Genomic DNA, 57,671 nt, shown 5'->3' on the forward strand with positions numbered 1-57,671 from the left:
CGTTTTGGAAGTAATCCGTGTATTTGTTTTTCTCTTTCAATTCCTTGGAGCTCCAAACATCCCAGCGAAGCGGGTCAAACCCAAGTACGCTCCAGAGCTTTTTGTTTCCTTCTTTAGAGCCCTTCGCAAAGGCTAAAAACTCTTTTGCTAACTCAACATGCTTGGCTTGCTTCGGCACAACGGTTGCCGTACCGCCCAAACCTGCCGAGCGGTCGCCTCCCTCTTTCCATGCCGGGAGCGGCCTGATGGCAATCTTCCCTTTCAGATCAGGCATATAATCGATAAATCTTCCCATATACCAAATCGGCATGAGGACTGAAGCAGCTCCTCCTTGGTTCATAAAGCCGTAGTATTCTTCACTGTGATGCCCGCCGCCCGGCGCAGGAATCATCGTTTTATCATTGATCATGTCTTTTAAATATTGAAGTGTTTTTACGTTGGTGTCATTATTGAGGATCAGCTTGCCGTTTTTATCAAAATAGCCTGAGTTTTGCTGTGAAATCATAGATAAGAACGTTCCGGAATCATTTGTTTCCACCGTTCCCATCGGCTTCCCGGTCACTTTGCGCACTTTCTGTCCGGCTTTATGGTAATCATCCCATGTTTTAATATCGTCAGGATTGACGCCGGCTTTCTTCATAACATCCATGTTATAAAACATGACTGTTGTTCCTACATGCGTATCGAGTCCGTAAAGCTTGCCGTTTTTGCTGTACAGGGTCAGCCGCGCCTCAACGAATTTATCGCGGTCCTTTTCAATCAGCGGAGTCAAGTCGGCAAGCGGTATGTCAGAGCCCTTCAAAAAGTTTGAAAAACGGGCCAATTCGACATCGGCAATATCAGGGACGCCTTCTCCTGCAATTAAGGAGATAGACAAGTTATCGTGCATTTGTCCATACGGATAAACGACCGTATTCAGCTTAATTTTGCGGTCAGGATATTTTTCATTCCATTCCTTCACCATTTCTACATAGAACTGCTCATGAAGTCCGTTAAATGTCCAAAAGGTCAGCTCGGTTTCACCCGACTTCCCGGATGATCTTTCTGCTGAACACCCAGCAATGACTAATGTCAGCAGCATCATGAGCACAAGAAAACAGACAGTCATTTTTTTCATCTGCGTTACCCCTTCCATTCGAGGTGCGGGCTATTCATATAGACCATGGTTGATCAGCGTTTTGTTTTCATTAATGATTCTTAATCCGGTGCAGCGGTCTCTTAAGGTGTGCGCGTGTCTGAAGGCATTCTTGACGGAATCCTGCCCGACACCGATTTCGTCAAAATACGCAGGGCCTCCGGCTGATCTCAGCCAATCAGCCAGCACTTCTCCTTCCGGGAGAGTTTGATAAGCCGATTGGATGGCTTGCCGCCGGCTCGGTGAAAATTCGTTGAGCCCGTCATCCTTAGCAAGCTTTCTGTATGTGTCAGTTAATAAAACAGCTGCACAGCCCACCTTTGCCCCATGAAGAATCTGTGGCCGTTTTTTCTCCATTAATTCCATCTCAATCCAATGTGAAATATGATGTTCTCCGCCTGATGCCGGGCGGGAATGATCTAATGCCAGCATGACAAGCCCCGATACGATTAAAGACTCCATCAAAACCTGTATGCCTGTTTCCGTTTTCATCGCAATGTCTTCTGTGTGTTCAATGCAGGCAGCAAGCGCCTCCTGAACAATCTTAGCTCCTGCTGGCGAATAAGGCTCGCCGGCAAGATGCCGGGATATTTCCCAATCTGCTAAAGACGTTATTTTACCGAGCATGTCACCAAACCCAGCCGCCACCATTGACTGGGGTGCCGCTTTTAATAGATCCAGATCAGCGAACAGTGCAGAAGGGGCCTTCGTTTGAATGGTTGTTTTCGTACCGTATAAAATAATCGGCGCCCCTGCTGATGTAAAACCGTCTACAGATGGAGCAGTCGGATAAGAAATAAACGGCAAATCTCTTTGAAACGCCGCAAAGCGGACGATATCATGAATCGTGCCCGAACCAACTGCGATCATGACATCCGTTGTTTGTTTCGTATGGATCAGCACATGAATGAGCGATCGTTCATCAGCTGTCACATCTCCGGCTTCATTTTCTGGAATGATCAGGCACTCGGCCTGAAATCCTTCTTGATTTAGCTGATTTTCCAGATCAATTCCTGCAATGCGGTGTGTATTCGCGTCGCAGACAAGGACAATATTTTTATTGTTTTTTCGTTTTACATAATTCAAAAGCGAATCAGCTGCTTGTTTACCGAGAACAATTTCTTCAACTTTTATAGGAAACGTCTTTTCTCCGGCGTGTTCAAAAGCACGCTGAACGTCAGCTGCGATACGATTCATATCAGAATCCCCTCCTCAGCCAATTTGGTTACATCCTTAATAGAATCCAGCACATAATCTGGTGTGTACAAACGCTGTTCGCCCTGTTTCGCAGAACCAGTAAGCACTAAGGCGCTTTTCATGCCATAAAGCTTCCCCATCGCAATGTCAGATTCAATGCTGTCTCCTATAATCATGCATTCATGTGCGGACAGCCCCATTGCTGTACAGGCAGCCTCCGCCATCAGCCATGACGGCTTACCGACAACAAGTTCAGTCTTCGCTTGTGCGGAAGCCTCTATCGCCCCAATCATTCCAGCCACATCAATGGCATTTCCGTCTTCGTTCGGAAAAGAGCGGTCTTTGTTTGTAGCAATAATACGAGCGCCGCCGGCAGCTGCTTGAAAGGCTTGATTTAAATCTTCGTACGTGACCGTTTCATGAAGGGAGATCACGAGCCAATCCGCTTCCTTCGGTTCGTTCGCGTGCTGCACACCGGCCAGCCTCAGCTCGTCAACCAAGCCTTGCTCCCCAAGCACCCATACCTTTGAAAAACGATAATGTTTTTTCAGAAAAGCCGCTGTCACGCTTGATGACAGAACAATGTCGTTTACGTCCGTTTCAATCCCCGCGCCAAGAAGTTTTTTTCTGCACATGGCACGGGAGATATTCCCCCGGTTGCTTAAAAAGACGATTTTCTTTCCCATTCTCCTAAGCGTTTTGATCGCTTCTCTTGCTCCTTCGATCAACTCATTTCCTCTGAATACAGTACCGTCCAAGTCAATCAGAATGCCGGCTGGTGACACAGGCGTATCATGACTGGCCATAATACGCATTTGCTCCGTGTTTTCGATAAAAATGCTTTTCATGCAGGACTGTATTGATTGGGGTTACATCCTTGTTCAGCATAATGGAGTGATAGGCCATTTCGGCAACCGTTTCTAATACAACTGCGTTATGAATGGCATTTAAGGCGTCAGTGCCCCAGCAGAACGGTCCGTGATTATTCACGAGCACACCCGGCACCTGTTCGTAGTTATGATGCTGAAAGGTTTCCGCTATGACTTTTCCTGTATTCAGTTCGTAGTCATGAATGATTTCTTCATCGTACATTTCTCGAGTACATGGAATCGCACTGTCAAAATAATCAGCATGGGTCGTGCCTAACGGAGGGATGTCTCTGCCCGATTGCGCCCAGCTTGTCGCCCATTGAGAATGGGTATGGACAATTCCCCCGATATTCGGAAAGGCTTTATATAAATAAACATGGGTAGGTGTATCTGAAGAAGGCTTAAGCGAGCCTTCGACGACCTCTCCATCAAGGTTCAAAACAACCAAGTCATCTGCTGTCAGGTCGCTGTATTCGACTCCGCTAGGTTTGATGACAATTCTTTCTTTTTCACGGTCAATACCGCTAACATTTCCCCACGTAAAGGTTACCAGCTGATGCTCTTGAAGCTTCAGGTTGGCAGTCAGCACTTCCTTTTTTAATGTTTCAAGCATGCTCCATCACCCTTTATCAATTCTTTTTGGCGGCAGATGAAAATTGAAGATTTTTGATCGTTTTCAGACGTTTCATGACATGGTTTTCTTTTCCGAAATAATGAACCAGCTCTTTATATTCAGCGTACAATTTTTCATAAACCGCGGCGTTTTCGGCATTTGGCGTATAAGTTATATCTTTCAGTTTTCCCATGTTCGCCGCTGCCTCTTTGATGTCATCGTAGCCGCCTTTTTCTTTGCCTGCTGCAAGCGCGCCGAAAATGGCAGATCCTAAGGCTGGGGCTTGCGGTGAACCAGAGATTTTAATGTCCATGTTTGTCACATCCGCATAAATCTGCATGACAAACGGGTTTTTCTCAGCTATTCCGCCGGCTGCGAACAGTTCCTCAATCGGAACACCGCTTTCTTTGAATGTTTCGATAATCATCCGGGTTCCGTAAGCTGTCGCCTCAACTAACGCTCTATAAATCTCTTCAGGCTTCGTCAGCAGTGTCATTCCAAGCAGCATCCCTGTTAAATCTGCATCAACAAGAGTTGAACGGTTTCCATTCCACCAATCTAAAGCAAGCAGGCCGCTTTCACCTGGCGCTTGATGGTTTGCTTTCTCACTCAGCAGCTCATGAACGCCAATGTTTTTTTCCTTTGCTTCCTCTTGATAAGCTGGCGGGACACATGTTTTCACAAACCAGTCAAAATGATCGCCGACACAGGACTGCCCGGCTTCATATCCCGCATAGCCCGGGAGAATTCCGTTGTCCACAACGCCGCACATACCTGGAACGATATGCACCTCTTCACCAAGAAGAACATGGCACGTTGAGGTTCCCATAATCATCAGCATTTTCCCTGGCTCTGTAATGCCGACCGCCGGTACGGAAACATGAGCGTCCACATTGGCAACCGCAACAGCCGTTCCCGGGAGAAGCCCTGTCAGCTTTGCCATTTTTTCAGTCAGACTGCCGGCTTTTTCTCCTACTGAATGAATAGAACCTGACAATTTGTCCTTTGTAATCGTTTTCATTGAAGGATTTAATTTCTCAAAGAAATCATCTGACGGATACCCCGCTTTTTCACTCCACATCGCTTTATACCCTGCGGTACAATTGCTTCGCTTGAGCGAGCCGCACAGCTGGTACACGATCCAGTCCGCAGCCTCGATGATCCGGTCAGCCGCTTCATAAATGTGAGGCGCTTCCTCGGCAATTTGCATGACCTTTGGAATCATCCATTCTGATGAAATTTTTCCTCCGTACCGCTGTAAAAAAGCCTCTCCTTCTTCTTCCGCGATTTGATTGAGCCGATCAGCATGTTTTTGGGCCGCATGATGCTTCCAGAGCTTCACATAGCTGTGCGGCTCCTCTTCATATTCAGGCAGCATGCATAACGGCTGCCCGCTGCTGTCAATAGGAAGGATCGTACATGCCGTGAAATCAATTCCAATCCCGATAATGTCTTTCCGTTCAACGCCCGTCTGTTCGAGTAAAGACGGAATGGTTGTTTCCAAGACTTCGAGGTAATCAGCAGGGTGCTGCAGCGCCCAGTCGCGCGGCAGCTTTTGACCCGTTTTTGGAAGGATGGTATCAATGACAGCATGCCTGTATTCTTTTACAGCAGCCGCAAGTTCCTCCCCTGTTTGGACATGAACGAGCACCGCTCTTCCTGATAAAGTTCCAAAATCAACCCCTATTGTGTAAGCCATGTGACATCCCCCTCTACTTTTGAAGCCGGTAAAGCGCCTCGTTCCATTTTAACTCGTGTTTCAGTTTATGAATTGTCGTATCACGGGAAATGAGAACACTTTCGATCCCCGCCATTTCCGCCCAATCAAGCATTTGCTCCGCTGTCAGTTCATAAGACAGGCAGGTATGGTGTGCACCGCCGGCTAAAATCCATGCCTCCGCTGCTGTTTTCAATGACGGCTCCGGCTTCCAGAGAACACGGGCAACCGGTAAATTCGGCATGTCTTTTTCAATTTCCTGGCCGTTGACTTCATTCAGCACAAGGCGGAAACGCCCGCCAATATCAACAATGCTAGCTTGAATGGCAGAACCGCTGATGCCGTTAAATACAAAACGCGCAGGGTCTTCTTTGCCGCCAATCGAAAGCGGATGAACCTCGATTTTCGGCTGATCCAAAGCGACAGTCGGACACACTTCAAGCATGTGAGAGCCCAGAATCATTTCATTTCCCGGTTCAAAATGGTACGTGTAATCTTCCATGAAGGAAGTTCTTTTTCCTTTAGCCATGATTTTCATCATCCGTACAAGGGCCGCTGTCTTCCAATCTCCTTCACCGGCAAACCCGTAGCCTTTCTCCATCAGGCGCTGAACGGCAAGTCCCGGCAGCTGTTTCATTCCGTGCAGCACTTCAAACGATGTCGTAAACGCTGTGTATCCGCCTTGCTCAAGAAAAGCGGTTAAGCCAAGTTCAATTTTCGCCTGTTCTTTAATGGACGCTACCTTTGCTTCGTCACGTTTTGTTTCCTCACTGATCACATATAGTCTGTCATACTCCGCATAAAGCGTGTCAACCTCGTCGTCCGTAATGCGATCCATCACTTCAACAAGATCCCCGATGCCATATCCGTCAACCTGCCAGCCAAATTGAATATGCGCTCCCACCTTGTCTCCGTCCGTTACCGCGACATGACGCATGTTATCTCCAAATCTGGCAACCTTAATATGTCTGCTTTCATTTAATGCAGCCGCCGTATCCATCCACTGGGACATTTCTTTTTTCACTTCTTCATCATCCCAATAGCCGGCAATGACTTTTCGGCTAAGCCCCATTCTCGAGTTGATGTAACCGTACTCTCGATCGCCATGCGCGGATTGGTTGCTGTTCATAAAATCCATGTCAATCGTACCCCACGGGATATCGCGATTATATTGGGTATGCAAATGCATAAGCGGTTTTTGATAAGAGGAAAGGCCTTCTATCCACATTTTTGCAGGGGAAAATGTGTGCATCCATGTAATGATGCCAGCGCATGTCTCACTGTACTCCGCTTCTCTTAACAGCTCTCTGATGGTTTCCGGTGAAGTGACGACGGGCTTATGAATGATTTTATATCTGGAAGAAACCCCGCTGAGCCCCTCACAAATGCTTTTAGCATGCTGATCTACCAGTTCCAGCGTCTCTTCCCCGTATAGGTGCTGGCTTCCTGTCACAAACCAGAATTCATAATCCTTTGTCTGAAGCATGTAAACTGCCCCTTTCTCATAAAATAAAACGCTTTCAATTATAAAAGATACGTACTAATGATAGATAATAAACCTATAAATAAATATTTGTACGAACAATTTCATTATAGTAATTGACTATTATACTGTCAATCTTTTCTTTTAAAAAAAGCCGGGCTCTCCCCCCGGCTTTTTGATTCAATAGGACGGCCAGCCCGAGCTCCAATTCAAATCATTGATAAGAAGCTTCGGAATGCCGTTGTTATTGGCATCATAGGCATGGCGAACAAGAATGTTTCCATTTACAATATCCTGGCCTCCAGGTCCTTTCCATTGGTCATTGCCCGAATCCAAAATGGTGCCTCCGCCTTCGAGCATGCTTTTTCCGCTTTTATCAAGATAAGGGCCTGTAATGTTTTTAGATCTTCCGTAAGCAATTTTGTACGTACTGTTCACTCCAGCACAGCATTTATCAAATGAAACCATTAAATAGTAGTAACCATTTTGATACGTAAGAGTAGGAGCTTCTAAGGCATCGCCATTATTCGGTCTGGCTGCAATCGAATAGAGCGAGCCAGTAGGCTTCATCGTATTCTTATCAAGCTTGGTCAGCTTAATGCCGGTCCAAAACGAGCCAAACGCGAGCCACGGGTTGCCATCCTTGTCGAATGTCAGCTCCGGATCAATGGCGTTATAATTATTTGAGCTTGTCGAACGAATCACCAAGCCCTCGTCCTTCCAGCTCCCCGAACTAATGCTTGTGGAAGATGCCAGGCCAATGGCAGATGTATTGCTTCCAAAAGTAGAAACAGAATAATACAGCCAGTACTTTCCGTTATAGTATTGGATGTCCGGCGCCCATTGGTTTGGCTCGTAATTCGGCACATAATTGGACCACCACGATAGCGGTGTGCTAAAAATCGATTTTTGTACGGTCCAATTTTTAGCGTCTGAAGACTTCAACACCCGCAGTCCCCGTTCTTCCGTAAGCCCTGTTCCGAGCGCATACCATGAGCTCCCCTCTTTAATCATAGTCGGATCATGAAGGAGCTCATTGGATGCACCCCAAAATGCTGCCTCTGCAGGAGCAGCGGAAGTAAATATCAAACCTGCAGCCAGAGCGGCACTCGAAAAGTGTAAGAAGCGTTTCCATGTTTTTTTCTTTTTCAATGTTGTTCAACCTCCTTTATATTAGAGAGCGCTTACAAATTAGATTGTTTACCCTCCCTTCCTGTCAAATCGAGCTGCGTCTCGTATATCGTCATGTTCAGGAAATTTTCGGTATCCTCTTTATTGTAGTCACTATGCTGTAATTTGTACAGACAAAAAAATAGAATCCGCCTCAATAGGCGGATTCTTCCGTATCTTTTTATCGGTACGTAATTTCGTCAACCGTTTTTCGGTCTAACTTCTTAATGACTTCTGTAATTAACTTTACCGCGTTTTCATAATCATCACGATGCAGCATGGCCGCGTGCGTATGAATGTAGCGGGTTGCAATAGTAATGGACAGCGCAGGAACGCCATTTGCCGTCAAATGGATGGCACCCGAATCAGTTCCGCCGCCGGCAATGGCATCAAATTGGTACGGAATGCCGGCTTCCTCCGCAGTGGCTACAACTGCATCGCGCAAACCTTTGTGAGAGACCATGGATGCATCGTAAACGATAATCTGCGGGCCTTTGCCCATTTTGCTCTGCGCTTCCTTCTCGGAAATGCCAGGCGTGTCTCCTGCTATCCCTACATCAACACCAAACGCAATATCAGGCTGAATGGTGTGTGCAGCCGTTTTCGCTCCCCTCAGGCCGACTTCCTCCTGCACGGTTCCGACGCCATACACTATATTTGGATGGTCTGTGTTTTGTAAGTTTCTTAACACATCAATTGCAATCGCACAGCCGATGCGGTTGTCCCAGGCCTTTGCGAGTAGGAATTTTTCATTGTTCATGACCGTAAATTCAAAATGCGGAACGATCATATCTCCCGGAAGTACACCCCACTCCAAGGCTTCTTCCCGGCTTGAAGCTCCGATATCAATAAACATGTCTTTTATTTCCACTGATTTTTTTCTTGCTTCAGGAGACAAAATATGAGGCGGCTTAGATCCGATAACCCCTGTGATTTCTCCTTTTTTTGTGACAATGGTGACGCGCTGGGCAAGCATAACCTGAGCCCACCAGCCGCCAACGGTTTGAAAACGGATAAAGCCTTTATCTGTGATTTGTGTCACCATAAAGCCGACTTCATCCAAATGTCCGGCGATCATAATTTTCGGGCCGTTTTCTGCACCAGTTTTTTTGGCAATTAAACTGCCCAGGCGATCTGTTGTCACCTCATCAGCAAATGGTTCTATGTATGATTTCATCACTTGCCTTACTTCTCTTTCATTGCCCGGTATGCCTTTTGCATCTGTTAAATCTTTCAGCATGGTCAATGTTTCATCTAATTTTGCCATGTTCCAAACCCTCCTTCATCAGTCCTGCATTCTTATTATACAAAACATGGCGCTAACCATACGACTATTTCACTTGAAAATCGGGTATATGTTTTTACAGCTTTCTTTTAGAAAAAGTGAAACCTTTTTCTATGCTTTTCGTATTACATCAGATCATCACAATAAGGGAGGTGCCTTCACACAATGTTTGTCATGGTTCTAAGGATTATTTTGCTTGCACTTTTTGCTTATTGTATTTATGCCGTGGTCAAATATGTCGCGAATCCTAAGAGAAGGCTTAAGCTGGCCCAATCAAAAGAACATTTTTATATTATTGATGAACAAAACAATACCCGGAAGAATTTTCAGCTGACGTATAAAGGCGTGCTTTTTGAGGGAGAAAAGCATATTCCTTCCAAGGATCATCCGCTGTTTATTCACACGATCTTTGTCTGGACAGAATCTCCTGAGAAGCTGAAACATTTCTCTGCAAAAGATTTTGAGAACATTGAAGAAAAAGTGCTGGAACGATATCCAAATTGTAAGATTGACTGGGACCAGCCCATTAAACTCGCAAAAAAAGCAGAAGAGCGTTAAACGCTTTTCTGCTTTTTATAAATCAAACGGGCTATAGTAAATAGCGATGAGAATCGCTTCAATTACCAGAAGAAGCGGTACTCCATACTTAAAAGAAGCGTGTTTCGTTTTATGTCTGAAGGTTTGCATGCCAAGCCAGACACCGAGCGCTCCAAACACGATGGCCATCAGCCACAGCCGGTCTTCAGAAATTCTCCACTTGTGCTGCTGCGCTTTGCGTTTGTCAATGCCCATCACCCAAAAACCGCACAGATTAATCAACACCAAATAAGCTGCAATAATCATGTTGCCTCATCCTTTATATAGAAAAAGCCGCTCTGCTGGAGAGCGGCTCTATATGATTACTTGTTTAATTGAGCTTTAGCAGCATCAGCAAGCTGATTGAATGCAGTAAGATCGTTTACAGCAAGATCAGCAAGCATTTTACGGTTTACTTCGATACCAGAAAGCTTAAGACCGTGCATTAAACGGCTGTAAGAAAGGCCGTTCATGCGAGCAGCTGCGTTGATACGAGTGATCCAAAGTTTACGGAAATCACGTTTTTTCTGACGACGGTCACGGAAAGCATAGTTTCCAGATTTCATGACCTGCTGGTTAGCTACTTTGTATAATGTATGTTTTGAACCGAAATAACCTTTTGCTAATTTAAGAACCTTTTTACGACGCTTACGTGTAACAGTTCCGCCTTTTACTCTTGGCATTGAATTTCCCTCCTAATTGTTCCTTATCCGATTACTTGATGTTAGCAAGCATTTGTTTGATACGTTTGAAGTCTCCTGCGCTTACAACAGCACTCTTGCGAAGCTTACGCTTTTGCTTTTGAGATTTGTTGGCGAATAAGTGACTTGTGTACGCGTGAGAACGTTTTAACTTCCCAGAACCTGTCTTTTTAAAACGTTTAGCAGATCCGCGGTGAGTTTTCATTTTTGGCATGGGATTTCCTCCTTATTGCTTTTCGTTTTTCGGTGCGAGCATTAAGAACATGCTGCGGCCGTCCATTTTTGGTTTTGTTTCGACTGTCGCAACCTCAGCACATGCTTCGGAGAAACGGTCTAATACACGCTGACCGATTTCTTTATGAGTGATTGCGCGTCCTTTAAAGCGGATAGAAGCTTTCACTTTATCGCCTTTTTCAAGGAATTTAATCGCATTGCGCAATTTCGTGTTAAAGTCATGCTCATCGATTGTCGGACTTAACCGAACTTCTTTTAAGTTAATGATTTTTTGATTCTTGCGTGCTTCTTTTTCCTTTTTCTGCTGCTCAAATCGGAACTTACCGTAGTCCATGATTCGGCAGACAGGCGGTTTTGCATTCGCTGCAACTAACACAAGGTCAAGATTTGCGCGGCCGGCGATTTCAAGTGCTTCCTGACGGGACTTGATTCCAAGCTGGTCGCCATTTTGTCCGATTAAACGGACCTCACGTGCACGGATACCCTCATTAACCAATTGATCTTTGCTAATAATGAGCCACCTCCATAGTTTCTTCGAATTGATTCACAACTCATTTTGAATGCATTTTGCAGGCAAACAAAAAGTGTGGGCATTATAAAACACCCACACTACGAACATCTGTATCAATAAAAATGTACGGTCAACCTGCCAACTACATGCATGTGTCAATCAGGTGAGAAGCGGGTGCTTCTGCTTGTGATTTATATTCAATTCAATAACTATTCTACACAATACCGGATCTTTAGTCAAGGACGACTTATCCGGAACAACTTTTACATTGTAACATGGGTTTTCTATGAGCGCAAGAGAGAAAAAGAAAATCTTTCATCCCCACCCAGAATGCAAAGAGCCAACAATTCCCCCCTTATTTCGCAATTTACAACAAAACCACCGACAGGAAGAAATGTAAAACAAAGTTAATCTCTGACCGATATAAGAAGCAGAAGGGAGCCTGACACATGAACAAACTGATACAGCTTGCTTTATTTTTCACATTGATATTAACCGGTTGCTCGAATAGCAGCACATCTTCCGAATCAAAAGTCGAAACTGTTAAGACAACTGCAGCATTTCCTCAAAAGGAGCTGGAGAAAGAGCTAAAAAAACTAAAACCCGTTTCATTAGACATGAAGTTCGAGAGTCCACTCGCTACTGAGTTAGGAAAACGGAAGGCAAAAGAAGAAGCTGAAAAGCAAAGACAAATCGCCGCCGAGAAAAAGCTTGAAAAAGAACGGGAGGCGAAACGAAAGAAACAGCAGGAGGAAAAAGCGGAGAGACAGCGATTAGCAGACCAGCAGGCGGCAGAGAATCAGCGATTAGCGGAAGCAAAAAGACAAGCTGAACTTGAAAGACAGCGGCAGGCAGCAATCAAAAAAGAGCAGAAAGCGAACGCTGAGAAAAAGCGGCAATCACAGGCACAACGGCAGCAGACCGAGGCACCCTCATCTAATAGTAAAAATCCACCATCTTCCTCGAGTCAGACAGATAAAACCATTCAACAGCCAGCTTCAGAGCTTCCTGATGACGATGGTTATGGTTATGAAGAACGAAAAAAGTGGCATGACGATCAAGTAGAATGGGGCATTAAACAAGGGTATATCGATCCCGAAGACGCACCATAAAATAAAAAAAGCCATGGCATTCAGCCTTGGCTTATCCTCCGATCAGCTGCACGAACACTGGGATGACCAGAACCGTTACCACTCCTACTACGACAACAGCAATGCTTGCCATAGCAGCTTCAACTTCTCCCATCTCAATCCCGACCGCTACACCAAGTGCATGTCCGGATGTTCCAAGAGCCAATCCTTTAGAAATCGGATTTTTCACTTTAAACACCTTCAAGAACAAAGCTCCGAGCGCATATACGATGACAGCGTTAAAGATGACCGCAAAGGCTGTGATGTCGCTGATGCCCCCGATGCCTTTTGATAAAGGAAGCGCAATTGCCGTTGTAGCCGCCTGCGGAAGCATGCTTTTCATTACGGCCGAATCGAGATGAATGCCTTTAGCGAGCAAATAAACAATCGTGACAGAGCAGATAGAGCCGGCAATAATGGAGGCCATGATTTGCCACCAGTATTTTTTAAGCTTATCTCTTTGTTTGTACAAAGGAATTGCAAATGCGATCGTTGCCGGTTCAAGGAAAAACTTAATGATCTCTCCCCCGTTATTATAATCCGCGTAGGAAAAACCGCCGATTTTTAAAAATGCGATCCCCAGCACCATGGCAACAAACAAAGGAGTGAAAAGGAAGAAGCCTTTCGTTTTCTTAAATAAAAAGGTGCCGATGCCGAATGCAGCAAGTGATACGACAATCCCAAAATAAGGACTCATTGTGCTTTCCATGTGAAGAACCTCCTGTTTCCCTTAATGGTGAACGAGTTCGTTATTGTTCTGCGGGCTTTGCACTGTTTTTGTTTTCATGTCCGCTGCGGTTTTGCGTTTTCCGCTCAGCGAAAGAATCAGCTGAGAAAACAATCCCGTAGCCCCCAGCAAAATAATCGTTGCGAGCAGAATGACAAGAACAATTTGCAGGCCGTATTGCTGCATCACACCAAGCGAATTCATAACAGATATACCTGACGGAACAAATAAAAATCCGATCAGAGAGGTTAAAGACGTTCCGAGCGTTTCCACTTGTTCCAGTTTAATGACTTTCAAACATAATAGGAGAAATAATAAGACCAACCCTACAACCGATGCCGGGATAGGTATTGGGACAATAGCGGCAATCATATTCGAAACCAGCATAATGACGGCAAAAATAAATGCTTGTGTTAAAAACCCGTACACTTTTTTAGCACTCATTTTCTTCACCTCTTTCTCTTTGGTACCCTCATTATAAATAAGAATTCCCTGTTATAAAGCGCTTACAAGATAACTTGCCGAATAGCGGGTCTGAGTTGCAGAATCAAATGGCTGAAATGCAAAAAGCCGCCCATCAAATATGGAGCAGCTTTTTCAATTCCTTCGCATATGTCCGGCTGACCGGTATTTTCGATCCGTCTTTCATGATCAGATTATACGTTGAATTAAACCATGGCTGAATTTCTTTAATATATTCGGTATTCACGACAAAGCTCCGATGGACGCGGATAAAATCAGAATCCGGCAGCTTTTTCTCAATCACAACGAGTGTATCGCTGACCGTATAAGAATGATCGAAGGTTTTTACATTGACATGACCATCTTCTGTTCCGGCATAGATAATGTCCTTCGTATCCACAATCACAATCGATTCCCCCACAGATAGCGCGAGCTTGTGCTGGCCAGCATGGCTGTTTTGCTCTGTTTCTACAATATCCCGATTGACTTTTTTATATTTTTTCAGCGTTTGCTGAATTCTTTCTTCATCGAAAGGCTTGGTTAAATAATCAAGAGCGTCCACCTCAAACGCTTTGAGCGCATACTGGTCATACGCTGTCGCAAACACAACAGCAGGAGGATGCTTCATTTTTTTCAATCGCTTTGCGATATCAAAACCGTTTTCTCCGGATAAATCAACATCTAAAAACAGCAAATCAGGTTTTTGATCCATCATTTGGTCAAAAGCGGATTCGATATTTTCCGCTTCATTGATTTCCATTTCCTCCTTGGTCCGCTTAAGCAAGTAAGCCAGTTCATCTCTTGCCAGCATCTCATCATCAACTATTAACACCCTGAGCATGTTCTTCTCCCTCTTTCATCTGTTGCATTGGCACTTGAAAGGAAACCTCTGTCCCTTTATGAACCTCACTGCTGATATGCAGTGCAGCCTGCTGTCCGAATAAACCGATCAGCCGCTGATTTAGGTTATAAAGCGCTGTACCGGTTCCCTCCTTAGACGGAAACGGTTTCTTTCCCAGTTCCGACAAGACGTCCGGCGGAATTCCGCGTCCGTTATCCGCCACCTTCATATAGACGGATGCATCATCAGATAAGACACAGACTGTAACCTTGCATATGTCTTGTTTTTTCGGAAACGCGTGCCGAAGCGCGTTCTCGACAAGCACCTGCAAAACAAACGGAGGGATATCAATTTGCTCCAGTCTGCTGTCGATATTAAGCTCAATTTTATATTTCCCGGGAAAACGCGCCTGTTCTAATGACAAATAGGCGTTAAGATGGTTCAGCTCCTTTGAGAGCGGAATCAGCAGCTGTCTCGCTCCTTGAAGGTTTGAACGAAAATAAACACTGAGCTGCAATAGGAGCTTACGGGTTTTTTCAACATCTGTACGGCATAGCGCAGAAATCGTGTTGATCGCATTAAATAAAAAATGCGGATTCACCTGTGCTTGAAGCGCTTTAATTTCAGCATCCTTGAGAAGTTTGCTTTGCAGCTCTGCTTCCCCAAGCTCAAGCTGTGTTGAAAACAGCATGGCCAGCCCCTCGGCAAGTTCCTCCTCTACCTGACTCAGGCCTGCCGGGCTTTTAAAGTACATTTTTAAGGTGCCGATTGTATTGCCGTTCGATGTCAGCGGCAGGACAATTGCAGCGTGCAAAGGGCATTCAGCATGCGTGCATTCAATCTCTTCCTGCGAAATCGCCTTCATAATATGCCCTGTTTTAATCACCTTTTTGGACAGGCCGGTGATCAAGCTTTTCGATGGGATGTGGTGATCCATTCCCGCACCGACATGCGCAAGGATCTTTTCTTTGTCAGTGAGAGACACCGCATCTGTTCCTGTCAGCTTATGGATAATAGCCGCTACACTTTTACAGGAGTTTTCATTTAATCCTTGGCGAAAAAATGGAAGTGTCTGATCAGCAATCGTCAGCACTCGATGCGTTTCGAGAGCCCTTGCCTGTTCTTCCTTGCGAATGATCGCTTGAATAATAGACAGAAAAATAAAACTGCCTGTTCCATTGATAAGTATCATCGGAATTCCGATCATGCTGACAAGCTCCCAAGCGTCACTGAACGGCTTTGCCATCAGCAAAATAATGATCATTTGCAGTGACTCCATGCCGATTCCCACAAGAGCGGCGATGCGCGGTGTCGGCATTCGATATCGTTTCGTAAAATACCTGCCGATCAAGCCTGCAAGAACACCCGCTAAAATGGATGATACGGCACAGCTTAAGGCCGTGCTGCCACCAAGTGAAAAACGATGCAGGCCCGCCAGTATGCCGATCCCAGCCCCTACAAACGGACCTCCGAGAAGGCCCCCGATTTCCACGCCCAAAATACGGGTATTCGCGATAGAGCCCGATGGATCTATCGTAAACACCCAGTCATTGTTTACAATCATATTTCTTTGAATTTCGATGCCTGTATAATTGCTGATGATGCTGAAAAGAGAAAAAATAGAAATTAAAATCGCTTTTCCTTTATAGCCGTCCTGATTCTGAAGAGCTTGTCTGAAAAGTTTCGTATGGGCGAGAATGAACCCTAATATAACAATAATCCCCACTCTCTCCAGCATCATAATCATTAAATGAATCATTCATGTCACCTGTTCTTTCCGTTTTCATTCTAGCATGTTTTCGTTTTACGGCTGACTGTTTTTTTAAAATCGTCTGAAAACATATTTCACAAGGCTTTTATCTATTGTAAAATAAAACATGAGCCTTTTGGCAGAAAGATTTGAATCTGAAGCAGAGGAGAAGATCATGAAAGCCGTATTTTTTGATTTAGATGATACACTACTTTGGGACGAGAAAAGCGTCAGAACAACATTTGCAGAAACTTGCTTACAGGCGGAGAAAAAATATGGCCTTGCCCCTGAGGAATTCGAAGCAGCTGTTCGCGAAGCGGCGAGAGAATTGTACATGTCATATGAGACGTATCCATATACAGTGATGATCGGCATTAACCCGTTTGAAGGATTGTGGTCCAATTTCTCAGAGCCAATCAGTGAAGGCTTTCAAAAGCTGAACAAGATTGTGCCGGAGTACAGAAGAAATGCATGGACAAACGGACTGAAAGCGCTTGGGATCGATGATCCTGCATATGGCGAATACTTGGGAGAGTTTTTTGCGGCAGAGCGCAGAAAACACCCGTTTGTATATGATGAAACTTTTGCTGTACTCGATCAATTAAAAGGCAAGTATGAATTATTGCTTTTGACAAATGGCGATCCAAGTCTGCAAAAGGAGAAGCTTGCCGGCGTACCTGAGCTCGCTCCTTACTTCAATGAAATCGTCATCTCGGGCGCATTCGGCAAGGGCAAGCCGGATGTTTCAATTTTTGAACACTGCCTTAAGCTGATGAATATTGAAAAAGACGATGCCATCATGGTCGGCGATAATTTGAATACTGATATTTTAGGCGCTTCAAGAGCCGGAATCAAAACCGTTTGGATCAACCGGACGGATAAGAAAAACGAAACTGACGTAACGCCTGATTACATCATCAGCAGCCTTCATGATTTATTTCCTATATTAGAGAAATAAAAAAGCATGATCTCTTCAATGAGATCATGCTTTTTTATTTTATTTTTTCGCTTCAGCTACTGCCTTTTTCACAAACTCATCAAGAGAAATCGTTTCAGAGTTCTGTTCTCCGTATTTACGCACGTTTACCGCGCTGTTATCTGCTTCTTGGTCACCGACCACCAGCATGTACGGGATTTTTTGCATTTGCGCTTCACGGATTTTGTAGCCGATTTTTTCATCGCGGCTGTCGACTTCAACACGCAGGCCTTCACGCTGCAGGCGTTCCTGCACTTTTTTCGCGTAGTCTAAATGCACAGCCGGAGAAACCGGGATGACTTGGAACTGAACCGGTGCAAGCCATGTCGGCAGCGCGCCTTTGTGTTCTTCGATTAAGAAGGCAACAAAGCGTTCCATTGTTGAAACGACACCTCTGTGAATGACAACCGGACGGTGCTGCTTGCCGTCCTCACCGATGTATGTCAGGTCGAAACGTTCCGGCAATAAGAAATCAAGCTGAACCGTAGACAGTGTTTCTTCTTTTCCGATCGCAGTTTTCACCTGAACATCAAGTTTAGGGCCGTAGAATGCCGCTTCACCTTCTGCTTCGTAATAGTCGTGGCCGATTTCGTCCATTGCCTCTTTCAGCATGGATTGCGCTTTGTTCCACATTTCATCGTCATCAAAATATTTCTCTGTATCTTCCGGATCGCGGTAAGACAGACGGAATGTGTAATCACTTAAACCGAAGTCTTCATATACATCCTGGATTAAACGGACTGTACGGATAAACTCATCCTTAATTTGATCCGGGCGCACAAAGATGTGTGCATCATTTAACGTCATTCCGCGTACCCGTTGAAGTCCTGACAGCGCACCTGACATTTCATAGCGGTGCATCGTTCCAAGCTCCGCAATACGAATCGGAAGCTCGCGATAACTGTGAATGTCTTGTTTGTAAATCATCATATGGTGCGGACAGTTCATCGGACGCAATACAAGTGTTTCATTGTCCATTTCCATCGGAGGGAACATGCCTTCCTGATAATGGTCCCAATGCCCTGATGTTTCATACAGCTCTTTGCTGCCAAGCACCGGTGTGTATACGTGCTCATAGCCGAGGCTGATTTCTTTATCGACAATGTAACGCTCGATGACGCGGCGGATTGTCGCGCCTTTTGGCAGCCAAAGCGGCAGGCCTTGTCCGACTTTTTGAGAGTTCGCGAACAGCTTTAATTCTTTGCCGAGCTTTCTGTGGTCGCGTTCTTTCGCTTCTTCTAGCATACGAAGATGCTCTTCAAGATCAGCTTTTTTGAAGAAAGCTGTACCATATACGCGCTGAAGCATTTGGTTTTTGCTGTCGCCGCGCCAGTATGCGCCAGCAAGGCTTAACAGCTTAAATTCTTTGATTTTTCCGGTTGAAGGAACATGGACGCCGCGGCACAGGTCAAAGAATTCGCCCTGCTCATAGATCGAAACGGTTTCTCCTTCAGGAATCGCATCCAATAGTTCAAGCTTCAGGTCGTCGCCGATTTCCGCAAAACGGGCTTTCGCTTCTTCACGGCTGACTTCTTTTCGAACGATCGGAAGGTTCGCATTAACGATTTTTTTCATTTCTTTCTCGATTTTCGGCAGATCCTCCGGTGTAATCGCTTCGTCCATTTCTACATCGTAGTAAAAACCGTTTTCGATAACCGGACCGACGCCGAATTTAACATCCTTGTAGATGCGTTTAATCGCTTGAGCCAGCAAGTGAGCCGTACTGTGGCGCATAATTTGAAGACCTTCTTCTGAGCCTTCTGTAATGATTTCCACTGTACCGTCTTCATTGATCGGCGTTCTCAAATCGATTTCTTTTCCGTTCAGTTTTCCGGCTAATGATTTTTTCTTTAATCCCGGACTGATGGATGCCGCGATATCTTCTGTTGTTGTTCCTTTCGCAAACTCCTTGACTGCTCCATCAGGAAATGTGATTTTTACCATATCTGACATCTTTGTCACTCCTTTTTTTGCATATAAAAACCCCGCCCCCTATGAAAGGGACGAGGTTGAATAAACGGAATCGTGGTTCCACCCTTTTTTCCGCAAAGCCAATACACGGCACCTGCGGCTCTAAGCTCTGTAACGGGAGTTCCCGTCAGCCATTACTGTTCCTTTTCAAGAGGTTCACAGCTGAAGTTCAAAGGCGGTAAAGCGAATGGTCCTTAGCTGGGAAGCTTGCAGCCAGGGCTTCCCTCTCTTTGAGCCGGTATCATTCCTTCGTGTCCTTATCAATACGTGTGTCTTTCTTAATCTCCTATGTATTATAAATTGTTCAATCCAAAAAATCAACACGATCGCGTTTCCTTTTTTTAAACCGACAGCCTTATATAAACAGGCTGCCGGCCCTCATCCTTCCGAGTGCTTCACCGGTATTTCTGCATCTGAAAAAGCGTGCAGCGGGAGCATTTCCACTCTCTCTTGAAATACGTTTTGAATGGTCCTTGCCATCATGTGCTCGGGCTGGTCGGTATAAAGCACGACTTCATCAGGCGCAATGGAAATCAGCGGCGCGAGCAAATGAGAATCAATATACATAGGATGATCCCGGACAAATCTCCTGTCTATGTATTTCATTTTTTCCCGTTCCGGCACATAGCGCAGCTCCCATAATGTAAAGGAACCATCATGGACAATATGCACTTTTTTGATTCGCGGCTGTTTGGCGTTTACATAGTCTCTGAGTGTTTGAATAAAGTTTTGATATTCCTGTTCCATCTTATATTCATCAATCGCTGCTTCTGTAATATCTCTCAGCTGCTTATAGTATGATCCAAGTCGGAAGGTCTGAAAGGAGCGAATGTAAAATACTCCTTCCTCTAAACAGATCGTTTGGAGTTCATCCAAAATAGATTGTTTCCGTGAAAGCTTCAGCGGCTCAAACGGAAGGTCGTCTGCTTCACCTTCAATAATACTGTGTGCGAGCTGAAGGATTTGCTGCTGTTCATCCTGGTCCGTGAAACAATACGTTTCCTCAATCAATGACAGCATATGCTCGTCTTCTTTGCATTCCAAAAAAAATTTGACCAGAATCGGCTCCATAAAACGCTGAATAGGAAAAGCCGGATTCGCTTTTTCAATCCCGATTTTTCGTATGCCTTCACGGACAATGATATTGTTCCGATCGTCCGAATGCTGAATGAGATGTAAAAAAGCGGCTGCATCATGGTCATCTTCAAAGATTATTTCAAGCATGTTTGTCCCCCCTTACGGCATCTGTTACAAGTATATGGGGGATGTTTTTAAAATAGACGTAAAGGTCACTGGCAAATCTTAATTTGATTCCTGGAACAAGTTTTGCATTTTCTTTCTAAAGATAAATGGCAGCGAGATAAACACGATATATAGAGCGAGGACAAGAAAGAAAGCTGGCAAATTGCCAGTCAAAAAGCTTGCTCCCAGAACATTCAGCGCAATGGTCCCAGGGATGATTCCTACAGCCGTCGCCGCAAAATACGGCAGCGCTTTGACATTGGAAAGGCCTGCCGCATAGCTGACGAAATCAAAATTGATCGGGAGGATTCTCAAAAGAAAGATATAGAAAAATCCGTTATCCTCCATTTGCTTCTGTATGGCTTCAAGCCTTTCGTAATGCCCGTTCTTTTTCGCCGCAAACAAACCTGCCGCAAAAAACGAAACAGCTGAAGCGCACATCGAACCGAATAACGTATAAAACGTGCCGAGAAGCGGGCCAAACGCAAGTCCGCCAGCTATTGAAATAACAGACACCGGAAATAAAACAAGTGGCCTGACGATGGATATCCCGATAAACATCAGAGGTGCAAAGACTCCGAACGACAATACCCATACCCTGATCTCTTTCGGCGATACATTCAAATATATTTTATTTCCCCAAAAGATTAAACCTGCACCTGCCAGCACTGCCAGCCATTTAAAAGCGGTTTTTCGATTCATACCCTCAGTTCCTTCCCCTTTGAACCGCAGCAGTTACGGATGGCGGCGGTTTTCTCCGTCAAGGCGGATCGGAGCAGCCAAATATAATATCCGCTCCATTAATCTTGCCGCTTTTACTTCTTCCTTTTCCCCCCTTTGCGAATACGTAAAATGATGCTTCAGCTCGTCAGGTGAGAAATTAGAAGAAAAGAAAGTAGGCAGCTGCTGGGACATTCTGTGCTGAAGCACCGTTCCGATGACTTCATCCCTTACCCAGCTTGTCATTGATTCTGCTCCGATGTCATCAAGCATCAATACGGGTGTGGTCTTTACCATATTGAGCTTCTCTTCCAATGTCTGGTCTTGCAGCGAATTCTTAAGCTCTCTCACAAATTCAGGCACATAGACAATCATGGAGGAATACTCTTTTTCCGCCAGCTCATTGGCAATCGCAGCGAGCATAAACGTTTTTCCTACCCCGAATTTCCCGTATAAATATAATCCTTTCCCTTTTCCCGTCTCATTATAGCTTTTCAGGAAGTCTGTAACATGCTGAAACATCGCGAGCCTGCTTGGGTCACTGATATCAACTTGCTGGAACGTCGCTCCGAGAAGATCCTGCTGGATATACATGCTTTTCATAAGAGACTTTTGTTTCTTCTGCTGGTCGAGCTTCCGTTTGACTGGACATTCATAATACTCGATATCAATAGACCGCCCATTGACAACAAGCTTCGGATGGTAGCCCTCCAACAAATTGTTGCAGTTTTCATCTTCCGAACAATAGGAGCAATTCTTGCTTTGTTCGATATATTCATAAAGCTTATTTAAGCTCTTTTCGATCATTTTTTGGTCAATCACTTCTTCGTTTTCCTTTAAAAATGCTTGAACATCTTGATCTTTCATGACTTTTTCCTTCATTTGTTCAAGACGTTTTTGGAAATCCGGCCTGCCGGTTACGCCCTGCAGGGAACGGCCGATTGGTTCCATCTATTCCTTCACCCCGCATCTCTGTCTTTAATAGGCAGAGTATTTTTTCAGTTTTTGCATTTCTTCCATCATCTTTTTCTTCTGTTCTTCCAAATCCTGCGGATGCAGCTTCTGCTGTCCGGATTCTGAATCAGACGCTGTTTCCTTTTCTGTCATCCAATCAGGAAGCTTTTCTTCACGAATCACTTTTTGGTTTCGTTTCGAAGACTTTGTTTTTCCTTCAGCCCATTCAAGATATTGGCGGTTTTCTTCTATTGCGAGCTTCATCGCTTCCCTGACCGTTTTTACCTTTTTGCGTGCCCAATGCGAAGCGATTTTTTGAATATAGTTTTTCGACAGCTTCATGTCGGTTTTCAGCATGACATAATAAATTAACACATTTGTGACGCCTGGCTCGAGCTTCTGTTCGAACATAATTTCTTCTATGATCTTCAGATCAGCTTTTGACGGCTCTGTTCCGTCAGCAATGTCCTGCAGAAGCTTCTTCGGAGAAATCGCCTCCAGCAATGCGATCAGCTTCCCATCTAGAGAATCCTCTTCTGCCGGTTTTTCGCCTTCACGCAGATGCACCGGCTGTGTTTTTTCCACCAAATCGGGCAGCTGTCCGTTTCTTTCAATTTGATACCAGTCGCTCGCCGCTTTTCTTAATGCCTCCGTCGTAATGACGTCACGCTCATCAATTGCGCTCATCACAACATTTTGCATTTGCAAAGGGTCAATTCCGTACAGATAAGAAAGCTTTTTGATTGTGTCACGCACCTGCTGGGTCATCGCTTTTCTCGGTATCATCGTCTCAGAAAGTCCCGCTAAAAACAAATCAAAATCAAACACATCCTCCGTTATGGTGTAGGACGGAGACTGTCCGACAGAAGTATACTCGGACCCCTCGGCAAGCCTTACCGTTTCCTCCATATCGGATGTGAGCTTCCATTCACTCGGCTGCAGCGATTCAAACGCGTGATTAAACGGCCGCGTAATGTCCTTCGCATCTTCTGAAATGGCCGGGTGCGTAAAAAATTGTTTTAATTGCTGATATTTCGTTTTTCCGACTCTATTATACAGAAAAACATTCAGCATTCCGTCTTCAAAAAATTCATTTGGTCTGAGCGGCGGAAGGAGTTCATATATAAAGAGGCGCTCCTGCCGCTCGGATTCTTTCATATATACTTTCAGCAATCCGATGCCCTCGAGCTTCCCCTGTTCCTGATGGATCGTTTTTAAGTTGGACTGTGTCATCCCCATCAGCTGTCTATGTGTGGACTCTCCGCCCCACAGACGGTTTTGTTCAAGCTCTCCCCACAATGTCATATAAAGAGAGAATGCAACAGGGCCGATTAAGGGCTGGTACAGTTGTGTAATAATTTGTCTGTCGATATCCTGCAGCATCGATCTGCTTTTAACCACATACGGGTCTACAGGCAGTACATCTTTCCAATAGTCAGCCATACATTCTCAAACCTTCCGAATTTGTTTCTACCTTTCATTTTACACCGTTTCTTATATCTATCAAATGCCAATTTTGCACATGAGAAAAGAGCTAGAAGAATCCTCTTAGCTCTTTTAACGCTCTTTCTTTATTAAGTCTTTTAATTCATCGATAAAGACGTTTATATCTTTAAACTGCCGATAGACGGACGCGAACCGCACATATGCGACTTCGTCAATCTTAGCCAGCCGGTCCATGACCATTTCTCCGACGAGCTCACTCTTCACCTCGGAGCAGCCTTGATTGCGAAGCTCTTTTTCAATATCAAAGCACATGTCTTCAAGCGTTTTGAGTGAAACAGGCCTTTTTTCACATGCTTTTATGAGGCCGCGCAGCATTTTTTCTCTGCTGAATTCCTCACGCACACCTTCTTTTTTCACGACGATGAGCGGGGTTTCCTCCACTTTCTCAAAGGTCGTAAACCGGTAGTGGCAGGATTCGCACTCGCGTCTTCGGCGAATCGACTTTCCGTCATCCACAGGCCGTGAATCAAGGACTCGTGTTCCGTTATGCTGGCATGAAGGACATTTCAATAAAATCAGCTCCCAACTATATCGTTCCCTGCAATGTATTTTCGGCAGCCTCCGCCTTTTAAAAATAGATGTGACAGCATCTGTCGGGAGAGCCGGTGTTAAATTTGTTTCTTTAGCATTAGGTGGTTTGTGAAAATCTCCTTCTTATTTTACAAAAAAAATGAAAAAAGAAAAAGCTGACACTCTCGTTTCTTTATAAAAATAAAAGGAGCATAAGCTAAAAAGCGCATAATGGCTTTCTAGCTTCAGCTCCCTTTGTGTTCGCAATTTACTTTATAGTACTTTCGCTTGCGCCTGTTTAATCTGCACAGGCCCCATTCCTCTTGGTATTTCAATGTTTTCTCTTGTATCAGCATGTAATGCCTCTGCAATGTAATCAGCAGCGACATTAGGATCTAAGTCTCCACAAGTATAAACATCAATGCTCGCATATCCGTGCTCAGGAAAACTGTGAATCGTTAAGTGTGATTCAGAAATAATCACAACTCCGCTTACGCCTTGCGGTGCAAATTTGTGAAATGCAACCTCGCGCACCTCAGCACCTGATTTTAGAGCAGCATTTACAAACGTTTTTTCAATAAAATCCATGTCATTCAGCTTATCAAAATCGCATCCCCATAGCTCGGAGATAACGTGACGCCCCATTGTTTCCATAGTCATGGACCCCCCTTAACAAGAATTAAAAAGTGAAATTCCAACAACTGGGTCGGCCATTTACCACGGGGGAAAGTTAGTCCGGAGAGGTCCTAACCCTTTAAGTAATTCCGAAACAGTCTCAAGCAAGAAGTTCACGAAAAATAGTATACTGTGTTTAAGTCTAATTTGCAAGGTGCGTTTTTTCAGAAATATGTTGTTAAGGGTTTTTTCTTTAAAATGTGTCCATGACCTTATTTTATACAGCAGACGGATGTTTCATTCGTGCCGCTACATGGCGGATCAGATCAACAACTCTGCAGGAGTAGCCCCATTCGTTGTCATACCACGCCAGCACCTTTACTTTCCTGTCTTCCATTACCATTGTTGTAAGCCCGTCAATGACCGCTGAATGCGGATTCGTATTATAATCAGTCGAAACGAGCGGTTCATCTGAGTAATCAAGTACACCGTACATCGACGTTTTGGCAGCGCGTTTAAATGCCTCGTTTACTTCTTCAGCCGTAACATCCGTTTTCAGATCAACAACGAGATCAACCAATGAGACGTTCGGAACAGGGACACGCAAGGCGAGGCCGTGAAGTTTTCCTTTCAGATGCGGCAGCACAAGCGAAAGCGCCTTTGCCGCTCCTGTTGTCGTCGGAATGATGGATTCACCGCAAGCCCGCGCCCGGCGCAAATCTTTGTGCGGGTTATCAATATTTTTTTGGTCATTCGTATACGCATGAACTGTAGTCATCAGACCGCTCTCAATGCCAAACTCTTCATCCAGCACTTTTACAACAGGCGCAAGGCAATTTGTCGTGCATGACGCATTTGAAATAATGACGTGGCGCTCAGCGTCAAATTGGTCCTCATTTACGCCCATCACAATGGTAACGTCTTCATTTTTTCCCGGAGCGGTCAAAATCACTTTTTTTGCGCCTGCTTCTATATGGCCCATCGCTTTATCTTTAGCATTAAACTTCCCTGTTGCTTCGACGACTATGTCAATATCATATTCCCGCCAAGGCAGCTGTTTTGGATCACGGCTGTTTAACAAAAGCACTTTCTTTCCATTTACGATCAGGCTGTCTTCACCAGCCACAACCTCTTTGTCGTATCTGCCGTGAATTGTGTCATACTTTATTAAATGAGCCAGCGTTTCTGCGGAATAGCTGGCGTTAATGGCCACTACTTGAATTTGATCGTCTAACATCGCTTTTCTAAAAACCATTCTTCCGATTCTTCCAAACCCGTTGATCGCTACTTTTACCTTCATGTTGGACACCCCTTATCAATTATGCCATCCTAATTTGTTACTATCTAAAATTAGTATAACACATTAAAACAAATTCGCCAGTACATATTGATAAAAATCAACGATTATAACGCTAATTTATGATGCATCTTATGTTTTCTTGCACAGAATATCAGGCGTAAGAACCAAAAAGCAGCCAGCGCTCCGCACTGACTGCCCTCATGCTTTATGATTCCTGTTTTAACTTATCATTGAGCACACTTTCTTCTAGCACAGAAAATGTATCCCCGTACACTCTGTTAATATGATTCGCTCCCCAAGCACACAGCATATCTAAAATTCCTTCTAAGCTGCGGCCGTATTCGCTGAGCTCGTATTCCACTTTGGGAGGAACTTGATTATATACGATTCGGTTAATGACACCGTCCGCTTCCAGCTCGCGCAGCTGCTGAGTCAGCATTTTTTGCGTGATATTGGGCATTAGGCGTTTTAATTCGCTTGTGCGTTTTTTTCCGTGCGTCAGATGGCATAAAATGACGCATTTCCATTTCCCTCCAATCACTTCAAGAGTCGCTTCAACAGAAATGTTATATTTTTTCTTCTCCATACAATCCATTCTCCTCATAGGCACTAAAAAGTGACTATAGCACTTAAAAGTACGTACTTTTATTTCTTAACGATATGTTTCATAATCACATTTGCCGGCTGATTTGAATCTGCTCTTTTTTATTTATATAGCTTACTCGGCAGAATTTCAATCATACAACACATCTTACAAAGGAGGAACATCATGACCTCAGCCAATAAAAGCAGTATTCCTGCACTACTAGCTTTGGCCGTAAGTGCATTCGCAATAGGGACAACTGAATTTATCAGTGTCGGCCTTTTGCCGCTCATTGCTGATGACCTGGATATTCCAGTCACGACAGCAGGATTGACCGTTTCCCTTTATGCGCTCGGCGTTACATTTGGGGCACCTATATTAACTTCATTGACCTCAAGCATGTCACGTAAGACACTATTGCTTTGGATCATGTTTATTTTTATTGCCGGTAATACGATGGCAGCAACCGCTTCAAGCATCGGGATTTTACTAGCTGCACGTGTGATATCGGCATTTTCGCACGGTGTGTTTATGTCGATCGGTTCGACAATCGCAGCGGATATTGTCCCGGAAGATAAAAGGGCTAGCGCGATTTCAATTATGTTTACTGGCCTCACTGTGGCAACTGTAACCGGAGTTCCTTTTGGGACCTTTATCGGCCAGCAGTTTGGCTGGCGTTTCGCCTTTATGGTCATTATCGCCGTCGGAATCATTGCTTTCATTACAAATGGCATTCTTGTACCGTCCAAATTACGAAAAGGGACGAAAACAACGATGCGGGATCAATTGAAGCTTGTGACAAACAGCCGGTTATTGCTTTTATTTGTCATTACAGCGCTTGGATACGGAGGAACATTCGTTGTGTTCACGTATCTGTCTCCCCTGCTTCAGGAAGTAACAGGCTTCAAAGCCGGGACTGTTGCAGTGATTCTGCTCGGATACGGAATAGCTATTGCTATCGGCAATATGATTGGCGGAAAGCTGTCAAACCGAAATCCGATTGCCGCTTTATTCTATATGTTTATCGTACAGGCAATTGTTCTATTCGTACTGACATTTACAGCCCCGTATCAAGCAGCTGGGCTCATTACCATTCTCTGTATGGGATTGCTGGCCTTTATGAACGTGCCCGGCCTTCAGGTGTATGTCGTCATGCTGGCTGAGCGTTTTGTCCCGAGTGCAGTTGACGTCGCATCCGCGATGAATATCGCTGCCTTTAATGCAGGGATCGCGCTTGGGTCATACCTTGGCGGTGTGATCACCGATTCAATCGGATTGATTCATACCGCTTGGATAGGCGGATTAATGGTGGTCGGTGCAGTCATTTTAACAGGCTGGAGCCGCTTGATGGAAAAACGAGATCGGCTGGAAGCCTGACAATTTTAAAGGAGGAAATGAACATGACAACACATTTACAAGCAAAAGCAACACTTCATAATGGGATGGAAATGCCTTGGTTCGGCCTCGGCGTGTTCCAAGTGGAAGAAGGATCTGAACTGGTAAACGCAGTTAAAACTGCCATTGTTCACGGGTACCGCAGTATTGATACTGCAGCTATCTATGGAAATGAAGCTGGAGTCGGAGAAGGGATTCGGGAAGGCATTGAAGAAGCAGGCATTTCAAGAGAGGATCTGTTTATTACATCGAAAGTATGGAATGCGGATTTAGGCTACGAGGAAACACTCGCCGCGTTTGAAACAAGTCTGTCCAAACTCGGTCTGGATTATTTGGATCTATACCTCATCCACTGGCCTGTAGAAGGAAAGTATAAAGAAGCTTGGAGAGCGCTTGAAACGCTGTATAAAGAAGGCCGTATCAAAGCGATCGGCGTAAGCAACTTCCAAATTCACCATCTTGAAGATCTGATGACGGCAGCTGAAATTAAGCCTATGATTAACCAAGTGGAATTTCACCCGCGCCTTACACAAAAAGAGTTGATAAGATACTGCCAAAATCAGGGCATCCAGATGGAGGCTTGGTCACCTTTAATGCAGGGGCAGCTTCTGGATCATCCTGTATTGGCTGACATCGCTCAAACATATAACAAATCTGTCGCACAAATTATTTTGCGCTGGGATCTGCAGCATGGCATTATTACGATTCCTAAATCAACGAAGGAACACCGCATTAAAGAAAACGCAAGCGTATTTGACTTTGAATTAACGCAGGATGACATGAACCGAATCGATGCACTGAATGAAAACTTGCGCGTCGGCCCTGATCCGGACAACTTTGATTTTTAATGGCAAAAAACACCGTTCATATTGAACGGTGTTTTTTGATTAAGCCCAGTTGTTCATGATTTCATCAAGCTGCCTTTTGGTCTCTTCAAGCGTGCCGCTGTTATCAATGACTTGATCTGCTCTTGCTGTTTTTTCCTCTAAGGGCATTTGAGAGCGGATACGGCTGACTGCTTCTTCTTCCGTCAGCTGATTGCGCTTCATCAGACGTTCCAGTTGAAGCTCTTTTGTCACACTGACCACAATAATTTTATCTACTAATGATTCCAATTTGCTTTCGAACAATAGCGGTATATCCAATACAACAAATGCCTCCCGATTTGCAACGGCTTTATCACGGCGCTTGAGCATTTCCTGCCTGACTGCGGGATGAACAATTGCGTTTAAAGCGAGACGCTTTTGTTCATTTGTAAATACCAGTGCCCCAAGCTTTTTTCGATCTATATCGCCATTTGGGAGCAGAATGTCTTCACCGAATTCGTCAATGATTTGCCGGTAGGCCGGCATCCCTTTTTCTACCGCTTGTTTTGCAATGATATCTGCATCTATAACTGTTATTCCTTTTTCAATCAGCATATTGGCTACCGTGCTTTTGCCGCTAGCTATTCCTCCCGTTAAACCAATGACTAAGGTCAAGAGATCCACTCCTTTTTACAATTTCCAGAGCCCAATCGTGATTAATAGAAGCCCCGGCAAAAACGCCATTTTATCGATCCATTTCCACTTAGACAGAAAATGGCCGGCATTGATTCCAATTGATACAAACAGCGAGCTCATGATTGCCACGGCAATGCTCATCACAATCGGTGAAAAACCGAGAATGGCTGCGCCTATACCTGCTCCAAAGGCATCAATCGATAAGGCAAATCCCAATAAGACCGCCTCAATTCCATTGATCACACCCGATTTGTCGATATCCGCACTCATGGGTTTTCTCAAAATATGAATCACAATCCCTAATGACCGAACCTCTAAATTAAGCAGTGTTTTTTCATGCAAGAGGTATTCTTTATCTTTTGCCGGTTTGAAAAATTGATACAGAACCCACGCACCGATTCCAACCAATATCAAACCGCCAAGCTTCTCCGTCACATATACAGGAAAAAACTTCGTGAGAAAACTTCCGATCAGCATGGATATAAACATGACAGCACCGGAACAGCAGGCGATAACCAAAATCGCTTTAAACGGTATTTTCATTTTTCTCAATCCGTACGTAAATCCGACTGAAAAACTGTCCAAGCTGACAGCCAACGCCAGCAGCAGTATAGAAACCATTTGCATATCCGTTTCTTCCTTTCTGTTGGTGCTCTTGTATCAGATGTGAAATGCCCGGGATTCATCACAATCATATATATGGGAAAGTGAAAAATCCGTGTTTCGAAAATGGCATCCTCCATTACAGAGTTACTGATATATGCACCGACAGCTTGGACGATGAAGCATTATGCTACTTTTTTTTCTGGCACTTTGCGCAAAAATGCGTGCCTCTTCCTCCAACGACAATTTTCGAAATCATCGTGCCGCAATTTTTGCATGGCTCGTCTTTTTTTCCGTACACAAAATGCTGCAGCTGGAACATTCCGATTTCCCCTTGGGAGTTGATATATGAACGGACTGTGCTTCCGCCCGCATCAATCGCCTCCTGCAGGGTGTTTTTGATTTCAGCGTGAAGGGTTTTGATTGTTTTATCTGATAATTGATTTGCTTTTGTCTCGGGATGGACACCCGCTCTGAAAAGAGCCTCATCCACATAAATGTTCCCTAGTCCAACTACCGTTTTTTGATCCAGTAGGGCAGTTTTGACAGCGCGGTTTGTTTTCGCAAGCCGTTCTTTTAAATACGCACTCGTAAATTCTTCTGCATCCGGCTCCGGACCTAACTGAGAAAGCGGGAGCTCGCCCGCTTCTTCTCCCGGTTTAAATAAGTGCATGGTTCCAAATTTCCGCACATCCCTGTACCGAAGCTGGGTTCCATCCGTCATCGTGAATATGACATGCACGTGTTTATCGTCAGGCTCCTCGGCTTGATGAAGACCGTATTTCCCTTCCATTCGAAGGTGAGAAACCATAACATAATGATCTAAATGAAACAGTAAAAACTTTCCCCGTCTTCCGATGGACTGTATCGTTTCTCCTGCTAGTTTTCGCGCAAATTCCTCCGGTTCGGCAGGCCGTTTGATGATATTCGGCCATCTGATCTCTACCGATTTGATTGTTTTTCCCTTTACAAGCCCGGTCAGAGTGCGCCGGACCGTCTCAACCTCTGGTAATTCCGGCACATCCATCACTTCCTATCTCTGTTTATTTCGCATCGTACCAAGATGGGCCTGATGCAAAGTCCACCTTTAACGGCACATCTAATGCAAGCGCATGCTCCATCACTTCAGGAACAAGCTTTTCAAGAATTTCAATTTCTTCCTTTGGCGCCTCAAAAATCAATTCATCGTGTACTTGAAGCAGAAGCCTTGCTTTCAACTGTTTTTCTTTCAGCTTGGCAGCCATGTCAATCATGGCTTTTTTGATAATATCAGCGGCGCTTCCTTGAATCGGCGTATTCATGGCCGTCCGCTCCGCAAAACTTCGGATATTAAAGTTCCGGCTCGTCAGCTCAGGGATGTAGCGGCGGCGATGCATAAGCGTTGTTACGTATCCTTTTTGCTTCGCTTCCTGTACTGAATCTTCCATGTACGCTTTTACGCCTTGGAAGCTTTCCAGATAGCGGTCGATAAATGCTCCCGCTTCCTTCCGAGTAATGCCGAGGTTCTGTGACAGACCGTAATCGCTGATCCCGTAAACAATGCCAAAGTTGACCGCTTTCGCCTGGCGTCTCATCGCAGATGTCACTTCATCCTTAGCGACATGGAACACATCCATTGCCGTTTTCGTGTGAATATCCATATCATTTGTAAAAGCTTCGATCAGATTTTCATCCTTTGAAATATGGGCAAGCACCCGCAGCTCGATTTGTGAATAATCGGCTGCAAAAATGAGCCAGTCTTTTTCAGACGGCACAAAAGCTTGGCGAATTTTCCGCCCTTCCTCAAGCCTTATCGGAATGTTTTGCAGGTTCGGATCAGTCGAGCTGAGACGGCCAGTTTGCGTTAAGGCCTGGTTAAATCGCGTGTGCACTTTATGCGAATCCGGTCTCGTCACCTTTAAAAGCCCTTCGATATATGTTGATTGAAGCTTGCCAATTTGTCTGTACTGTAAAATATAGTCGACAATATCATGCTTGTCAGCCAGCTTTTCAAGCACATCGGCAGACGTAGAATAGCCTGTTTTCGTTTTCTTTACGACAGGAAGACCGATCTTTTCAAATAAGATGACGCCTAGCTGTTTCGGAGAATTGATGTTAAACGGCTCTCCCGCAATCTCATGGATTTTTTCTTCATATTCCTTCAGCTTCGCACCCAGTTCTTCACCCATCCGTTTTAAACGGTCAACATCGACCTTGACGCCAGTTGATTCCATTTCGCCGAGAATAAGCGCAAGAGGCATTTCCAGCTCTTCAAACAGTTCAAGCTGGTCGTTGTTTTCCAGCTCCTGAACGAGCTTTTCCCGAAGGCTTTGAATCGCTAACGCTTTTCGGCCAAGGTGCTCAGACAGTACGTCTTCTGACGGCACTGCCCGTTTTGCTCCTTTTCCATAAACTGATTCATCACTTGAAACGATATGCAGGCCGTAATCCTTAGCCACACTCGCAACGTCGTCATATGAATTGCCCGGGTTGATGATATAAGCCGCAAGGAGCGTATCAAACTCGGCTCCTTTCAGCTCAATGCCCTGCCAGCGCAAAGCGACAACAGCCCGCTTGCTGTCGAAGACCCATTTCTTCTGGTCGTCATTTTCCACCCATTCTTTAAACACCTCAGACTCAACGGCAGTGTCTTTCGGAATGAAATAAGCTCCCGTTTCATTTACAATCGAAAATCCGAGAATCGGCTCTTCATGATAATTATCGCCAATCTGTTCAACGACAAATGCGGATGGAGAAACCAATATATCGCTTGTCACGTCTGTGACTGTTTTGACATTAATGTCTTCCAACGATTGATCCTGTTCTGCTTCTGCACTGTCTTCTCCAAGCCGTTCAAGAAGCGTGTTGAAGCCAAGATCTTTAAAGATGGCAATGACCTGTTCACGATTAAAGCCTTGATATTCCAGGGCGGAAACAGATACCTCAATCGGAGCATCCGTCATAATTGTCGCAAGCTCCTTGCTCATCAATGCTTGATCCTTGAACTCCTCAAGCTTTTCCTTCAATTTCTTTCCGCTCACCTCGTCAATGGACTCCAGCAGCTTTTCAACCGAATCAAATTGTTTTAAAAGCTTAATCGCAGTCTTTTCTCCGACGCCGGGCACACCCGGGATATTATCTGAGGAATCGCCCATCAGACCCTTCATGTCAATGATTTGTTCAGGCGTAAGCCCGTATTTCTCTTTGACATGCTCCGGTGTGTAAAATTCAACGTCGGTAATTCCCTTTCTCGTAATGGCAACTGTCGTTTTGTCCGTTGCCAGCTGGGTTAAATCCTTATCCCCTGAGAAAACCTTAACTTCAAATCCGTCTTTTTCAGCCGATTTGGCCAGTGTGCCGATAATATCATCCGCTTCATATTGTTCCAGTTCATAGCGGCTGATCTGGTAGGCATCCAGCAGCTCGCGGATAAACGGCATTTGTTCGGAAAGCTCAGGCGGAGTTTTCTGTCTGCCGCCTTTATATTCTTTAAATGTGCCGTGACGAAATGTTGTTTTCCCGGCATCAAACGCAACCAGCATGTGCGTCGGTTTTTCATCCTCAAGCATTTTCATCAAAATCATCGCAAAGCCGTATACAGCATTCGTATGAACACCTTTATCATTGCTTAACAGCGGCAATGCAAAAAACGCCCGGTAAGCCAGACTGTTTCCGTCTACAAGCACTAATTTTTTTCGTTCCGTCATTCAATTTCCTCCTAAGAAGCCTCAGGCTTCCATTCATCTCTTACAAAGTCATTAGCTCCTCTTATTTTAACAAAGTTCAATTTGAAAGGAAAATACGTGAACTATAAGAGAAGACACAAAAAAGGACGGGAACACAAATAGGTTCCCGCCGTCAAAATTGGCTCCTTGGATGAAGGGGTTCTACTACATCCTACCAGCATAGGTTTAACAGTGCATGAAGATATTGTTAAACCTTTGTAAACATTAGGCGGACTTTTCAGCGGCCCGTTTCAGCGTCACGGTAAAGACAGTTCCCCGTCCAGGCTCGCTTGTGACATCAATTTTCCCTTCATGAGCCTCTATTAAATGCTTGACAATCGCAAGGCCCAGCCCTGTTCCGCCCGAATTCCTGCTTCTGTCTTTATCTACGCGGTAAAAGCGTTCAAAGATGCGAGGAATTTCTTCTTTCTGAATTCCGATTCCAGAATCGGCAACCTCAATCTGAATGTCTCTTTCTCTGGGCTTTACATTGATAGCGACGGAGCCCCCCTCAGGCGTGTAGGTTAACGCATTGTTTACGAGATTAAGAAATACCTGTTTCAGCCTGTACGGGTCACCAGATACATATTGAGGGTCTTTCGGGACATTCAGTTGCAAGGAGATGCCTTTCTCATCCGCCTTATGCTTCAGAAGCGTTTCAATCTCACCAAGCATTTTGGCCGGATCAAACGTTTCGATACTGAGCGTGAAATTTTGCTGCTCGATTTTTGAGAGATCGAGCAAATCCTGAACCAAAGACTGAAGCCTTTCGCTTTCCTTAAGAATAATAGAGAGAAATTCAGAAAGCGCCTCTTTATCCTCCATCGCCCCGTCCAATAACGTCTCCGTAAACCCTTTTATGGACGTAATCGGCGTTTTCAGCTCATGAGAAACATTGGCCACAAAATCCTTCCTCATCTGCTCTAATTTCTTTGTTTCCGTCATGTCATGAAAAACGAGCACAATTCCTTTCCATTCATCGTCCGGCCCCATAATCGGAACGCCATCCACTTCAAAATAACGCCGTTCTATTTTGATCGGAAGTCTTAACAGCTTGCATTTCTTTGTCTCCGTCATAAAAATGTCTTCGACAAGCTGGATCACTTCTTCATGTTCAAATGCATCGTGATAAAGACGGCGCAGCATATGATTCGGATTGATATGAAACTGCTTGGCGTAAGACCTGTTTACGAGATTAATAAAGCCTCTTCCGTCGATCATAATCAGCCCGGAGCCAATGTTTTCAATGACTGTCAGCAGCCGATCCCGCTGCATTTCCTGCGTTCGCGTCATTTCCATCAGATCAATGGCAAGGCTGTTCATCGCATGTCCTAGCTTATCAGAACGCCTAATATAGCCGCCGTATGTCCGTGCATCGTAGTTGCCCTTAGAGAGTTCTGTGGCTACATTTGTGGCTGACTCAATTGACCTTTTATAACGTGAGGTCATGCTGGAATAAAAATAAACAATGACGATAAATGCGGTACAAAGACTGGCCGTCAGCATCCCCCACAATTCGCCTTTTAAGCCGTCGCTTTTTTCAGAGGCGGAAAGCAGCACATATCCTGTTTTTTCACCTTCGCTTCTAAGTGAAAGTCCGTAATAAAGCTTGTTATCTGTTGTTGACAGAATCCCCTCATGGCCAGAAACAAGCGCCTGCACTCTTTGGGAATCAGCCGCTCTCCCGTTTGACCCATACAGCACCTTGCCGTCTGTATCGATAACGGATGCGCTCACATCAAGCGCGCCGCCTGCATCTTTAATGATTTTCTCATTTGCTTGATCATTCAGATTGCCGGCATCAAGAAGCGAAGCCAAGTATTTTGCTTCTTTTTCAATGTGTTCCTCTGCTTTCCTTTGATCAGATGTTTCAAAAAGCTGCTGTAAAAACAGCCCGAGGACACAAAACACCAGAATCATACAGACAACGAATACAGAAAAAAGGCGCACACGGTATTTATTCATTCATTTTTGGCTCCTCCAGTTTATACCCCAATCCCCTAATCGTTTTAATGTAGATCGGTTTTTTGGTATTGTTTTCAATTTTGTCGCGAAGATGGCTGATGTGCACATCAACAATTCTCGTATCTCCGGCAAAATCATAATTCCAGACTGCGCTCAGCAACAGGTCTCTCGTCAGAACTCTGCCTTTATGTCTGCCTAAATAGAGCAGCAGTTCGAATTCTTTCGGTGTCAGTTCAAGCTGACTTTCTTTAAAGTACGCTTCATAATGATCAGGCAGGATTTTCAGATCGCCAATTACGATCTGGCCTTCCATTTCATCATTCTTCATCTCACTAGAGGGCGCAGCCATTTCCGAACGCCTTAAAATCGCTTTTACTCTCGCATTTACTTCCCTTGGACTGAACGGCTTGGTCATATAATCATCAGCACCGAGCTCAAGCCCTAATACTTTGTCGAATTCCTCATCCTTCGCTGTCAGCATTAAAATGGGAAACATCAGTTTTTGCTGTCTCAGCTGCTTGCATACTTCGATTCCGTCCAATTTTGGAAGCATCACATCAAGCACAATCAAATCAGGCTTCTCTGTTTCCGCTTTTTTGAGTGCTTCTTCCCCATCCGAGGCGGTAATGACATCATAGCCTGACCGTTCCAAATTGTACTGTAAAAGAGTAACAATAGATTCTTCATCATCCACAACTAAAATTTTCTTGTTCATGCTGTGCCTCCAGTATTATAATTCCCCGACATCCTATTTCTCTATTTTATGTCATCTTAACATGTTTCATGATTTTATTTTAGCGAAAGCAGGACATTCCGACAATTCGCCTTTTACATCATTTTTAAAAGAAATATAGATGTGCATGATAACGCTTTCATTTATAGTAAAAAGAGAAAGGCTGTATTAAGCAAGCCTTTCTCTCTTTTTATTAGGATAATACTTTCATGACATTTTTGACAGATTCAACTGATTTATTCAGCTGCGCTCTTTCATAGTCTGTCAGTTCAAGTTCAATGATTTGCTCAAGACCGTTGCCGCCTACAATTGTAGGAACACCAAGGTAGATGCCTTCATAGCCGTATTCCCCTTCAAGATAAGCAATTGTAGGAAGGACGCGGCGCTGATCTTTCAAGATCGCTTCGACCATTTCTGTCAGAGAAGCCGCAGGCGCATAATACGCGCTTCCGTTTCCAAGAAGATTCACGATTTCGCCTCCGCCTTTTCTAGTGCGCTCCACAATTGCGTCAATCCGTTCTTTCGGAATAAGAGTTTCAAGCGGGATACCGCCAGCATAAGAATAACGCACAAGCGGCACCATATCGTCACCGTGTCCGCCGAGTACGAAACCAGTCACATCTTTCACTGACAGGTTTAATTCCTCTGCCACAAATGTTCTGAATCTTGCCGTATCAAGCACACCGGACTGGCCGATTACACGCTCTTTAGGGAAGCCTGATTCTTTGTACACCGCGTATGTCATTGCATCAACAGGATTTGTCAGCACCACAATAATAGAGTCAGGAGAATATTTCACGATTTCCCGCGTAACGCTTCTCATAATCTTTTCGTTTGTAGAGACCAGATCATCTCTGCTCATACCAGGTTTTCTTGCGATACCGGCTGTAATGACAACAATGTCAGAGCCAGCTGTATCCTCGTAATTGGATGTTCCCGTAATTTTTGCGTCAAAGCCTTGAACCGGGCTTGCTTCAAGCATATCAAGCGCTTTTCCCTTTGTCGGGTTCTCCAATTGCGGAATGTCAACAAGAACAACGTCTGCCAGCTCTTTTTGAGCGATTAAAAATGCAGTTGTAGCTCCGGTAAAACCTGCTCCGATAACAGAAACTTTTTTACGAGTATTTCCCATGTCTCTCTTCTCCTTTATGGCTAGTTTTAGGCTTTTTCCTTGCTTAGTCCATGTTTTTGATCAGTTCTTCTCCGAACTCTGAACATTTCACTTCAGTCGCCCCGTCCATTAATCTAGCAAAATCGTAAGTTACGACTTTAGAAGCGATTGTTTTTTCCATAGATTTGATAACCAAATCAGCCGCTTCGTTCCATCCTAAATGCTCAAGAAGCAGAACGCCTGAAAGAATAACCGAAGATGGGTTTACTTTATCAAGGCCTGCATATTTAGGAGCTGTTCCGTGCGTCGCCTCGAAAATCGCATGTCCTGTTTCGTAGTTGATGTTCGCTCCAGGAGCAATGCCGATTCCGCCGACTTGCGCAGCAAGAGCATCAGAAATGTAATCTCCGTTCAAGTTCATTGTCGCAACGACATCAAACTCGTTTGGACGCGTTAAGATCTGCTGAAGGAAAATGTCAGCAATGCTGTCTTTGATAATGATTTTTCCTGCTGCTTCCGCTTCGCTTTGCGCTTTGTTGGCAGCGTCTTTTCCTTCTTCTTCAGCAATTCGGTCATATTGAGCCCATGTGAAGACTTTATCTCCGTATTCTTTTTCAGCAAGTTCATAGCCCCAGTTTTTGAAGGCGCCTTCTGTGAACTTCATGATGTTTCCTTTGTGAACAAGCGTTACAGATTTGCGGCCATGCTCGATCGCATAATCAATGGCAGCTCTGACCAAGCGGCTTGTTCCTTCTTCTGAAACAGGCTTAATGCCGATACCTGATGTCTCAGGGAAACGGATTTTGTTGACGTTTAACTCATTTTGAAGGAAGCTGATAAGCTTTTGCACTTCTTCAGAGCCTTTTGCATACTCGATGCCTGCGTAAATATCTTCTGTATTTTCACGGAAGATGACCATATCAGTATCTTCAGGGCGTTTTACCGGTGACGGCACTCCAGTAAAGTATCTTACAGGTCTTAAGCAGACGAATAGGTCAAGCTCTTGTCTGAGCGCTACGTTCAAAGAACGGATACCGCCGCCGACAGGTGTCGTTAACGGGCCTTTAATCGCGATGAAATATTCGCGGATCACATCTAATGTTTCAGCAGGGAGCCACTCACCTGTTTTATTATAAGCCTTTTCTCCGGCGTAAACTTCTTTCCATGTAATTTTCTTTTCGCCTTTGTATGCTTTTTCTACTGCTGCTTCCAAAACCTTCGAAGCCGCGTTCCAAATATCAGGACCGGTTCCGTCTCCTTCGATAAATGGGATAATCGGGTTGTTTGGTACGTTTAATACTCCGTTAGAGACTGTAATTTTTTCACCTTGTGCCACAATAAAAACCTCCCAGTATGTAATTCATATTTAGAAAACATTTTATTTTTCTTAAATAGAAAACAAAATGATTTTTCCCAACATTCAATTTAAAGTGTAACCCAATTTTGATGTTCTGAACAAGAGGCTAACCTCATTGACGCAAGCCAGCCTCCAATGGTTCTTTAGGCTCTTTCTTCAATCGGAACGAATTTTTGTTTGTCAGGGCCTGTGTAATCTGCACGCGGGCGGATCAGACGGTTGTTGTCATACTGCTCAAGAATATGAGCGAGCCAGCCGGACATTCTGCTTACAGCAAAAATCGGTGTAAACAAATCATGGTCAATACCGAGGCTGTGATATACAGAAGCCGAATAGAAATCAACGTTAGGCGGAAGCTTTTTCTCTGATGTGACGATGTCTTCTATAAGAATCGACATCTCATACCATTTGCTTTCGCCTGTCAGGTTGGTCAGGCGCTTGCTCATTTCTTTCAGATGCTTCGCGCGCGGATCACCATGCTTATACACACGGTGGCCGAATCCCATGATTTTTTCTTTCTTTTCAAGTTTAGCGCGGATGTACGGCTCAGCATTTTCCACTTCACCGATTTCTGTCAGCATTTTCATAACGCCTTCATTCGCTCCGCCGTGAAGAGGCCCTTTCAGCGCGCCGATTGCTGCAGTAATGCCTGAATAGATGTCAGAAAGTGTTGCGACGCAGACCCTCGCTGTGAACGTTGACGCGTTCAGCTCATGGTCAGCATGTAAAATCAATGCTTTGTTGAAGGCTTCAACTTCAATTGGTGAAGGCTCTTCACCGTTTAATGTGTAAAGAAAATTCTCCGCAATACCGTAATCTTCTCTCGGTTCAACAGGCTCAAGACCCTTGCGAATTCTGGAAAACGCTGCAACCAGGCCAGGCACCTTTGCCTGAAGGCGGATCGCCTTTCTGTAGTTGGCTTCCGGGTTCATGGTATCAGCCTCGCTGTCTAGCAGGCCTAGTAATGAAATTGCTGTCCGAAGAGCAGCCATGGGATGAACATTTTCGAGGGAATAAGATTTGAAGTGCTCAATAATTTCTTGCGGAACGGCAGCTTCCTTTGCAAGCTGCTGCTTTAACTCTTCAAGCTCTTTTTTGTTTGGCAGCCTTAGATGCCAAAGCAAGTAGATGATTTCTTCAAAACTTGCATTCTCTGTCAAATCATCGATATCATACCCCACATATGTAAGGGTATCATCAATAATAGAACTAACAGATGATGTTGTTGCTACAACCCCTTCAAGACCGCGTGTCGCTGTCATATATAACATCTCCTTTTCAATAAATTTCCCCTTTAAGAGTGTTGTAAAAACATGAGGCTTACTTAAAAAGCACGATGCAAGTATTTCTCTCCCCCAAAAAGAAAATGCTTACATTTTACTGGCTGCTGGTACTAAAACCCTTTGCTTATGAAAGAACATAACAAATTCTTATAAGCTTATTTAAGTTTAAGCCTATTCTCATTATAAACAATAATCAGACATTTGTTAAATGTTTACCTATAATTTTTTTTTTCATTCTGTGATTTCCCCGAAAAAACGCCTTTATTTGCGGGTTTTTGCATACAAAAAAAGCGGCTTTAAGGCCGCTTTTTTTTATGAAGTGAACAGTTTTACGATCTGCATGGCTAAATAAGCAATCCCCGCTCCGATCAGCGGTCCCACCGCAACTCCACCAAAAAGCGCGACTGCAAGAATGGTCCCGATCACGAGAGCAGTTGTAATATGCGGATCATTTTCAAGCAGGGTCAGGCCGTTTTTTGCAATCAGCGCCACTGCGATCCCCGCTCCAAGGGCGATCCATGCGTAGGAAGACCGCATTGCTTCTCCAAGCTGCTTAAATCCGATTTCTCCCGTGGCAATCGGGACAAGAACGGCGATGGTAATAATGGTCACACCCCAGTTAATGCCTTTTGACTGGATGGTCGGAAATAATTTCTGATCAAGTCCAACGATTTTGATGATCAAAAGGACGGATACAGCAAAGAGCAATGATTGGTTTTTTGCGATAAGTGCGATGGCCAAGAGTAAAATTAAAAATAAATTCGCTTGTGTAAACACATGCCATCCCTCCTTTAAGATGAATGTATTCATATTCAGCAACAGCGTGAATACATATAAAAAATAGGACATGCTGACGAGAGGAGGACCGTTTTCGTGAATCAATCTTATATCACTATTTTTTTCAGAACCCTCTTTGTCATATCAATGACCGCAGGGTCGATAGCTGCGGCCTATTATTCGTTTCCGTTAACTTATCCGTTCCTGATCGCCCTTATTCTTTCATCAGTGATTCATCCTGTTGTCGATTATTTGGACAAAGTGACAGGATTCCCCCGAACGATAAATGTTCTGGGCGTTCTTGCTTTTTTTCTGCTCGCAGCCTTCGGTGTGCTCACCATTCTGGTAGCCGAAATCGTAACGGGAACAGCCTATCTAGCAAAAACGCTGCCTCCGCATATCAGCACGTTTATTTCATATTGCGAAAAATTGTTTACAACTCATATTCAGCCGCTCTATAACGAGTTAACTCTTTTGTTTCAAGAATTGGAAACGAACCAGCAGGCTTCCATCGTCACTCATATCCAGACACTCGGTGATTCTGCCGCTAAAAATGCCGGGCTCCTGCTGTCCCACATTCTAGAGATGATCCCGAGATTTTTCGCTCTTCTTCCCAATACGGCGGCGGTTCTGATTTTTTCTCTTCTGGCAACCTTTTTTATGACAAAGGATTGGCATAAGCTGAAAGCCATGCTTGTTTTAATTCTGCCGGATCGTGTGACAGCTAACAGCAAAGCGATCAGCAGCGAATTAAAAAAAGCAATGACTGGTTTTATCAAAGCACAAGCCGTCCTCGTTTTCATCACGATGGTGATTGTATTTATCGGCCTTTCTCTCTTAAAGGTTGAACACGCCGCAACAATTGCTTTTTTAATCGGGCTTGTAGATCTTCTCCCTTACTTAGGTGCCGGCTCCGTATTTGTGCCCTGGATTTTGTATTTATCGATTACGGGCCAGCTGCCCCAAGCGATCGGAATTGGTATCCTGTACCTCGTCGTTCTTATTCAGCGGCAGCTGACAGAGCCCAAGATACTAAGTAAATCTATCGGGATCGATCCGCTGGCAACGCTCATCGCCCTGTTTGCCGGCTTTAAATTATTCGGGTTTTTAGGACTGATTGCGGGACCGGCTGTACTCGTCATCATCCAAGCTTTCATCACAACAGGCGCATTAAAAGAAATATGGTCCTATATCACCGTTCAGCAAAAATAAAACGGCAGCCGTTTTTTCATGGCTGCCGTTTTTTATTTGATGATGATCCGCTTATTCTTCGACATTCCTCTCAGCCATTTGAACAGAATCGGCTTACACCAGCCGCGGGTAAATGGGATAAGAAGACAGGCGCCGGCCAAATCTGATAAAAAGCCCGGAAGCATCAGCAATAGACCGCCGATGAAAATGCACAGACCGTCAGCAATCGCTTTCCCCGGCATTTTGCCATATTGAAGATCACGCTGAACCTTATAATACACTTCGGTTCCTTGTTTTTTTGCAGCTGCTGCGCCGATAATGCCCGTCAGAATCATGAATAAAACTGTCGGCAAAATGCCAATCAGCTTGCCTAAAAACAGGAATATGCCGATTTCTATTGCCGGAAACACAATAAAAAGCAAAAACAAAAATCTCATATCCAAGCCCCCCACACGTGTAACACGTTCTGTTCAACAAAAGGCATGATAAAGAGAAAAGGAAGGGATTCCCCTTCCGTTTTCACCTGTAATTAAAGAACGCTCGCACGGCCTTGATAGACTGCGCCTCTGGAAGCGTCAACTGTAATATCCTGGCCATCTGTCAAAATAGATGTCGCATTTTCCAGACCCACGATAACCGGGATGCCAAGGCTTAATCCGACTACCGCAGCATGGCTAGTCAAGCCGCCTTCTTCTGTAATAAGAGCAGACGCTTTTTCAAGGGATGCAATCATATCACGGTCAGTGCTTTTGGTAACAAGTACCGCACCGTCCGTCATTTTTTGCTCAGCTTCTTTTGCATTTTGTGCAACGACAACCGGACCGTAAGCTGATTTGCGTCCAATGCCTTGCCCTTTAGCGATGATATCGCCGACAGTATGAACCTTCATTAAGTTTGTAGTGCCGGACTCACCGACAGTGCCTGCTGTAATAACGATAAGATCGCCGTGTTTTACAATTCCGCTGTTCAATGATTTTTGGACAGCATCCTCAAGCATCTCATCTGTTGAGCTCGCATTTTGGCCGCTTTCTGCGAATACGCCAGATACGAGGGCAAGCTTTCTGGAAATAGAGTCATTTACAGTAACCGCAACAATCGGAGCCTGCGGACGGTATTTTGCAATCATACGTGCTGTATGGCCGCTTTCTGTCGGCGTTACAATCGCAGCAGCATTCAGGTTAATCGCCGTATGCGCGACAGATTGTCCAATTGCGTCTGTAATTGTCATGCCCACTTGATCTCTGCGTTTTGAGAGAATTTCTTTATAATTTAAAGCTTCTTCAGAACGGGACGCGATGTTATGCATTGTTTGAACTGCTTCAACCGGATAGCTTCCGGCAGCAGTTTCACCAGATAGCATGATCGCATCTGTTCCGTCGAAGATCGCGTTTGCAACGTCACTTGCTTCCGCACGAGTCGGACGCGGGTTGCGCTGCATGCTGTCAAGCATTTGTGTCGCTGTAATAACAGGTTTGCCCAGCGCGTTGCATTTTTTGATCAGTTCTTTTTGCACAAGCGGCACTTCTTCAGCTGGAATTTCCACACCTAAGTCTCCGCGTGCAACCATTAAGCCGTCAGACACTTCGAGAATTGCATCGATGTTGTCAACGCCCTCTTGGTTTTCGATTTTAGGGATGATTTGAATATCCTGAGCGTTGTGCTCTTCAAGAAGCTCACGGATTTCGAGCACGTCCGTGGAACGTCGAATGAAAGATGGTGCGATGAAGTCTACTCCTTGCTCAATACCGAAAACGATGTCTCGCGCATCCTTTTCAGTAATACCCGGAAGATTGACACTTACGCCCGGTACGTTAACACCTTTTTTATTTTTGAGTGTTCCGTTGTTTAATACTTTTGTTTTGATTTCGCGTTTAGCGGCATCTACATCAAGTACCTCAAGACCGATAAGGCCGTCATCTAACAGAATCGTTGAACCTTGTTCAACGTCATGGACTAAACCTTCATATGTCACTGAAATTTTATCTGTTGTTCCTACAACCTCGTCCATTGAAATGATAAGCTCTTTGCCTGTTTCAAGCTCAATACCGCCGTTTTCCATTGTATGTGTGCGGATTTCAGGACCTTTTGTATCAAGCAGAATACCAACGTTCTTGCCAAGTTTTTTGCTTGCTTCGCGGATATTTTTAATTCTTGCACCGTGCTCCTCAAAATCTCCGTGAGAAAAGTTTAATCGAGCCACGTTCATTCCTGACTCCATTAATTTCGTAAGCATTTCAATACTTTCACTTGCCGGACCGATGGTACAAACAATTTTAGTTTTTCTCATTTGGTTCACTTCCTTCTGAAATCTTCAGCCTTCAGCTGCACATTAGATAGACAGTTCTTTTGAAAGCTGATACATGTTTTGCTCAACTGTGTGTTTTGTCTCCAGTATTTCTATAATATCATGGTCTACAAGCTTATTGTTTTGTATACCTACACAGCGTCCGCCTTTTCCTTCAAGCAGCAGTTCAACTGCATATGCGCCGAGACGGCTTGCTAACACACGGTCAGCAGCACTCGGAGAACCTCCGCGCTGGATATGGCCCAATACAGATACCCTAGTTTCAAGATTTGTTTCTTCTTCAATGCGTTTCCCGAATTCAACACCGCTGCCTACACCTTCGGCAACAATAATAATACTGTGTTTCTTGCCGCGTTCGTGGCCGCGTTTTAAGCGAGCAATGATTTCGTGCATGTCATAGTCTGCCTCAGGGATTAAGATCGATTCCGCGCCCCCTGCAAGACCGGCCCACAATGCAATATCGCCGGCATGACGGCCCATTACTTCGATTACATATGTACGTTCATGAGAAGTCGCTGTATCGCGAATCTTATCAATTGCGTCAATTACTGTATTTAAAGCTGTATCGAAACCGATTGTAAAATCAGTGCCCGGAATGTCATTATCAATTGTACCCGGTACACCTACACATGGAAACCCGTGTTCCGTTAATTTTTTCGCACCCATATATGAACCGTCTCCGCCGATAACAACAAGGCCTTCAATACCAAGCTTCTTCAAGTTTTCTATCCCTTTTTCACGGCCTTCAACTGTTTTGAATTCAGGACACCTTGCCGTATAAAGCTTAGTTCCTCCACGATGTATAATATCGCCTACTGATCCGAGTTCAAGCTTTTCAATCTTTCCGCTGATCAATCCCGCGTATCCGTTGTAAATACCGTAAACTTCAACGTCATGATAGATCGCTTTTCTGACTACTGCGCGAACTGCTGCGTTCATTCCCGGGGAATCCCCGCCGCTCGTTAATACCCCTATACGTTTCATTCTCCATTCACCTCAGCAACATATATGATTAAACATAACATGATCATTGCCCTAAAAACAATGAAAAGGGATCTCCATCCTCCCTATGAAACCTTACCTATTATACAATTAAATAAATTGTTTTTAAATAAAATTTAAGGAATGTCACAAAAAATAAACGTGAGCCAAAGGCTTCACGTTTATTTAGTTTACCCCGATATATTGATCTTCAACCGAGACTTTGCCAATTGCTTTATATTTTTCATAGCGCTGCTGAACTAATTCTTCTTCGCTCAGCTTCAGCAAAGTTTTTAACGATTGTTTAAGGGTTTCGTCCATATAGCTTGCCTGCAGCTTCACATCATGGTGCGCTCCGCCTTTTACTTCTTTAATCATATGATCTATAATACCTAATTCTTTTAAATCCGGCGCAGTGATTTTCATTGTTTCTGCTGCTTTTTTAGCAAGACTGGAGTCCTTCCATAAAAGTGCCGCGGCACCTTCCGGAGAAATAACAGAATAAGTAGAGTTTTCCAGCATATGCAAGTGATTGCCTACTCCCAGACCAAGGGCTCCGCCGCTTCCGCCTTCACCGATGACGATGCAGATAACAGGCACTCGAAGGCCGGCCATCTCAAACAGGTTTTTGGCAATAGCTTCACTTTGTCCTCTTTCTTCAGCTGCTCGTCCAGGGTATGCCCCCTTCGTATCAATAAAACAGATAATCGGTCTGTTAAATTTGTCAGCCTGTTTCATCAGACGAAGCGCTTTTCTGTAGCCTTCAGGATGCGGCATCCCAAAATTGCGGACTAGGTTTTCCTTCGTGTCTTTGCCGCGCTGATGCCCGATTACCGTTACAGGGAGGCCGTGGAACTTCGCAATCCCGCCGACAATGGCTTCATCGTCCCCGTACGCTCTGTCTCCGTGACATTCAAAAAAGTCGGTAAACAGGTGTTCGATATAATCAAGAGTTGTCGGACGGTCCGCCAGACGCGCAATTTGAACCCGGTCCCATGGCTTCAGATTTTTGTAAATATCATCCTGAAGCTTAGCGAGACGGTCTTCGAGCCGTTCGATTTCCGCACTTAGATCCATATCGGAATCTTGGGTGAATTTTTTTAGTTCGGCGATTTTGGATTGCAGTTCAATCACCGGTTTTTCAAATTCTAATCTTGGAGCCACTCAATGTCACCTCCTGTTTGATGCATATCCAGCAGATTTTCTAACGTTTTTTTCATATCGTCGCGATGAATAACCGCATCAAGCTGTCCATGTTTTAATAAAAATTCAGCCGTTTGGAAGTCCTCAGGCAGTTTTTCTCCTATTGTCTGTTCAATAATCCGTCTTCCGGCAAAACCGATCAGCGCGCCAGGCTCAGCGAAATTGTAATCGCCAAGGGATGCAAAGCTTGCTGATACGCCCCCGGTAGTCGGATGCGTCATTACTGAAATAATAAGACCTTGTTCTTCACTGAACAATTTTAACGCAGAGCTTGTCTTAGCCATCTGCATCAAACTTAATACGCCTTCCTGCATTCTAGCGCCGCCTGAAGCCGTAAAAATAATAAACGGAACTTTATCAGCTTTTGCTTTTTCAATCGCAAGCGTGATTTTTTCACCGACGACTGAACCCATGCTGCCCATTCTGAATGAAGAGTCCATGACGGCGACAACAGCCGGGTGTCCGCCGATGGTGCCCTTGCCTGTCACAACAGCCTCGTTTAAGGATGTTTTCTCGCGATCTTTTTCAAGCTTTTCCAGATATCCCGGGAAACCAAGCGGATTTTCCGAGAGCATTCCCTGATTGAATTCCTCAAAGGATTGTTCATCCATCAAGCTTTCGATACGCTGTTTTGCGTTCATTGGGAAATGATAATCGCAGTTCATGCATACCCGCATATTTTTATCCAACTCTTTAGTGAGCATGATTTTTTTACACTTAGGACATTTTGTCATAATGCCTTCCGGAACATCGTGCTTCGCTTGATCAGATGGTACGGAAGCATACTTTTTCTTTTTCGTGAATATATCCTTTAACAAATGATTACCTCCCTTTTGTGAAGGGTTCTCTTCACCGCATGTCATCAAACAGATAGACTTGCTAATAACTTTACCGAAACTATTGTACTTTTTTTGTCAAACGCTGTCATCCTCAATTCGACAACTTTTTATTCGATGACGTGCTCGGAAAGGCTTGTATGAAATCAGATAAGGTGTTGAAACGACAAGGTTGACAGCGCATTCAAAAATAATGTTAAACCCGGCTGAAATTTTTTTAAGGCTAGCCCCCTAAAAAAATTTCAGCCGTCAGTTTAACTTGAGAACAGCGCGCCGGTCTCCGCCAACGCGCTGCCATTTTTGGAATGAATTAATTATTCACCAATAATCGTAAGTTTTCTTGTTTTTTCTGCGACTTCCTCAGGGTCAACAGTGATTCTTGCAACACCTGTTTCCATCGCAGCTTTTGCCACAGCCTTCGCAACAGCAGGCGCAACACGTTTATCAAACGGTGCAGGGATGACATAGTCTGCGCTAAGCTCCTCTTCTGAAACCAGTGAAGCAATGGCTTCAACCGCTGCGATTTTCATTTCCTCGTTAATATGAGTGGCACGCACATCAAGCGCTCCGCGGAAAATACCAGGGAATGCAAGAACATTGTTTACTTGGTTCGGGAAGTCAGAACGGCCAGTTCCGATAACGCTTGCTCCGGCTTCACGCGCATCTTCCGGCATGATTTCCGGATTTGGATTTGCCATTGCAAAGATAATTGGATCTTTTGCCATGCTTTGAACCATTTCTTTTGTTAACGCGCCTGCTACAGAGACACCGATAAATACGTCAGCATCAACGATGACATCTTTCAGAGAACCGTCTTTGCGATCTTGGTTCGTGAACTTCGCCACTTCATTTTTGACATCGTTCATGCCGTTCGGGCGCCCTTCATAAATGGCCCCTTTGGAATCGCACATCACAATGTCGCGAACGCCATAATGATGAAGAAGCTTGATAATCGCAATGCCAGCCGCACCCGCGCCGTTTGCGACAACTTTAATGGATGACATGGATTTTCCAGACAGTTTCAGCGCGTTCACAAGACCTGCTACGGTTACAATGGCAGTACCGTGCTGATCATCATGGAAAACCGGGATGTTTGTTTCTTTTTTGAGGCGCTCTTCAATGATAAAGCAGTTTGGCGCTGCAATATCTTCAAGGTTGACGCCGCCAAATGTCGGTTCCAGCAATTTTACAGTTTCAACGATTTTATCAACATCGTTTGTGTTTAAAGCAATCGGGAACGCATCTACGCCCGCAAAGCTTTTGAAAAGGACTGCTTTCCCTTCCATAACAGGAAGCGCCGCTTCAGGGCCGATGTTTCCAAGGCCAAGCACAGCTGTACCGTCAGTTACAACTGCTACCATGTTCCCCTTCATTGTATAATCATATACTTTGTTAATGTCTTCATGAATATCCTTACACGGTTCTGCAACACCCGGAGAATAAGCGAGGCTTAGATCTTTCGCATTTCTGACCTCTACTTTTGATTTAGACTCCAGTTTCCCCTGGTTGACTTTATGCAGGTGTAATGCTTCTTCTCTTAATGACATTCTCCTAAACACTCCTTATGGATATTTTTTGATTCGTATACTGCTGCGTTGATTGCTGCATTCTGCGGAGTAAATCTATCTGAATATTTAAACAGGATCACATAATTGCTCCAATTGTATAACAAAAAGCGAATCGTTACCACTGTTTTAAAACGACGTTTTTTTGACCCAACAGCTCTTTTAAGCGATATAACACCTGATGATCTGCATTGATATGAAACGACTCAGGAAGCTTAATCGTCTGTTTTTGCCTTTCATAATAGAGATAAACGCCTGTTTCCCCTTTATGCTCCAGCAAAATGCGCTTAATCTTTGCCAGGATCTCCTGGCTGTGCTGACTGCTTTCTATTTTTATATAAACCGATGGCGCTTTTTCTGCATCCATATTTTCTAATAATTCTGCCCGGGACATGATGAATTGGATCTTATCTTGTCTTACTTCGCATTTCCCCGCTGTGAACAAAAGAGCGCCTTCTCTTAAAACGGGTGAAAGCTGTCTGAATTGTTCAGGGAAGACTACGGCTTCCATCTCGCCGGTTTCATCACTGAGCGTTAAAAACGCCATGTTTTGACCTGTTTTCGTCCGAATCGTTTTGATCTTCGACAGCAGAACGCCTAGTGAAAGCTGCCTTTTGACTGCCCGCTGAGCCTGCAGAATGGAGACTGCTCCATGCGCAGTGAGCTGTTTTCGGAAGGCGGAGAGCGGATGATTTGAAAAATAAATGCCGAGCGTTTCCTTTTCAAACGCAAGTAAATCCACTAGCGGAAGCTCTTCCGTTTCCACATACTTCGGCTTAATTGAAAACGATTCATCTAAAAACAATCCCATTTGGTCATCGTCCGCGGCGAATAGCTCAGCATGTTCCAAAGCAACATCAATGGATGCGAGCAGCGTGGCCCGGTTTTGGCCGAATTCGTCCATCGCACCAGAAAAGATAAGTGCTTCAAGCATTTTGCGATTTACGCTTTTTGACGGCACGCGAAAACAGAAATCGAAAAGATCTTTAAATGGTTTCTCTTTTCTTGCTTTATATATATCTTTGACTGCTGAGACGCCTACACTTTTTATCGCGCGGAGGCTGTATCTGACAGATCCGTTTTCAACTGTAAACGGAAAACTGCTTTTATTCACTGACGGAGGAAGGATACGAATCCCGCTCCCCTTTGCTTCGTAAAGATATTGAGAGATTTTATCCTCATTGCCAATGACGCTTGTCAGCAATCCGCACATAAAATATAACGGATAATGAGCTTTCAAATACGCAAGCTGGCACCCGATCATGCTGTATGCCACCGCATGGCTTCGGTTAAAGCCATAGTTTGCGAATTTGACGATTAAATCGTAGACCTCATTTGCAGTGTCTACAGAATACTCCTTTTTTAAGCACCCTTCAACAAAATGGCTTCGCTCTCTGTCCAGGATTTCTTTTTTCTTTTTGCTGACCGCCCTTCTCAATAGGTCCGCTTCGCCTAAAGAAAACCCCGCCATACGGGAAGCAATCATCATAATTTGTTCCTGATACACAATGACGCCATATGTATCTTCCAAAATGCTCCTTAAATCTTCATGAGGATAGTGAACAAGCGCCCGGCCGTGTTTACGGTCGATAAATAACGGAATATTTTCCATCGGACCCGGCCGGTACAGTGCATTGACCGCCACAATATCTTCTAGGCCTGAAGGTTTCAGCCGTTTCAAGACGCTTCTCATCCCTGCAGATTCAAGCTGGAAAATGCCTGTCGTATCCCCTTTTGACAGCAAGGAGAACGTTTTGTCATCGCTGTAGGAAATACTTGAAAGATCTATTTTAATATTTTCTTCTTTTTCAATCATTGAAGTGATGGATTCAATAAGTGTCAGGTTCCTCAAACCTAAGAAATCCATTTTTAAAAGGCCCAAGTCTTCAAGATGGTCCATCGCGTATTGCGTTAAATAGATCCCTTCATGCCCTTCTTGAAGCGGAACAACATCTGTTAACGGTTCTTCACTCAGGACAACGCCCGCTGCGTGGGTTGATGCATGCCTTGGCAGCCCTTCTATTTTCCGGGCAATTGAATAGACTTGCTGAAGCAGGCTTGACTCCCGAAGCCGCTTATCCAGCTGCGGTGACTGCTGTCTCGCTTCATCCAGCGTCATGCCCGGTCTTGAAGGAATGAGTTTTGCAAGCTGATCTGCCTCCTTCGGGCTGACGCCGAATACTCTGCCGACGTCCCGGAGCGCCGCCTTTGCCGCAAGTGTTCCAAAGGTGATAATCTGTGCGACGTGCATTGCACCGTATTTCTGCTGAACATATTGAATGACTTCATCCCTTCTAGTATCGGGAAAGTCAATATCAATATCCGGCATGCTGACGCGTTCGGGATTTAAAAATCTTTCAAACAGAAGGTGATGCTTAATCGGGTCAACATCTGTGATATACAGGACATATGCCACAAGAGAACCTGCCGCAGAACCCCTTCCCGGTCCTGTAACAATCCCTTTTTCATGGGCGTGCTTCATAAAATCCCACACGATCAGAAAGTAATCGCTGAACTTCATCCGCTTGATGACATCAAGCTCATATTGAAGACGGCGAAGGTATCGTTCATCAGGCTTGCCGAAACGGCTGCGGAGTCCCTCCATACAGATATCCGTTAAATAATCATCAGCGGACGTTCCGTCTGGGGTCGGAAAAGACGGTAGACGGGTCTGCCCGAGACTGACGTCAACCCGGCATTGTTCCGCGATCTCTACAGAAGCTTGCAGTGCCTCGGGATGCTCTCGATAAATGTTTTGCATTTCTACGAGTGGTTTCAAATCGAGATCAGGCAAATCTTCAGCGGGTGCATCCGTCAGTTTTTCCCCCGCTTTAATCGCTTTCAAACAACGGTAGGCAGCCTTATCTTCCTTCCTTATGTAATGCACATCGCCTGTGGCCGTAACAGGGATACCCGTTTCTTCTGACAGCTTTAGAATCTGCTCAGACAAGACTTGATTCCCTTTAAAAGGCTGATAGGAGAAATAAAAAGCTCCCTTTCCGAATATTGACTGAAATTCCAGCGAGGCTTGAGCAGCCTGTTCGAACAGCCCTCCTTCAAGAAGCGTTTCAATATATCCTTTTTCGCCGGGCGTTATTGCGATAATCCCTTCTCGATAACTGTGAAGCCATTTCGGCTTCAGTCCGCCTTTTGATTTAGATTGCAGAACGCTGCTGATTTTCAGCAGGTTTTGATAGCCTGTATTTGATTTTGCCAGCAGGACGAGCGGGTATGCTTCAAGCTCGCTGTCATCTGTAAAAACAGAAGCCGTCAAACCAATTATTGGGTTGATCCCTCTCGCCTTGCAAGCTTTATAAAATTGAATAGCTCCGTACATGACATGATCATCTGTCAGCGCCAAAGACGCATATCCGAGCCTGTCAGCTTCACTGACGAGCTCTTCCACAGCCGCGGCGCTGTTTAGCAGGCTATACCCACTATGCACTTGCAGGTGAACAAAAGACATGCTATCACCTCTTTCTCATTACGATCCATTTCTTCCTTCATTATAAGGCCGGTTTCCAAAAGAAACAAATGTTCTTTTTTGACTCATCATCATACTTGTCCTGAAAGCTCAATATGATATAAAAGGTGAGGTGATAAAGATGGATCAGGAAGCAGGATTTATGGTGAATTTTATCAATAGCTACTTCATTGCGTTAGGGGTGCTGATCGGAGGCGCACTCATTGGAGGGCTCGGAGCATACTTGGCAGGCGAACCCCCGCTTACAGCCATTACAAAGCTTGCCAACCGGTTAAAAATATGGGCGCTTGTCGCAGCTATCGGAGGCACCTTTGATGCGGTATACAGCTTTGAACGCGGCATACTCGAAGGCAATACGAGAGATATCTTTAAACAGCTTCTTTTAATTATTTCGGCCATGGGGGGCGCGCAAAGCGGCTGGCTTATTATATCATGGCTGACCCAGGAGCATCTTTCTTCATGAGGGTCCCCCAGCATTACAAAAAACCGGGATGGCAGCGTTTTTTCGCGGGAATGATGTGCGGAGCCGTAATCAGCTGGTTCTTTTTCCTGTTTACTTACGGAACATTCCAAGAGGAGCAGGTCAGCCTCATCGAAAAGCAAAAAGAGCATGTAAAAGACTTGAACAATCAAATTTCGATCTATCAGGAAGACCTCCATAAACTGAATGAAGATAATAAAAGAAAACTGCTGATTCAAAGCGTCAGCGTCAAATTGCTGAATGGGGATAAATATAAAATATCACAGCCGGATAAAACGAAATTCGAGGAGCATGTAAAGGATGATATTTCAGAGGTGATTACAAAAGACATAGAGAGCGTCTATCAAACAAAGGATCTCTTGAAGCGGACAATTGAAAATAAAGTCTATATGATCAATGAGAAAAAATACGAGGCAACCGTCAGAGAATTGATTATTTATACGAGGCTGACAGTGGAACTTGAAATATCTTTCGCCACATAATTATGGATTTTTTTCAAATTCTCCAAACTTCTGTCGCTTTTTCCCATTCTTTTTTATAAACTATATGTGAGGCTTAATGGCGAAAGGAAGGAGGAAGGGAAATGGAGGTTTACAGTGACCGTCAGTTAGCAAAAGATCAAGCAGCCCGTCTCAGACAAGGTTTTTCTGCATATGCCGAAACAAACTCACTCGCTTCCCTCATCAAAAAAGAACTTCAATCACACAATCTCCAAGTCTACGAGGACCTTACTGATTTCGGCTGCTGGTTCATCCCCGTCACAGATGAACACTAAGAGAGAGGGTCTCCCCTCTACTCGTGTTCTTTACATAATGTTTCCAGATCAGCTAAAATCCGATCAGCTTCATCCCAGCTGTAAATAGAGGCGCCTGAAGCTAACGGATGCCCTCCGCCGTTATATTTCCGGGCAAGTCCGTTAATGACAGGCCCCTTCGAACGGAATCTGACTCTGATTTGATCGTCTTCTTCTACGAAAAACACCCAGGCGCGAATACCTGAGATATTGCCAAGCGTCCCGACAAGCTGCGACGCTTCAGAAGCCGTTGTGCCGAATTTTTCAAGCGTATCCTTTTTGATGAAAACAGAAGCCGCCCCGTTTTCGGACAAAGACACATTTTGAAAGATAAAGCCGTTAAGCTTCACCACATTCAGTTTTGTTTCATACAATTGATTAAATAACTCTGAGGAAGAGAATGGATACTGAATGAGCTCGCCTGCATATTTTAATGTTTTTTCCGTGGTATTCGGAAATAAAAAGCGTCCGGTATCTCCAACAATGCCGGCGTAGATCAGCTCTGCCGCTTTCGTATTCAGCTTCCAGCCGTGCTCTTTTCCTTCTAAATACAGCTCGTAAATCATTTCACTTACTGAGCTGGCGCTTGTATCGACCCAGAGAAGGTCACCGTATGGATCTTCGTTCGGATGGTGGTCGATTTTCATTAGTTTGGCGCCTGAAGGATAACGCTGATCGTCGATTCTTTCCTGATTTGCCGTATCGCAGACAATGACAAGTGCGCCTTCATATGTTTCATTGTCCACCTCATCGAGGGAATATAAGAAAGAGAGGGACGGTTCAGGCGTGCCGACCGCAAAAATATTTTTTTCAGGATATGTTTCACGCAGGATTTCCGTAAGCCCGCACTGTGATCCGTAGGCATCCGGATCAGGACGCACATGTCTATGTAAGATAATCGTGTCATATAATGATATGGTTCTGATCAATTCTGTTTTCATTTGATACTCCTTTATTGTTTTTATTCATTAAATCACATTCTCTGCCGACGGAAAAGAAAAATAACGTCAAAACCAAGCCCGTTTTTGTATAAAATGGGTTTGTAAACTTTTACGATGGAGGATTTCATTTATGCTGGTTCTTGTTTTTTTGATTGGGCTTTCAGCCTGCTTTTATGTGTACTATAAAGTAAAAGGCGTACGGGCAAAGCCATCTTTGGCAAAAGAAATATGTTCAGCAAAATCAAGCATGGCCTTAGGGTCACTAGTCCTGTTCTACGGGCTTAACCAAATGATATTATTCCATTCAGTATTAACGTTAGTAATCGGCGGTATCTTTATCGTCATAGGAGCAGGAAGCGCTTGGGCAGGTTATAAAGCCTTCAGGCATTACAATCCCCTTCACGCCAAAGAAGCTGAAAGAGATCACGCGTAAGGGGCGCCTGAACGTCCCTTAGCTTCTTTCCATCAGCTGAACCATCAGCATCGCTTTAGACACGATATGACCTTGGCTGTGCACTTCCACTTCCATTTTCCCAAACTTTCTGCCGGCCTCCAAGATGCGAGGTTTGACTTCGATGACTGATTCCATCTGCACAGGCTTCAAAAAGAAAATGGTGATGCTCTCTATGACGAGTTCGCCGCGTTTTTTCGAGCGCAAAAATCGGTTTGCCGCTTGCGTCAAAATAGTCGTAAATACGCCATAAGAAATGGTTCCAAGCTGATTTGTCATTTGCGGCGTGACTTCATACTCGTAAACCGTTTGATCTTCTTTATCATCACCCTCATCTTTAAACCCCCTTGAAACGATATCATCAAGCTTCTCCCCGACCTGCGGCTGCTTTTGAATCATTTGAAGAGCTTTCAATACGTCTTGGCGGCTGATCATGCCGATGAGTTTTTGGTGGCCGTCAGTGACGGGAAGCACTTCGATCCCTTCCCATACCATCATTTGCGCAGCTGAAGCGACAGATGTTTTCCCAATAACCGTGACGGGATTTTTGGTCATGACTTTTTCTATAGATGCATTTCGGTCATGGCCAGCAATATCTTTTGATGTCAGAATGCCATGGATTTTCATTTGATCGTCGACAACCGGGAAGCGGCCGTGCCCCGTTTCAAAATTTTTCTCATACCATTTTTCAAGTTTATCCTTAGGCGAAAGATATACCGTGCGGTCAGCAGGTGTTAGGATGTCCTCCACCAAAACAATTTCTTTTTTGATCAGCTGGTCATAAATTGCCCGGTTAATCATCGCGGCAACTGTAAAGGTGTCATAGCTCGTGGATAAAATCGGCAGTTCAAGCTCATCTGCCAGCTGCACAATGCTGTCATCCGTGTTAAAGCCCCCGGTCACCAATACGGCCGCACCCGCTTCAAGCGCCTGCCTGTGTGCATTGATTCTGTTTCCGACAATCAAAAGATTCCCCGCTGCGGTGTAACGCATCATCGCGTCAAGCTCCATCGCGCCGATGACGAATTTATTCAAGGTCTTATGGAGCCCTGCCCTGCCTCCGAGCACTTGTCCGTCTATAACATTTACAACCTCTGCATAGGTAAGCTTTTCAATGTTCTCTTTTTTCTTTTGTTCAATTCTGATTGTGCCCACACGTTCAATCGTGCTGACAAACCCTTTATTCTCTGCTTCCTTGATCGCTCTGTACGCGGTTCCTTCGCTTACTTTCATTTCCTTTGCAATTCTTCGGACAGAAATTTTTTCACCGACAGGCAGTGAATCGATATACGTTAAAATTTGTTCATGCTTCGTTGCCAAGCCTTTCACCTCTAAGGACAGTCTTCTTGTTTTTATTATAAGGTTTCAAAGGATTTATACGCAATGAGGCTGGAAAATAAAAAAGAAGCCCGACCGGCTTCTTACAGCGTTGATTTCGTTCCAGTCAAGCGCAAGGCCCTCGTGATTCCTTTTACATCGTAAAGCGGAAAAACCTTTATTTTTCTTTTAAATGGACATCAACCGCTGTCTTAACAATATTTCGATTCCCTATTTTAGATAAAACAAATAAAACTGCGGATAGCCATATCGCCCCTATGGCCGTATAGATCAATGGATAAACAGCTGTGTTTGCGATCCATTCATTTATTAATGTTCTGGCATTTACCAGAATAATAAATCCTCCTACAAGCACACCCATCAATTGCGGATGAAACTTCTGCACCAGCCATGCTGCGATAGGGGCAGCAATAATTCCACCGGCCATTAGTGAAAACACCCATAGCCAATTGACGTCCTCCCATCCTAATGAAATAAGAAAACCGGCAGTTGCAGATACGGCGATGGCAAATTCACTTGTGTCTACAGTCCCGACAACTTTCCTCGGGCTCAAGCCTTTGCGGGATAATAAAATCGGAGTGGTCACCGGTCCCCAGCCGCCTCCGCCTGTGGCATCTGCAAAACCAGCGATCACTCCCAATGGGATGGATTGTTTTCGGTTTAACGGCACATGCTTCTTCTCAAGAGCCGGTTTATATTGAAATAAAAACCTGATCAATACATATCCGCCCAGAAGGAGCAAAAACAAAGAAATATAGGGTTTCGCTACATCTCCAGGTAAATGGCTGAGGAATGCCGCGCCTAAAAAAGCGCCTATAGAGCCGGGAATGACAAGCTGATAAACGGTTTGTTTGTCAACATTGCCAAATTTAATATGCGACACTCCCGATGCGG

At 44.6% G+C, this 57,671-nt stretch carries 54 protein-coding genes, 1 pseudogene and 1 other annotated feature (2 of these 56 running past the window's edge); of the genes and pseudogenes, 10 read left to right on the plus strand and 45 right to left on the minus strand.

Annotated features, from left to right (window positions below; translation table 11 throughout):
* The 8 genes from NYE49_RS14535 to NYE49_RS14570 form a co-directional block, all read right to left on the minus strand.
* Nucleotides 1-1,117: the 5' portion of an ABC transporter substrate-binding protein gene (locus tag NYE49_RS14535; protein ID WP_047182999.1), read on the minus strand. Its footprint begins 185 nt before the window's first position; 1,117 of the gene's 1,302 nt are visible here — the first part of the coding sequence; it begins with the start codon at nucleotides 1,115-1,117; the stop codon falls past the left edge of the window.
* 30 nt (nucleotides 1,118-1,147) lie between these two features.
* On the minus strand, nucleotides 1,148-2,332 hold the full coding sequence (gene egsA, locus NYE49_RS14540) for a sn-glycerol-1-phosphate dehydrogenase (RefSeq protein ID WP_174616773.1): 1,185 nt from the start codon (nucleotides 2,330-2,332) through the stop codon (nucleotides 1,148-1,150).
* Nucleotides 2,329-3,147 (minus strand): sugar-phosphatase AraL, encoded by an 819-nt coding sequence (gene araL, locus NYE49_RS14545; protein ID WP_080344279.1) that lies wholly within the window; start codon nucleotides 3,145-3,147, stop codon nucleotides 2,329-2,331. Before araL ends, egsA begins: the two co-directional genes overlap by 4 nt.
* Nucleotides 3,125-3,814, minus strand: coding sequence for an L-ribulose-5-phosphate 4-epimerase (araD, locus tag NYE49_RS14550; RefSeq protein ID WP_015384326.1), 690 nt, complete (start codon nucleotides 3,812-3,814; stop codon nucleotides 3,125-3,127). The genes araL and araD overlap by 23 nt, the downstream gene beginning before the upstream one ends.
* 16 nt (nucleotides 3,815-3,830) lie before the next feature.
* Nucleotides 3,831-5,513 (minus strand): ribulokinase, encoded by a 1,683-nt coding sequence (gene araB, locus NYE49_RS14555; protein ID WP_047183001.1) that lies wholly within the window; start codon nucleotides 5,511-5,513, stop codon nucleotides 3,831-3,833.
* A gap of 13 nt (nucleotides 5,514-5,526) precedes the next feature.
* Nucleotides 5,527-7,017 carry an L-arabinose isomerase gene (araA, locus tag NYE49_RS14560; RefSeq protein WP_047183002.1) on the minus strand — a complete coding sequence of 497 codons (1,491 nt, stop codon included), beginning with the start codon at nucleotides 7,015-7,017 and terminating at the stop codon, nucleotides 5,527-5,529.
* Between the two features lie 177 nt (nucleotides 7,018-7,194).
* A complete protein-coding gene (abnA, locus tag NYE49_RS14565; protein ID WP_015384330.1) occupies nucleotides 7,195-8,166 on the minus strand; it encodes an arabinan endo-1,5-alpha-L-arabinosidase AbnA in 972 nt (323 codons plus the stop codon).
* Between the two features lie 199 nt (nucleotides 8,167-8,365).
* Nucleotides 8,366-9,451: a M42 family metallopeptidase gene (locus NYE49_RS14570; protein ID WP_015483545.1), complete on the minus strand. Its 1,086-nt coding sequence runs from the start codon at nucleotides 9,449-9,451 to the stop codon at nucleotides 8,366-8,368.
* Nucleotides 9,452-9,634: 183 nt separating this feature from the next.
* On the opposite strand from NYE49_RS14570, the gene ysdB reads away from it, so the two are divergent.
* Nucleotides 9,635-10,027 (plus strand): sigma W pathway protein YsdB, encoded by a 393-nt coding sequence (gene ysdB, locus NYE49_RS14575; RefSeq protein WP_003229493.1) that lies wholly within the window; start codon nucleotides 9,635-9,637, stop codon nucleotides 10,025-10,027.
* Nucleotides 10,028-10,042: 15 nt separating this feature from the next.
* Here the strand turns inward: ysdB and NYE49_RS14580 are convergent, their stop codons facing one another.
* The 4 genes from NYE49_RS14580 to infC are packed head-to-tail and all read right to left on the minus strand — an operon-like array spanning nucleotide 10,043 to nucleotide 11,494.
* Nucleotides 10,043-10,312 (minus strand): DUF1294 domain-containing protein, encoded by a 270-nt coding sequence (locus NYE49_RS14580; protein ID WP_047183003.1) that lies wholly within the window; start codon nucleotides 10,310-10,312, stop codon nucleotides 10,043-10,045.
* A gap of 56 nt (nucleotides 10,313-10,368) precedes the next feature.
* A complete protein-coding gene (rplT, locus tag NYE49_RS14585) occupies nucleotides 10,369-10,728 on the minus strand; it encodes a 50S ribosomal protein L20 (RefSeq protein WP_003222420.1) in 360 nt (119 codons plus the stop codon).
* A 31-nt stretch (nucleotides 10,729-10,759) separates the two neighbouring features.
* Nucleotides 10,760-10,960 carry a 50S ribosomal protein L35 gene (gene rpmI / locus NYE49_RS14590; protein WP_003222418.1) on the minus strand — a complete coding sequence of 67 codons (201 nt, stop codon included), beginning with the start codon at nucleotides 10,958-10,960 and terminating at the stop codon, nucleotides 10,760-10,762.
* A 12-nt stretch (nucleotides 10,961-10,972) separates the two neighbouring features.
* Nucleotides 10,973-11,494, minus strand: a complete 522-nt coding sequence (gene infC / locus NYE49_RS14595) for a translation initiation factor IF-3 (protein WP_010886591.1) — start codon at nucleotides 11,492-11,494, stop codon at nucleotides 10,973-10,975.
* Between the two features lie 58 nt (nucleotides 11,495-11,552).
* Nucleotides 11,553-11,683 (minus strand) — a sequence feature (ribosomal protein L20 leader region).
* Nucleotides 11,684-11,940: 257 nt separating this feature from the next.
* Here infC and NYE49_RS14600 point away from each other — a divergent pair.
* Nucleotides 11,941-12,603, plus strand: coding sequence for a hypothetical protein (locus NYE49_RS14600; protein ID WP_047183004.1), 663 nt, complete (start codon nucleotides 11,941-11,943; stop codon nucleotides 12,601-12,603).
* Between the two features lie 31 nt (nucleotides 12,604-12,634).
* Here NYE49_RS14600 and lrgB read toward each other — a convergent pair whose 3' ends face one another.
* The 4 genes from lrgB to lytS all read right to left on the minus strand — a co-directional run bounded on the left by lrgB (nucleotide 12,635) and on the right by lytS (nucleotide 16,410).
* Nucleotides 12,635-13,330: an antiholin-like protein LrgB gene (gene lrgB / locus NYE49_RS14605; protein WP_003229482.1), complete on the minus strand. Its 696-nt coding sequence runs from the start codon at nucleotides 13,328-13,330 to the stop codon at nucleotides 12,635-12,637.
* Between the two features lie 21 nt (nucleotides 13,331-13,351).
* Nucleotides 13,352-13,792: an antiholin-like murein hydrolase modulator LrgA gene (gene lrgA, locus NYE49_RS14610; RefSeq protein WP_014477620.1), complete on the minus strand. Its 441-nt coding sequence runs from the start codon at nucleotides 13,790-13,792 to the stop codon at nucleotides 13,352-13,354.
* A 133-nt stretch (nucleotides 13,793-13,925) separates the two neighbouring features.
* On the minus strand, nucleotides 13,926-14,651 hold the full coding sequence (gene lytT, locus NYE49_RS14615) for a two-component system response regulator LytT (RefSeq protein WP_047183005.1): 726 nt from the start codon (nucleotides 14,649-14,651) through the stop codon (nucleotides 13,926-13,928).
* Nucleotides 14,629-16,410 carry a two-component system sensor histidine kinase LytS gene (gene lytS, locus NYE49_RS14620; protein ID WP_015384334.1) on the minus strand — a complete coding sequence of 594 codons (1,782 nt, stop codon included), beginning with the start codon at nucleotides 16,408-16,410 and terminating at the stop codon, nucleotides 14,629-14,631. The genes lytT and lytS overlap by 23 nt, the downstream gene beginning before the upstream one ends.
* A gap of 166 nt (nucleotides 16,411-16,576) precedes the next feature.
* Between lytS and NYE49_RS14625 the strand changes: the two genes are divergently transcribed.
* Nucleotides 16,577-17,359 carry an HAD family hydrolase gene (locus NYE49_RS14625; RefSeq protein ID WP_047183006.1) on the plus strand — a complete coding sequence of 261 codons (783 nt, stop codon included), beginning with the start codon at nucleotides 16,577-16,579 and terminating at the stop codon, nucleotides 17,357-17,359.
* 39 nt (nucleotides 17,360-17,398) lie between these two features.
* Here the strand turns inward: NYE49_RS14625 and thrS are convergent, their stop codons facing one another.
* From thrS to NYE49_RS14670, 9 genes are all read right to left on the minus strand, one after another.
* Complete coding sequence (gene thrS / locus NYE49_RS14630; RefSeq protein ID WP_047183007.1) at nucleotides 17,399-19,330, minus strand: threonine--tRNA ligase; 1,932 nt, start codon at nucleotides 19,328-19,330, stop codon at nucleotides 17,399-17,401.
* A 396-nt stretch (nucleotides 19,331-19,726) separates the two neighbouring features.
* Nucleotides 19,727-20,572 carry a putative sporulation protein YtxC gene (ytxC, locus tag NYE49_RS14635; RefSeq protein ID WP_015384337.1) on the minus strand — a complete coding sequence of 282 codons (846 nt, stop codon included), beginning with the start codon at nucleotides 20,570-20,572 and terminating at the stop codon, nucleotides 19,727-19,729.
* A gap of 78 nt (nucleotides 20,573-20,650) precedes the next feature.
* Entirely contained in the window at nucleotides 20,651-21,292 is a 642-nt protein-coding gene (locus NYE49_RS14640; RefSeq protein WP_015384338.1) for a TVP38/TMEM64 family protein, read from the minus strand.
* A gap of 33 nt (nucleotides 21,293-21,325) precedes the next feature.
* The gene (gene dnaI, locus NYE49_RS14645; protein ID WP_014480531.1) at nucleotides 21,326-22,261 is read right to left on the minus strand and encodes a primosomal protein DnaI; all 936 of its coding nucleotides are present in this window, start codon (nucleotides 22,259-22,261) and stop codon (nucleotides 21,326-21,328) included.
* Between the two features lie 27 nt (nucleotides 22,262-22,288).
* A complete protein-coding gene (dnaB, locus tag NYE49_RS14650; protein WP_015251489.1) occupies nucleotides 22,289-23,707 on the minus strand; it encodes a replication initiation membrane attachment protein DnaB in 1,419 nt (472 codons plus the stop codon).
* Nucleotides 23,708-23,821: 114 nt separating this feature from the next.
* Nucleotides 23,822-24,280 carry a transcriptional regulator NrdR gene (gene nrdR / locus NYE49_RS14655; protein ID WP_003223586.1) on the minus strand — a complete coding sequence of 153 codons (459 nt, stop codon included), beginning with the start codon at nucleotides 24,278-24,280 and terminating at the stop codon, nucleotides 23,822-23,824.
* A 273-nt stretch (nucleotides 24,281-24,553) separates the two neighbouring features.
* A complete protein-coding gene (gene speD / locus NYE49_RS14660) occupies nucleotides 24,554-24,934 on the minus strand; it encodes an adenosylmethionine decarboxylase (RefSeq protein ID WP_003223584.1) in 381 nt (126 codons plus the stop codon).
* 238 nt (nucleotides 24,935-25,172) lie between these two features.
* Nucleotides 25,173-26,195 carry a glyceraldehyde-3-phosphate dehydrogenase gene (locus tag NYE49_RS14665; RefSeq protein ID WP_003229459.1) on the minus strand — a complete coding sequence of 341 codons (1,023 nt, stop codon included), beginning with the start codon at nucleotides 26,193-26,195 and terminating at the stop codon, nucleotides 25,173-25,175.
* Nucleotides 26,196-26,400: 205 nt separating this feature from the next.
* Entirely contained in the window at nucleotides 26,401-26,781 is a 381-nt protein-coding gene (locus tag NYE49_RS14670; RefSeq protein WP_003229458.1) for a winged helix-turn-helix transcriptional regulator, read from the minus strand.
* A 183-nt stretch (nucleotides 26,782-26,964) separates the two neighbouring features.
* Here NYE49_RS14670 and NYE49_RS14675 point away from each other — a divergent pair, with 183 nt between their 5' ends.
* Nucleotides 26,965-28,155, plus strand: a complete 1,191-nt coding sequence (locus NYE49_RS14675) for an MFS transporter (RefSeq protein WP_047183008.1) — start codon at nucleotides 26,965-26,967, stop codon at nucleotides 28,153-28,155.
* Nucleotides 28,156-28,178: 23 nt separating this feature from the next.
* Complete coding sequence (gene ytbE, locus NYE49_RS14680) at nucleotides 28,179-29,021, plus strand: aldo/keto reductase YtbE (RefSeq protein WP_047183009.1); 843 nt, start codon at nucleotides 28,179-28,181, stop codon at nucleotides 29,019-29,021.
* 39 nt (nucleotides 29,022-29,060) lie between these two features.
* On the opposite strand, the gene coaE is transcribed toward ytbE, so the two are convergent.
* From coaE to NYE49_RS14730, 10 genes and pseudogenes are all read right to left on the minus strand, one after another.
* A complete protein-coding gene (coaE, locus tag NYE49_RS14685) occupies nucleotides 29,061-29,654 on the minus strand; it encodes a dephospho-CoA kinase (protein WP_047183010.1) in 594 nt (197 codons plus the stop codon).
* A gap of 15 nt (nucleotides 29,655-29,669) precedes the next feature.
* Nucleotides 29,670-30,320 (minus strand): annotated as a pseudogene (gene ytaF, locus NYE49_RS14690) (sporulation membrane protein YtaF); the annotation flags it as partial.
* A 148-nt stretch (nucleotides 30,321-30,468) separates the two neighbouring features.
* Complete coding sequence (mutM, locus tag NYE49_RS14695; protein ID WP_015714500.1) at nucleotides 30,469-31,299, minus strand: DNA-formamidopyrimidine glycosylase; 831 nt, start codon at nucleotides 31,297-31,299, stop codon at nucleotides 30,469-30,471.
* Nucleotides 31,300-31,321: 22 nt separating this feature from the next.
* Nucleotides 31,322-33,964, minus strand: coding sequence for a DNA polymerase I (polA, locus tag NYE49_RS14700; protein WP_014480537.1), 2,643 nt, complete (start codon nucleotides 33,962-33,964; stop codon nucleotides 31,322-31,324).
* 243 nt (nucleotides 33,965-34,207) lie between these two features.
* The gene (gene phoR, locus NYE49_RS14705; RefSeq protein ID WP_047183011.1) at nucleotides 34,208-35,947 is read right to left on the minus strand and encodes a sensory box histidine kinase PhoR; all 1,740 of its coding nucleotides are present in this window, start codon (nucleotides 35,945-35,947) and stop codon (nucleotides 34,208-34,210) included.
* Entirely contained in the window at nucleotides 35,940-36,662 is a 723-nt protein-coding gene (gene phoP, locus NYE49_RS14710) for a two-component system response regulator PhoP (protein ID WP_014477634.1), read from the minus strand. The genes phoR and phoP overlap by 8 nt, the downstream gene beginning before the upstream one ends.
* A 211-nt stretch (nucleotides 36,663-36,873) precedes the next feature.
* Nucleotides 36,874-37,812, minus strand: a complete 939-nt coding sequence (gene mdh, locus NYE49_RS14715) for a malate dehydrogenase (RefSeq protein WP_003237775.1) — start codon at nucleotides 37,810-37,812, stop codon at nucleotides 36,874-36,876.
* 43 nt (nucleotides 37,813-37,855) lie between these two features.
* Nucleotides 37,856-39,127, minus strand: a complete 1,272-nt coding sequence (gene icd, locus NYE49_RS14720) for an NADP-dependent isocitrate dehydrogenase (RefSeq protein WP_014477637.1) — start codon at nucleotides 39,125-39,127, stop codon at nucleotides 37,856-37,858.
* Between the two features lie 164 nt (nucleotides 39,128-39,291).
* Nucleotides 39,292-40,410, minus strand: a complete 1,119-nt coding sequence (gene citZ / locus NYE49_RS14725) for a citrate synthase (RefSeq protein ID WP_015483552.1) — start codon at nucleotides 40,408-40,410, stop codon at nucleotides 39,292-39,294.
* A 333-nt stretch (nucleotides 40,411-40,743) separates the two neighbouring features.
* Nucleotides 40,744-41,208 (minus strand): DUF441 domain-containing protein, encoded by a 465-nt coding sequence (locus tag NYE49_RS14730; protein WP_004398695.1) that lies wholly within the window; start codon nucleotides 41,206-41,208, stop codon nucleotides 40,744-40,746.
* Between the two features lie 96 nt (nucleotides 41,209-41,304).
* On the opposite strand from NYE49_RS14730, the gene ytvI reads away from it, so the two are divergent.
* The gene (ytvI, locus tag NYE49_RS14735) at nucleotides 41,305-42,420 is read left to right on the plus strand and encodes a sporulation integral membrane protein YtvI (RefSeq protein WP_004399115.1); all 1,116 of its coding nucleotides are present in this window, start codon (nucleotides 41,305-41,307) and stop codon (nucleotides 42,418-42,420) included.
* Between the two features lie 32 nt (nucleotides 42,421-42,452).
* Here ytvI and NYE49_RS14740 read toward each other — a convergent pair whose 3' ends face one another.
* From NYE49_RS14740 to dnaE, 7 genes are all read right to left on the minus strand, one after another.
* Nucleotides 42,453-42,836, minus strand: coding sequence for an FxsA family protein (locus NYE49_RS14740; protein ID WP_047183012.1), 384 nt, complete (start codon nucleotides 42,834-42,836; stop codon nucleotides 42,453-42,455).
* 92 nt (nucleotides 42,837-42,928) lie between these two features.
* On the minus strand, nucleotides 42,929-44,686 hold the full coding sequence (pyk, locus tag NYE49_RS14745) for a pyruvate kinase (RefSeq protein ID WP_004398560.1): 1,758 nt from the start codon (nucleotides 44,684-44,686) through the stop codon (nucleotides 42,929-42,931).
* Between the two features lie 42 nt (nucleotides 44,687-44,728).
* On the minus strand, nucleotides 44,729-45,688 hold the full coding sequence (pfkA, locus tag NYE49_RS14750; RefSeq protein WP_003237788.1) for a 6-phosphofructokinase: 960 nt from the start codon (nucleotides 45,686-45,688) through the stop codon (nucleotides 44,729-44,731).
* A gap of 183 nt (nucleotides 45,689-45,871) precedes the next feature.
* On the minus strand, nucleotides 45,872-46,849 hold the full coding sequence (accA, locus tag NYE49_RS14755; RefSeq protein WP_015384352.1) for an acetyl-CoA carboxylase carboxyl transferase subunit alpha: 978 nt from the start codon (nucleotides 46,847-46,849) through the stop codon (nucleotides 45,872-45,874).
* A complete protein-coding gene (gene accD, locus NYE49_RS14760; protein WP_003223544.1) occupies nucleotides 46,834-47,706 on the minus strand; it encodes an acetyl-CoA carboxylase, carboxyltransferase subunit beta in 873 nt (290 codons plus the stop codon). The genes accA and accD overlap by 16 nt, the downstream gene beginning before the upstream one ends.
* Nucleotides 47,707-48,038: 332 nt before the next feature.
* Complete coding sequence (gene maeB / locus NYE49_RS14765) at nucleotides 48,039-49,271, minus strand: NADP-dependent malic enzyme (protein ID WP_047183013.1); 1,233 nt, start codon at nucleotides 49,269-49,271, stop codon at nucleotides 48,039-48,041.
* 136 nt (nucleotides 49,272-49,407) lie between these two features.
* Nucleotides 49,408-52,755: a DNA polymerase III subunit alpha gene (gene dnaE, locus NYE49_RS14770; RefSeq protein ID WP_047183014.1), complete on the minus strand. Its 3,348-nt coding sequence runs from the start codon at nucleotides 52,753-52,755 to the stop codon at nucleotides 49,408-49,410.
* A 139-nt stretch (nucleotides 52,756-52,894) separates the two neighbouring features.
* Between dnaE and ytrH the strand changes: the two genes are divergently transcribed.
* From ytrH to NYE49_RS14785, 3 genes are all read left to right on the plus strand, one after another.
* Nucleotides 52,895-53,236, plus strand: a complete 342-nt coding sequence (gene ytrH, locus NYE49_RS14775; protein ID WP_003229410.1) for a sporulation membrane protein YtrH — start codon at nucleotides 52,895-52,897, stop codon at nucleotides 53,234-53,236.
* Entirely contained in the window at nucleotides 53,233-53,736 is a 504-nt protein-coding gene (gene ytrI, locus NYE49_RS14780) for a sporulation membrane protein YtrI (RefSeq protein WP_003229408.1), read from the plus strand. Before ytrH ends, ytrI begins: the two co-directional genes overlap by 4 nt.
* Nucleotides 53,737-53,837: 101 nt before the next feature.
* The gene (locus NYE49_RS14785) at nucleotides 53,838-54,029 is read left to right on the plus strand and encodes a hypothetical protein (RefSeq protein WP_003229407.1); all 192 of its coding nucleotides are present in this window, start codon (nucleotides 53,838-53,840) and stop codon (nucleotides 54,027-54,029) included.
* Nucleotides 54,030-54,046: 17 nt separating this feature from the next.
* Here the strand turns inward: NYE49_RS14785 and nrnA are convergent, their stop codons facing one another.
* Nucleotides 54,047-54,988, minus strand: a complete 942-nt coding sequence (gene nrnA, locus NYE49_RS14790; protein WP_004398971.1) for a bifunctional oligoribonuclease/PAP phosphatase NrnA — start codon at nucleotides 54,986-54,988, stop codon at nucleotides 54,047-54,049.
* A gap of 130 nt (nucleotides 54,989-55,118) precedes the next feature.
* Between nrnA and NYE49_RS14795 the strand changes: the two genes are divergently transcribed.
* Nucleotides 55,119-55,421 carry a YtpI family protein gene (locus NYE49_RS14795; protein WP_003229401.1) on the plus strand — a complete coding sequence of 101 codons (303 nt, stop codon included), beginning with the start codon at nucleotides 55,119-55,121 and terminating at the stop codon, nucleotides 55,419-55,421.
* 18 nt (nucleotides 55,422-55,439) lie between these two features.
* Here the strand turns inward: NYE49_RS14795 and NYE49_RS14800 are convergent, their stop codons facing one another.
* Nucleotides 55,440-56,759: a CBS domain-containing protein gene (locus NYE49_RS14800; RefSeq protein WP_004398641.1), complete on the minus strand. Its 1,320-nt coding sequence runs from the start codon at nucleotides 56,757-56,759 to the stop codon at nucleotides 55,440-55,442.
* A 175-nt stretch (nucleotides 56,760-56,934) separates the two neighbouring features.
* A protein-coding gene (locus NYE49_RS14805; RefSeq protein ID WP_015384356.1) for a sulfite exporter TauE/SafE family protein crosses the window boundary here: on the minus strand, nucleotides 56,935-57,671 show its 3' portion. 166 nt of this gene lie beyond the right edge of the window; 737 of the gene's 903 nt are visible here — the last part of the coding sequence; its start codon lies beyond the right edge, outside the window; the stop codon is at nucleotides 56,935-56,937.

The organism is Bacillus sp. FSL L8-0358, from assembly GCF_038593095.1.
Classification (GTDB): domain Bacteria; phylum Bacillota; class Bacilli; order Bacillales; family Bacillaceae; genus Bacillus; species Bacillus subtilis.

Excerpts from the sequence above, each read along its gene's own strand:
- egsA (WP_174616773.1), bottom strand. The coding sequence starts at position 2,332 with ATGAATCGTATCGCAGCTGACGTTCAGCGTGCTTTTGAACACGCCGGA.
- araL (WP_080344279.1), bottom strand. The coding sequence starts at position 3,147 with ATGCGTATTATGGCCAGTCATGATACGCCTGTGTCACCAGCCGGCATT.
- araD (WP_015384326.1), bottom strand. The coding sequence starts at position 3,814 with ATGCTTGAAACATTAAAAAAGGAAGTGCTGACTGCCAACCTGAAGCTT.
- araB (WP_047183001.1), bottom strand. The coding sequence starts at position 5,513 with ATGGCTTACACAATAGGGGTTGATTTTGGAACTTTATCAGGAAGAGCG.
- araA (WP_047183002.1), bottom strand. The coding sequence starts at position 7,017 with ATGCTTCAGACAAAGGATTATGAATTCTGGTTTGTGACAGGAAGCCAG.
- NYE49_RS14570 (WP_015483545.1), bottom strand. The coding sequence starts at position 9,451 with ATGGCAAAATTAGATGAAACATTGACCATGCTGAAAGATTTAACAGAT.
- ysdB (WP_003229493.1), top strand. The coding sequence starts at position 9,635 with ATGTTTGTCATGGTTCTAAGGATTATTTTGCTTGCACTTTTTGCTTAT.
- NYE49_RS14580 (WP_047183003.1), bottom strand. The coding sequence starts at position 10,312 with ATGATTATTGCAGCTTATTTGGTGTTGATTAATCTGTGCGGTTTTTGG.
- rplT (WP_003222420.1), bottom strand. The coding sequence starts at position 10,728 with ATGCCAAGAGTAAAAGGCGGAACTGTTACACGTAAGCGTCGTAAAAAG.
- rpmI (WP_003222418.1), bottom strand. The coding sequence starts at position 10,960 with ATGCCAAAAATGAAAACTCACCGCGGATCTGCTAAACGTTTTAAAAAG.
- NYE49_RS14600 (WP_047183004.1), top strand. The coding sequence starts at position 11,941 with ATGAACAAACTGATACAGCTTGCTTTATTTTTCACATTGATATTAACC.
- lrgB (WP_003229482.1), bottom strand. The coding sequence starts at position 13,330 with ATGGAAAGCACAATGAGTCCTTATTTTGGGATTGTCGTATCACTTGCT.
- lrgA (WP_014477620.1), bottom strand. The coding sequence starts at position 13,792 with ATGAGTGCTAAAAAAGTGTACGGGTTTTTAACACAAGCATTTATTTTT.
- lytT (WP_047183005.1), bottom strand. The coding sequence starts at position 14,651 with ATGCTCAGGGTGTTAATAGTTGATGATGAGATGCTGGCAAGAGATGAA.
- lytS (WP_015384334.1), bottom strand. The coding sequence starts at position 16,410 with ATGATTCATTTAATGATTATGATGCTGGAGAGAGTGGGGATTATTGTT.
- NYE49_RS14625 (WP_047183006.1), top strand. The coding sequence starts at position 16,577 with ATGAAAGCCGTATTTTTTGATTTAGATGATACACTACTTTGGGACGAG.
- thrS (WP_047183007.1), bottom strand. The coding sequence starts at position 19,330 with ATGTCAGATATGGTAAAAATCACATTTCCTGATGGAGCAGTCAAGGAG.
- ytxC (WP_015384337.1), bottom strand. The coding sequence starts at position 20,572 with ATGCTTGAAATAATCTTTGAAGATGACCATGATGCAGCCGCTTTTTTA.
- NYE49_RS14640 (WP_015384338.1), bottom strand. The coding sequence starts at position 21,292 with ATGAATCGAAAAACCGCTTTTAAATGGCTGGCAGTGCTGGCAGGTGCA.
- dnaI (WP_014480531.1), bottom strand. The coding sequence starts at position 22,261 with ATGGAACCAATCGGCCGTTCCCTGCAGGGCGTAACCGGCAGGCCGGAT.
- dnaB (WP_015251489.1), bottom strand. The coding sequence starts at position 23,707 with ATGGCTGACTATTGGAAAGATGTACTGCCTGTAGACCCGTATGTGGTT.
- speD (WP_003223584.1), bottom strand. The coding sequence starts at position 24,934 with ATGGAAACAATGGGGCGTCACGTTATCTCCGAGCTATGGGGATGCGAT.
- NYE49_RS14665 (WP_003229459.1), bottom strand. The coding sequence starts at position 26,195 with ATGAAGGTAAAAGTAGCGATCAACGGGTTTGGAAGAATCGGAAGAATG.
- NYE49_RS14670 (WP_003229458.1), bottom strand. The coding sequence starts at position 26,781 with ATGGAGAAGAAAAAATATAACATTTCTGTTGAAGCGACTCTTGAAGTG.
- NYE49_RS14675 (WP_047183008.1), top strand. The coding sequence starts at position 26,965 with ATGACCTCAGCCAATAAAAGCAGTATTCCTGCACTACTAGCTTTGGCC.
- ytbE (WP_047183009.1), top strand. The coding sequence starts at position 28,179 with ATGACAACACATTTACAAGCAAAAGCAACACTTCATAATGGGATGGAA.
- polA (WP_014480537.1), bottom strand. The coding sequence starts at position 33,964 with ATGACGGAACGAAAAAAATTAGTGCTTGTAGACGGAAACAGTCTGGCT.
- phoR (WP_047183011.1), bottom strand. The coding sequence starts at position 35,947 with ATGAATAAATACCGTGTGCGCCTTTTTTCTGTATTCGTTGTCTGTATG.
- phoP (WP_014477634.1), bottom strand. The coding sequence starts at position 36,662 with ATGAACAAGAAAATTTTAGTTGTGGATGATGAAGAATCTATTGTTACT.
- mdh (WP_003237775.1), bottom strand. The coding sequence starts at position 37,812 with ATGGGAAATACTCGTAAAAAAGTTTCTGTTATCGGAGCAGGTTTTACC.
- citZ (WP_015483552.1), bottom strand. The coding sequence starts at position 40,410 with ATGACAGCGACACGCGGTCTTGAAGGGGTTGTAGCAACAACATCATCT.
- NYE49_RS14740 (WP_047183012.1), bottom strand. The coding sequence starts at position 42,836 with ATGAGATTTTTGTTTTTGCTTTTTATTGTGTTTCCGGCAATAGAAATC.
- pyk (WP_004398560.1), bottom strand. The coding sequence starts at position 44,686 with ATGAGAAAAACTAAAATTGTTTGTACCATCGGTCCGGCAAGTGAAAGT.
- pfkA (WP_003237788.1), bottom strand. The coding sequence starts at position 45,688 with ATGAAACGTATAGGGGTATTAACGAGCGGCGGGGATTCCCCGGGAATG.
- maeB (WP_047183013.1), bottom strand. The coding sequence starts at position 49,271 with ATGTCATTAAGAGAAGAAGCATTACACCTGCATAAAGTCAACCAGGGG.
- dnaE (WP_047183014.1), bottom strand. The coding sequence starts at position 52,755 with ATGTCTTTTGTTCACCTGCAAGTGCATAGTGGGTATAGCCTGCTAAAC.
- ytrH (WP_003229410.1), top strand. The coding sequence starts at position 52,895 with ATGGATCAGGAAGCAGGATTTATGGTGAATTTTATCAATAGCTACTTC.
- ytrI (WP_003229408.1), top strand. The coding sequence starts at position 53,233 with ATGAGGGTCCCCCAGCATTACAAAAAACCGGGATGGCAGCGTTTTTTC.
- NYE49_RS14785 (WP_003229407.1), top strand. The coding sequence starts at position 53,838 with ATGGAGGTTTACAGTGACCGTCAGTTAGCAAAAGATCAAGCAGCCCGT.
- nrnA (WP_004398971.1), bottom strand. The coding sequence starts at position 54,988 with ATGAAAACAGAATTGATCAGAACCATATCATTATATGACACGATTATC.
- NYE49_RS14795 (WP_003229401.1), top strand. The coding sequence starts at position 55,119 with ATGCTGGTTCTTGTTTTTTTGATTGGGCTTTCAGCCTGCTTTTATGTG.